This is a genomic window from Moorena sp. SIO3A2 (assembly GCF_010672265.1).
GTDB classification, from domain to species: Bacteria; Cyanobacteriota; Cyanobacteriia; order Cyanobacteriales; family Coleofasciculaceae; genus Moorena; species Moorena producens.
Genome location: NZ_JAAHHC010000002.1, coordinates 171,005 through 228,675, shown reverse-complemented (window position 1 = coordinate 228,675; position 57,671 = coordinate 171,005). Strand labels below are relative to the sequence as shown.

At 43.2% G+C, this 57,671-nt stretch carries 49 protein-coding genes and 2 pseudogenes (1 of these 51 cut by a window edge); 15 read left to right on the top strand and 36 right to left on the bottom strand.

Annotated features, from left to right (window positions below):
* Nucleotides 1-264: 264 nt before the first annotated feature.
* A complete protein-coding gene (locus tag F6K64_RS04165; RefSeq protein ID WP_287264912.1) occupies nucleotides 265-1,095 on the bottom strand; it encodes a hypothetical protein in 831 nt (276 codons plus the stop codon).
* A gap of 794 nt (nucleotides 1,096-1,889) precedes the next feature.
* Here F6K64_RS04165 and F6K64_RS04160 point away from each other — a divergent pair.
* Complete coding sequence (locus F6K64_RS04160; RefSeq protein ID WP_287264910.1) at nucleotides 1,890-2,513, top strand: hypothetical protein; 624 nt, start codon at nucleotides 1,890-1,892, stop codon at nucleotides 2,511-2,513.
* 17 nt (nucleotides 2,514-2,530) lie between these two features.
* Here F6K64_RS04160 and F6K64_RS04155 read toward each other — a convergent pair whose 3' ends face one another.
* The 3 genes from F6K64_RS04155 to F6K64_RS04145 form a co-directional block, all read right to left on the bottom strand.
* The gene (locus tag F6K64_RS04155; protein WP_287264909.1) at nucleotides 2,531-3,775 is read right to left on the bottom strand and encodes an FAD-dependent hydroxylase; all 1,245 of its coding nucleotides are present in this window, start codon (nucleotides 3,773-3,775) and stop codon (nucleotides 2,531-2,533) included.
* A gap of 92 nt (nucleotides 3,776-3,867) precedes the next feature.
* On the bottom strand, nucleotides 3,868-4,443 hold the full coding sequence (locus F6K64_RS04150; protein WP_008189558.1) for a Uma2 family endonuclease: 576 nt from the start codon (nucleotides 4,441-4,443) through the stop codon (nucleotides 3,868-3,870).
* A gap of 163 nt (nucleotides 4,444-4,606) precedes the next feature.
* Nucleotides 4,607-5,047 (bottom strand): DUF29 domain-containing protein, encoded by a 441-nt coding sequence (locus tag F6K64_RS04145; RefSeq protein ID WP_287251026.1) that lies wholly within the window; start codon nucleotides 5,045-5,047, stop codon nucleotides 4,607-4,609.
* A gap of 49 nt (nucleotides 5,048-5,096) precedes the next feature.
* Between F6K64_RS04145 and F6K64_RS04140 the strand changes: the two genes are divergently transcribed.
* A complete protein-coding gene (locus F6K64_RS04140; protein ID WP_287251024.1) occupies nucleotides 5,097-5,267 on the top strand; it encodes a hypothetical protein in 171 nt (56 codons plus the stop codon).
* 6 nt (nucleotides 5,268-5,273) lie between these two features.
* Here the strand turns inward: F6K64_RS04140 and F6K64_RS04135 are convergent, their stop codons facing one another.
* The 10 genes from F6K64_RS04135 to F6K64_RS04090 all read right to left on the bottom strand — a co-directional run bounded on the left by F6K64_RS04135 (nucleotide 5,274) and on the right by F6K64_RS04090 (nucleotide 19,106).
* Nucleotides 5,274-9,419, bottom strand: a complete 4,146-nt coding sequence (locus F6K64_RS04135) for a TIR domain-containing protein (RefSeq protein WP_287264907.1) — start codon at nucleotides 9,417-9,419, stop codon at nucleotides 5,274-5,276.
* Between the two features lie 295 nt (nucleotides 9,420-9,714).
* Nucleotides 9,715-10,773: a DUF4231 domain-containing protein gene (locus F6K64_RS04130; protein ID WP_287264906.1), complete on the bottom strand. Its 1,059-nt coding sequence runs from the start codon at nucleotides 10,771-10,773 to the stop codon at nucleotides 9,715-9,717.
* 17 nt (nucleotides 10,774-10,790) lie between these two features.
* Nucleotides 10,791-11,696: a TRP family putative cation channel gene (locus F6K64_RS04125; RefSeq protein WP_287264904.1), complete on the bottom strand. Its 906-nt coding sequence runs from the start codon at nucleotides 11,694-11,696 to the stop codon at nucleotides 10,791-10,793.
* A 91-nt stretch (nucleotides 11,697-11,787) separates the two neighbouring features.
* Entirely contained in the window at nucleotides 11,788-12,555 is a 768-nt protein-coding gene (locus tag F6K64_RS04120; RefSeq protein ID WP_287252340.1) for a YebC/PmpR family DNA-binding transcriptional regulator, read from the bottom strand.
* Nucleotides 12,556-12,723: 168 nt separating this feature from the next.
* Nucleotides 12,724-13,149, bottom strand: coding sequence for a sensor histidine kinase (locus F6K64_RS04115; RefSeq protein WP_287252338.1), 426 nt, complete (start codon nucleotides 13,147-13,149; stop codon nucleotides 12,724-12,726).
* Nucleotides 13,150-13,473: 324 nt separating this feature from the next.
* Nucleotides 13,474-13,671: a response regulator gene (locus F6K64_RS04110; RefSeq protein ID WP_008189532.1), complete on the bottom strand. Its 198-nt coding sequence runs from the start codon at nucleotides 13,669-13,671 to the stop codon at nucleotides 13,474-13,476.
* 22 nt (nucleotides 13,672-13,693) lie between these two features.
* Nucleotides 13,694-13,819 carry a hypothetical protein gene (locus tag F6K64_RS04105; RefSeq protein WP_008189529.1) on the bottom strand — a complete coding sequence of 42 codons (126 nt, stop codon included), beginning with the start codon at nucleotides 13,817-13,819 and terminating at the stop codon, nucleotides 13,694-13,696.
* 42 nt (nucleotides 13,820-13,861) lie between these two features.
* On the bottom strand, nucleotides 13,862-15,601 hold the full coding sequence (locus F6K64_RS04100) for an EAL domain-containing response regulator (RefSeq protein WP_353736731.1): 1,740 nt from the start codon (nucleotides 15,599-15,601) through the stop codon (nucleotides 13,862-13,864).
* Nucleotides 15,601-17,844 carry a sensor histidine kinase gene (locus F6K64_RS04095; protein WP_161603199.1) on the bottom strand — a complete coding sequence of 748 codons (2,244 nt, stop codon included), beginning with the start codon at nucleotides 17,842-17,844 and terminating at the stop codon, nucleotides 15,601-15,603. Before F6K64_RS04095 ends, F6K64_RS04100 begins: the two co-directional genes overlap by 1 nt.
* Before the next feature lie 623 nt (nucleotides 17,845-18,467).
* Nucleotides 18,468-19,106 carry a histidine phosphatase family protein gene (locus F6K64_RS04090; RefSeq protein WP_008189522.1) on the bottom strand — a complete coding sequence of 213 codons (639 nt, stop codon included), beginning with the start codon at nucleotides 19,104-19,106 and terminating at the stop codon, nucleotides 18,468-18,470.
* Nucleotides 19,107-19,265: 159 nt separating this feature from the next.
* Here F6K64_RS04090 and F6K64_RS04085 point away from each other — a divergent pair, with 159 nt between their 5' ends.
* The 3 genes and pseudogenes from F6K64_RS04085 to mutY all read left to right on the top strand — a co-directional run bounded on the left by F6K64_RS04085 (nucleotide 19,266) and on the right by mutY (nucleotide 21,976).
* Nucleotides 19,266-20,225 (top strand): RNA polymerase sigma factor, RpoD/SigA family, encoded by a 960-nt coding sequence (locus F6K64_RS04085; RefSeq protein ID WP_008189520.1) that lies wholly within the window; start codon nucleotides 19,266-19,268, stop codon nucleotides 20,223-20,225.
* A 246-nt stretch (nucleotides 20,226-20,471) separates the two neighbouring features.
* Nucleotides 20,472-20,819: a DUF760 domain-containing protein gene (locus F6K64_RS04080; protein ID WP_008189517.1), complete on the top strand. Its 348-nt coding sequence runs from the start codon at nucleotides 20,472-20,474 to the stop codon at nucleotides 20,817-20,819.
* A gap of 82 nt (nucleotides 20,820-20,901) precedes the next feature.
* A pseudogene (mutY, locus tag F6K64_RS38720) lies at nucleotides 20,902-21,976 on the top strand (A/G-specific adenine glycosylase).
* A gap of 141 nt (nucleotides 21,977-22,117) precedes the next feature.
* Here mutY and F6K64_RS04065 read toward each other — a convergent pair.
* Nucleotides 22,118-23,335 (bottom strand): histidine kinase, encoded by a 1,218-nt coding sequence (locus F6K64_RS04065; RefSeq protein WP_438941762.1) that lies wholly within the window; start codon nucleotides 23,333-23,335, stop codon nucleotides 22,118-22,120.
* A 227-nt stretch (nucleotides 23,336-23,562) separates the two neighbouring features.
* On the opposite strand from F6K64_RS04065, the gene F6K64_RS04060 reads away from it, so the two are divergent.
* Entirely contained in the window at nucleotides 23,563-25,152 is a 1,590-nt protein-coding gene (locus F6K64_RS04060) for a glycoside hydrolase family 57 protein (RefSeq protein ID WP_008189510.1), read from the top strand.
* 72 nt (nucleotides 25,153-25,224) lie between these two features.
* Nucleotides 25,225-26,007: a twin-arginine translocase subunit TatC gene (tatC, locus tag F6K64_RS04055; protein WP_008189509.1), complete on the top strand. Its 783-nt coding sequence runs from the start codon at nucleotides 25,225-25,227 to the stop codon at nucleotides 26,005-26,007.
* 447 nt (nucleotides 26,008-26,454) lie between these two features.
* On the opposite strand, the gene F6K64_RS04050 is transcribed toward tatC, so the two are convergent.
* From F6K64_RS04050 to iscB, 4 genes and pseudogenes are all read right to left on the bottom strand, one after another.
* Nucleotides 26,455-28,455 carry an FAD-dependent oxidoreductase gene (locus tag F6K64_RS04050; RefSeq protein ID WP_008189507.1) on the bottom strand — a complete coding sequence of 667 codons (2,001 nt, stop codon included), beginning with the start codon at nucleotides 28,453-28,455 and terminating at the stop codon, nucleotides 26,455-26,457.
* A gap of 95 nt (nucleotides 28,456-28,550) precedes the next feature.
* A complete protein-coding gene (locus tag F6K64_RS04045) occupies nucleotides 28,551-28,877 on the bottom strand; it encodes a DUF4870 domain-containing protein (protein ID WP_044495225.1) in 327 nt (108 codons plus the stop codon).
* A gap of 227 nt (nucleotides 28,878-29,104) precedes the next feature.
* Nucleotides 29,105-29,239 carry a hypothetical protein gene (locus F6K64_RS04040; RefSeq protein WP_287256262.1) on the bottom strand — a complete coding sequence of 45 codons (135 nt, stop codon included), beginning with the start codon at nucleotides 29,237-29,239 and terminating at the stop codon, nucleotides 29,105-29,107.
* Nucleotides 29,211-30,613, bottom strand: a pseudogene (gene iscB / locus F6K64_RS04030) (RNA-guided endonuclease IscB). The gene F6K64_RS04040 and the pseudogene iscB overlap by 29 nt, the downstream one beginning before the upstream one ends.
* A gap of 713 nt (nucleotides 30,614-31,326) precedes the next feature.
* Between iscB and F6K64_RS04025 the strand changes: the two are divergent.
* A complete protein-coding gene (locus F6K64_RS04025) occupies nucleotides 31,327-32,931 on the top strand; it encodes a glycosyltransferase family 39 protein (RefSeq protein ID WP_008189500.1) in 1,605 nt (534 codons plus the stop codon).
* 68 nt (nucleotides 32,932-32,999) lie between these two features.
* On the opposite strand, the gene F6K64_RS04020 is transcribed toward F6K64_RS04025, so the two are convergent.
* Nucleotides 33,000-34,655 carry a glycosyltransferase family 39 protein gene (locus F6K64_RS04020; RefSeq protein ID WP_008189498.1) on the bottom strand — a complete coding sequence of 552 codons (1,656 nt, stop codon included), beginning with the start codon at nucleotides 34,653-34,655 and terminating at the stop codon, nucleotides 33,000-33,002.
* A gap of 222 nt (nucleotides 34,656-34,877) precedes the next feature.
* Here F6K64_RS04020 and F6K64_RS04015 point away from each other — a divergent pair, with 222 nt between their 5' ends.
* On the top strand, nucleotides 34,878-36,593 hold the full coding sequence (locus tag F6K64_RS04015) for a hypothetical protein (protein ID WP_008189495.1): 1,716 nt from the start codon (nucleotides 34,878-34,880) through the stop codon (nucleotides 36,591-36,593).
* A gap of 534 nt (nucleotides 36,594-37,127) precedes the next feature.
* On the opposite strand, the gene F6K64_RS04010 is transcribed toward F6K64_RS04015, so the two are convergent.
* Nucleotides 37,128-38,018 carry an alpha/beta fold hydrolase gene (locus F6K64_RS04010; protein WP_287264902.1) on the bottom strand — a complete coding sequence of 297 codons (891 nt, stop codon included), beginning with the start codon at nucleotides 38,016-38,018 and terminating at the stop codon, nucleotides 37,128-37,130.
* 493 nt (nucleotides 38,019-38,511) lie between these two features.
* Complete coding sequence (rimM, locus tag F6K64_RS04005) at nucleotides 38,512-39,141, bottom strand: ribosome maturation factor RimM (RefSeq protein ID WP_287264900.1); 630 nt, start codon at nucleotides 39,139-39,141, stop codon at nucleotides 38,512-38,514.
* A 662-nt stretch (nucleotides 39,142-39,803) separates the two neighbouring features.
* Here rimM and F6K64_RS04000 point away from each other — a divergent pair.
* The gene (locus F6K64_RS04000) at nucleotides 39,804-41,630 is read left to right on the top strand and encodes an ABC transporter ATP-binding protein (RefSeq protein ID WP_229414747.1); all 1,827 of its coding nucleotides are present in this window, start codon (nucleotides 39,804-39,806) and stop codon (nucleotides 41,628-41,630) included.
* A gap of 288 nt (nucleotides 41,631-41,918) precedes the next feature.
* Here F6K64_RS04000 and F6K64_RS03995 read toward each other — a convergent pair whose 3' ends face one another.
* The 3 genes from F6K64_RS03995 to F6K64_RS03985 all read right to left on the bottom strand — a co-directional run bounded on the left by F6K64_RS03995 (nucleotide 41,919) and on the right by F6K64_RS03985 (nucleotide 46,103).
* Nucleotides 41,919-42,368: a QcrA and Rieske domain-containing protein gene (locus tag F6K64_RS03995; RefSeq protein ID WP_008189391.1), complete on the bottom strand. Its 450-nt coding sequence runs from the start codon at nucleotides 42,366-42,368 to the stop codon at nucleotides 41,919-41,921.
* 173 nt (nucleotides 42,369-42,541) lie between these two features.
* The gene (locus tag F6K64_RS03990) at nucleotides 42,542-44,266 is read right to left on the bottom strand and encodes a cytochrome c biogenesis protein (protein WP_287264898.1); all 1,725 of its coding nucleotides are present in this window, start codon (nucleotides 44,264-44,266) and stop codon (nucleotides 42,542-42,544) included.
* Nucleotides 44,267-44,327: 61 nt separating this feature from the next.
* Nucleotides 44,328-46,103 carry a cytochrome c biogenesis ResB family protein gene (locus tag F6K64_RS03985; RefSeq protein WP_287264896.1) on the bottom strand — a complete coding sequence of 592 codons (1,776 nt, stop codon included), beginning with the start codon at nucleotides 46,101-46,103 and terminating at the stop codon, nucleotides 44,328-44,330.
* 479 nt (nucleotides 46,104-46,582) lie between these two features.
* Here F6K64_RS03985 and F6K64_RS03980 point away from each other — a divergent pair, with 479 nt between their 5' ends.
* On the top strand, nucleotides 46,583-47,044 hold the full coding sequence (locus F6K64_RS03980) for a pentapeptide repeat-containing protein (RefSeq protein ID WP_287264895.1): 462 nt from the start codon (nucleotides 46,583-46,585) through the stop codon (nucleotides 47,042-47,044).
* Nucleotides 47,045-47,051: 7 nt separating this feature from the next.
* Here the strand turns inward: F6K64_RS03980 and F6K64_RS03975 are convergent, their stop codons facing one another.
* Both F6K64_RS03975 and F6K64_RS03970 read right to left on the bottom strand, forming a co-directional pair.
* Nucleotides 47,052-47,285: a hypothetical protein gene (locus F6K64_RS03975; RefSeq protein ID WP_287264894.1), complete on the bottom strand. Its 234-nt coding sequence runs from the start codon at nucleotides 47,283-47,285 to the stop codon at nucleotides 47,052-47,054.
* A gap of 214 nt (nucleotides 47,286-47,499) precedes the next feature.
* The gene (locus F6K64_RS03970; RefSeq protein ID WP_008189381.1) at nucleotides 47,500-47,973 is read right to left on the bottom strand and encodes a thioredoxin domain-containing protein; all 474 of its coding nucleotides are present in this window, start codon (nucleotides 47,971-47,973) and stop codon (nucleotides 47,500-47,502) included.
* Between the two features lie 9 nt (nucleotides 47,974-47,982).
* Here F6K64_RS03970 and F6K64_RS03965 point away from each other — a divergent pair, with 9 nt between their 5' ends.
* Nucleotides 47,983-48,183 carry a hypothetical protein gene (locus F6K64_RS03965; protein ID WP_502708026.1) on the top strand — a complete coding sequence of 67 codons (201 nt, stop codon included), beginning with the start codon at nucleotides 47,983-47,985 and terminating at the stop codon, nucleotides 48,181-48,183.
* Here F6K64_RS03965 and F6K64_RS03960 read toward each other — a convergent pair.
* The 6 genes from F6K64_RS03960 to F6K64_RS03935 form a co-directional block, all read right to left on the bottom strand.
* Nucleotides 48,177-48,788, bottom strand: a complete 612-nt coding sequence (locus tag F6K64_RS03960) for a hypothetical protein (RefSeq protein ID WP_071104720.1) — start codon at nucleotides 48,786-48,788, stop codon at nucleotides 48,177-48,179. The two genes, F6K64_RS03965 and F6K64_RS03960, sit on opposite strands and share 7 nt — an antisense overlap.
* Before the next feature lie 144 nt (nucleotides 48,789-48,932).
* Nucleotides 48,933-49,130, bottom strand: coding sequence for a hypothetical protein (locus F6K64_RS03955; RefSeq protein ID WP_071104721.1), 198 nt, complete (start codon nucleotides 49,128-49,130; stop codon nucleotides 48,933-48,935).
* Nucleotides 49,131-49,142: 12 nt separating this feature from the next.
* Nucleotides 49,143-49,787 carry a Tll0287-like domain-containing protein gene (locus F6K64_RS03950; RefSeq protein WP_071104722.1) on the bottom strand — a complete coding sequence of 215 codons (645 nt, stop codon included), beginning with the start codon at nucleotides 49,785-49,787 and terminating at the stop codon, nucleotides 49,143-49,145.
* A 154-nt stretch (nucleotides 49,788-49,941) separates the two neighbouring features.
* Complete coding sequence (locus F6K64_RS03945) at nucleotides 49,942-50,784, bottom strand: cytochrome c3 family protein (protein WP_287264890.1); 843 nt, start codon at nucleotides 50,782-50,784, stop codon at nucleotides 49,942-49,944.
* Nucleotides 50,781-51,425, bottom strand: coding sequence for a cytochrome c3 family protein (locus tag F6K64_RS03940; protein WP_008189370.1), 645 nt, complete (start codon nucleotides 51,423-51,425; stop codon nucleotides 50,781-50,783). The genes F6K64_RS03945 and F6K64_RS03940 overlap by 4 nt, the downstream gene beginning before the upstream one ends.
* 25 nt (nucleotides 51,426-51,450) lie before the next feature.
* The gene (locus F6K64_RS03935; protein ID WP_008189369.1) at nucleotides 51,451-52,014 is read right to left on the bottom strand and encodes a globin family protein; all 564 of its coding nucleotides are present in this window, start codon (nucleotides 52,012-52,014) and stop codon (nucleotides 51,451-51,453) included.
* A 766-nt stretch (nucleotides 52,015-52,780) separates the two neighbouring features.
* Between F6K64_RS03935 and F6K64_RS03930 the strand changes: the two genes are divergently transcribed.
* Both F6K64_RS03930 and F6K64_RS03925 read left to right on the top strand, forming a co-directional pair.
* The gene (locus F6K64_RS03930) at nucleotides 52,781-53,974 is read left to right on the top strand and encodes a HEAT repeat domain-containing protein (protein ID WP_008189368.1); all 1,194 of its coding nucleotides are present in this window, start codon (nucleotides 52,781-52,783) and stop codon (nucleotides 53,972-53,974) included.
* A gap of 395 nt (nucleotides 53,975-54,369) precedes the next feature.
* Entirely contained in the window at nucleotides 54,370-54,969 is a 600-nt protein-coding gene (locus tag F6K64_RS03925; protein ID WP_044495145.1) for a PAS domain-containing protein, read from the top strand.
* Nucleotides 54,970-55,135: 166 nt separating this feature from the next.
* On the opposite strand, the gene F6K64_RS03920 is transcribed toward F6K64_RS03925, so the two are convergent.
* Nucleotides 55,136-55,741: a Uma2 family endonuclease gene (locus tag F6K64_RS03920; protein ID WP_008189366.1), complete on the bottom strand. Its 606-nt coding sequence runs from the start codon at nucleotides 55,739-55,741 to the stop codon at nucleotides 55,136-55,138.
* A 72-nt stretch (nucleotides 55,742-55,813) separates the two neighbouring features.
* Between F6K64_RS03920 and F6K64_RS03915 the strand changes: the two genes are divergently transcribed.
* A complete protein-coding gene (locus F6K64_RS03915; RefSeq protein ID WP_287264888.1) occupies nucleotides 55,814-55,954 on the top strand; it encodes a hypothetical protein in 141 nt (46 codons plus the stop codon).
* Between the two features lie 42 nt (nucleotides 55,955-55,996).
* Here the strand turns inward: F6K64_RS03915 and F6K64_RS03910 are convergent, their stop codons facing one another.
* Both F6K64_RS03910 and F6K64_RS03905 read right to left on the bottom strand, forming a co-directional pair.
* Nucleotides 55,997-56,203, bottom strand: a complete 207-nt coding sequence (locus F6K64_RS03910; RefSeq protein ID WP_287264887.1) for a type II toxin-antitoxin system HicB family antitoxin — start codon at nucleotides 56,201-56,203, stop codon at nucleotides 55,997-55,999.
* A 116-nt stretch (nucleotides 56,204-56,319) separates the two neighbouring features.
* Nucleotides 56,320-57,671 carry the end of a CHAT domain-containing protein gene (locus tag F6K64_RS03905; protein WP_287264885.1) on the bottom strand. 1,918 nt of this gene lie beyond the right edge of the window, so only the last 1,352 of its 3,270 coding nucleotides appear in the window; its start codon lies off the right edge, out of view; its stop codon occupies nucleotides 56,320-56,322.

The following is a 57,671-nucleotide window of genomic DNA, read 5'->3' as shown; positions in this document are numbered from 1 at the left end:
ACTTTGGTAAGCCATTCCAATTATATCTAGAGGTAAAATTATGTCCGGATGGTATAAATTCACAAAAGAGCTCGCAGGACACGCGAGTAAACTACGACCATACGCACTGAAAGACGACAGTCTAATTGATGTATATAACGCTTTTTGTACCCTTCTTGATTATTATAATAACAAACTAAAGGAAGAAAAACCGATTCCGGGTAAATCTGGTCCAATTACACGAACTTGGAAACCAATCAATAAGTCCTGAATGTAAACAGACCACTAAGGCTTGTAAGTTGTGTCTTCTACAAGCTGAGCCATTTTGTTTTTGACGTAGTCAATCGTCTCGAAACCCAGGGTGTCTACTTCCTGATCAAGCTCCTCAGACATTCGCTTTTCAATAAATATAAGTGCCTTGTTATAGGGAATAGTATTACCACCTAATGTTTTATAGAATTGAGGGTTAACTAGAAGAGGTACTGAATGTCTATCATTAATGATGTTTTGGCATAAAAGCTCTAAAAGTTTAGCTAAATCATTTCTAAAATCCTTGATATTTTTGCGAGTAACACCAAAGGATAAACAGTCCTTTAACTTTATTTCTTGAGTCCATTTATTAATACTTTGACTGACCCATTCTGCTGCTACTTTTTTTTGATGAGACGCAGATGGAGAATAAAGTTTTTCAAAACTTTGGCTCATTCCTTTCAGTATTTCTAAAACACGCTCAGAAAAACTGCTTTCTTCATTGCTGTCTTCTATTACTGATATAGCTTTTTCAATAAAATGCTTTAGTTGGTATATTTCTTTATTTTTAGTATTTAAATAACTTTTTATTTTATCAACTTCCCTATTTTTTTCGGCAATTTTTTTATTATTTATTTCATTGTACCAAACCATCCAGAGATAAAAACCTATAAGAACTACACCTACTAAGACTAAGATCAGAATTGGTTTCTGGGTATTGTCAGTTTTAATCTCTCCGTTTATGATATTGAATTCTATTCCGACACCTATTAGAATAAATACTGCCCCTAAAGCAAGAGAAAGAAATTGAGTAAATAAGGCTGGTTTTTCTACTAATCCGTTGAATAATTTCAATAAATCCTTCATTGCTACAAAATTTTAGAAGAGAATAATTATCTAGACATCTCGTTCACTTTGTTAATGGGTAAGGTGTGCATCTCATTTTTGCTGTTTGGCCCAGTGGTGCGTTACGGGGTGACGCTGCTGGCGAAATATAAGTTAACATCCAAAACACTTATTCTGCCGTTGATTACGTTACAAAACTATAAAAGGTTTTGCGACCATTACACGGAATATCAATGCTTTCAGCGTGTTAAGAAATGTTTCGCCAATAGCATTCCACCCTAAAGCACCCTACGCAACATTTTCAAATATGAGATGCACCCATGCGTAAGTTCTATTATTAATTAATAAATTTTTTGATATAGACTGTAGACTATAGCAATCCTATTTGAGTTGTGACAGGCGAGAAGCTTTAAACCCAGGTATAACAAGGATTTCATTTTTGAAAATTGCCACAACCTATTTAGGATCGCTATATAATAACTTTAATTCCTTCTAGAACGCTCGTCAAGTAATAGAAGTTGATCAAATAACCAATAAGTGGCTCAAGTCAGTCAATCAATCAACTACTTACTCTATATAGTTCGATTCCCTAATCACCCCATCCCCCGATCATCAATAAATTTACTTAAGCGATGCTTGATTGTAGAGCCAATTGAGGAATATTTCCCCCAGGACTTACGCGGTTAAGTGTCTTTCGCCCCCCTAGCCCCCCAATTCTGGGTAGTAATGATGTCAAATTCCCCCATAATTGGGGGATTTAGGGGGCAAATGCGTAAGTCCTGTCCCCTTAATTGCTGATTTCTGGCTTCCATCCTATGCCTCTGCTCGACCCCAACCGTTCTTACAGCTTCAGTGAAATAGCCAAACTCAAAACTCCCACGGATGAAATCTTGGCAGAATATGGCTATTCACTAGAACGTAGCTTATTAAATTTGCGGCAATATCAGGGTGAGTTAGATCGATTGCAAGAGCGCCAATCACGCCTCGAAGAAATTTTACCTTACCTGGACCTCACCAACGAACAATCCCGGCGGGAGATGTTAATTGCACCTGTGATGGCAGATTTAATTCACTACACACGGGCGCAATTGCGAATTGAGTATTCAATTAAGGTCAGCAATCAGCTTCAAGGCGCGTTGGACTATTTGCTCAGGACAACGACTAATCTGTTAGTAGTTGAGGCAAAACAAGAGGATCTTACCAATGGTTTCACTCAGATGGCAGTGGAACTGATCGCTCTCGATCAGTGGGAGAAATGCCCATCGGTTGAGCAACAGCCACAGCTATTTGGAGCTGTTTCAACTGGAACAATCTGGCAGTTTGGTATTCTGCACCGTCAAGATAAATTAATCACCCAACAATTGACTCTCTACCGGGTACCAACTGATTTAGAACCCTTAACCAGAATTCTGATCGCAGCACTCTCTAGCAGTAATTGAGTAAGAGAGCCACTGCTCTATTGTTGAGCAACTTGAGGAATATTTCCCCTTAAACCAGTCATCAACTTCAAAGCATAAATCTTCATGGGACGAATCCGGCGCAGCATCCATAACCCGAGACGGCGTATCCCCACTATTGGTAACCAGTTGTTGGAAAACATCCGATCTAGGGTATCGGTAAACCCTAAGATGACCAGATTCTCTTGCTTGCGCCAGTTTTCATAGCGCTTAAGGACCTCGATCGCTCCAATATCTTTCCCTGCTTGGTGTGCTTCAGTCAAGACTTGGGCAAGGGCAGCAGCATCGCGAATCCCAAGGTTTAGTCCTTGACCACCGACAGGATGGCAGCAATGGGCAGCATCACCAATCAGTGCTAATCGTGACTGAATATAGCGATCGCTCTGCATCAATTGCACTGGAAACAAATAGCGATCGCATTCCAATTCCAAGCGACCCAAAAGACCACCAGTGTAGTATTCCAGCTTAGCGAGAAACTGATCTTCGTCTAGTTCTTTTAAAGCTTTGGCTTCAGCATGGGGTGCTGTCCACACCACCTGGCAGCGATTCTCTGATAAGGGCAGCACCCCCATCGGACCACTAGGCCAGAACCGTTCAAAAGCCGTATTATTATGGGGCTTTTCGGTTTTAATCCGGGCAGTGACACAAGATTGCCAGTATTTCCAGCCACGAGTCGTAATCCTAGCCTTAGTCCGAATTTGCGATCGCGCTCCATCAGCCGCCACCACTAGCCTTGTCCTGATTCGATGCTGAGTATCACCCTCCTTGACAGTAATCTCCACCCCAGACTCCTGATAGTCTACATCCACTACTTCTGCTGGACACAGCCAGTCAACATTGGGGCAATCTGTCAAAAATTCCTGCAACGAAGTTAGAACCGGACGGTGTTCTCCCACATACCCTAGGGCGTTGGTACCTAAATCTGAAGGGGAAAAATGCACCACACCGGAATGGTTAGCATCGGAAAGCTTGATCTGCCGAAATGTGCTAATCTGCGGCAGGATTTTATCCCAAACCCCAATACCTGCAAAAATACGCCCTGAGAGGATAGACAAAGCATAGGCTTGTATCCTGGCAGCTGCCACTGACTTCGGTTTTGCTTCTATGAGTAATACGCTCAACCCAGAATGTTTCAACGCACAGGCCAGGGTAGAACCAGTAATGCCACCACCCACAATGGCTAGGTCGTAATCAAAACTTTGATGGGTTGCTGAGGTAGTTTGAATCAGCAGTTCCAGCGCCATAACTATAGTAGTAAGTGTCTCGGTAAATAGTAATATATACTCTTTTTTATTGTGACGCTTTTAGATCAACCCATCAACTGATCCAATTTTGCTCAACCTGGAAACACACGACTTAACTCTAGGCACAAATCTCCAAGACCAGGAATGGTAACCGTTTCATTGGGCAACACCACCCGTTTGACCCGATAGCCGAAATTTCTTTGAGTATCTTGATAGGGCTGAGTATAGCACTCTAGTTGACCAGCCACCAGGTTAACAATCCAGTAATCCTGAACTTGGTTTTCTGAATATAAAGATAGCTTTACGGTCTGGTCATACTCCAGGGTTGAATCTGACACCTCAATAACCAGCAATATATCCTTTGGATAAGGGTGATTTGGCAAGTAGTCATCTGCCTGACCCCATGCGATCGCAACATCCGGTTCCGGTTCACTGTCGTTGGATAGGATGATTGGTTCCTGTCCCCTTACTACCCCACGGTCGCCTACTAGTCTGTCCAACTCTCGCCATAACTTAGTGTTGCAAACCGAGTGGGAGGTACCCTTCGCCACCATTTGTATTAACTCTCCCCGAATCAACTCCACCCGGTCATCTTCTGTTAGAAAACCATTATCAATCAAGCGATGATAGTCAGCTAGGCTAAAGCGCTTAGTTTTGATCAGGGTCATGATAACTTAACTTTAAAAACACAGCTTAATTGTATGAGGAGTTATTCTTTTCCAATTTATCAACCCATGCCTCTAGTGCCTTGATTTTTTCAGTCCAAGTTATGGTTTAACTCACCCCAATATCAATTAATTCAATATTCCCTATTTTATCATAAAATAGGCTTTAATTTTCAGCTTCTGGTAACCAATCCTGATCTAAGGCCAATCCAAGAGAATAGGGGCAAGCCTCTGGGAAAACCGAAACAGGCATTCCGGTTTGCTGGGCTGCCTTACGGCGAGCCCGCTGATAGCTTTGTTCCAGCTGCTGGGCTGGATAGCTCCTGAGACTGGGACTATCTTCAATAGCTAGCTCAATCTGAGTCCGAGCGTCAGTAATCGAATCCAGCCAGCTATCCGAGCGACGCTGATGCTGGTATTGCCACTTGAGCAAATGTAACAGCAGGCGAATCAATTGGCTAGTAATTCCCCGCCTTTCACTCTTGCCCAAGTCTTCAACCTCCTCAATCAGATTTTCTAAGTCAATCTCTTGCCAACGACCTTCTCGCAACAGCTGTGCTGTTTGTTGTGTCCAGGAATGAAAGTCTTTTGTGTATGATTTTTCCACAACTGTCTCTCCCTTTATATACCCAATTTATCTCTTAATTTATTAACTCTTGCCTCTTGCCTCTTGCCTCTTGCCTCTTGCCTCTTGCCTCTTACCTCTTGCCTCTTACCTCTTACCTCTTGCCTCTTGCCTCTTACCTCTTGCTAGCTTGCCTATTGCTAGCTTGCCTATTGCTAGCTTGCCTCTTGCCTCTTGCCTCTTGCCTCTTGCCTTTCCTTAATCCAATCTATTTTGATTTGGGTTTAATGCCATGACAAATAGTGCGATCGCTTTCATCGATTTCAGCATTGTGCTTGAGATAATCCCCTACCCAATTACAAGCCCGACCCAGAAGGTCATTGAAATCTAAACTTATATCCATATCCCACATAATCACATTGCCATTGGAGTCAGATGAAGCCAGGATTTTGCCATCGGGACTGAAACTGAGGCTAAAAACCCCATCATTATGTCCAATCAGAGTTTCAATTTCTTGCCCCTTCAAATTCCAGAGTTTAACCGTTTTGTCACCACTAGCCGAAGCAATCATCTTGCCATCTGGGCTGAAACTAACGCTAAACACCTTACCCTGATGCCCTTTGAGAGTTCGGATTTCTTTACCGTCTCTACTCCAAAGTTTAACCGTTTCGTCCTCACTACCAGAGACAAGCATCTGACTGTCGGGACTAAAACTGACACTCCAGATCACATCATCATGACCTTTGAGGATAGTAGGAGTTAAGCAAAAAGGCAAAAAATTTATGTTATGGTCTGATCCAACTGCTGGTTTTAAGTTTGCTGGTTTTAAGTTTGCTGGTTTTAATTCACCATTACATAAATTTTCGCGACTCCAAAGCTTAATAGTATTATCATCACTACCAGCAGCAATCATCAGACCATCGGGACTAAAATTAACACTTCTAATCGCAGCCCTAAGCTTTTTAAACCTTTGGGGTTCTGTTCCTTTAAAACTCCAAAGCTTAACAGCTTGATCCCAACTGCCAGATACAATCGTCTGACTGTCAGGGCTGAAACTAACGCTAAAGACTCCAGCCTTATGCCCCTGGAGTGTTTGGATTTTTTTACCATCCTTACTCCAAAGTCTAACCTTACTATCCCGGCTAGCCGTAGCAATAGTTTTGCCATCCGGGCTAAAACTCACACTAAACACTACATCTCTGTGGTTTTCTAGAACGTTTGGAGTCAAACAAAAATCCAGTAGATTGATAGTTTTACTAGACCTTATTTCCCCTAATCCTTGCTTGCTACAGGTATAATCTAAATGCCATAGTTTAGCAGTTTTATCTTCACTAGCACTAGCCAAAGTTTTGCCATCTGGGCTGAAACTAACACTCCAGACTAAACTCTTATGACCCTTGAAGGTGCGAGGTGTTTTGGCATCTAAGCGCCAGAGTTTAATGGTTTTATCTTCACTAGCACTAGCCAGAGTCTTGCCATCTGGACTAAAGCTAAGGTCATAAGCCCCAGCCTGATGCCCTCGGAAGGTTTGGAGTTCCGAGCCATCAAGGCTCCAGAGTTTAACGGTTTTATCCCGACTAGCAGAGGCGAGGGTTTTGCCATCCGGGCTGAACCTGACGCTTCTGACTCCAGCTAATTTCTTTGGAAAAGTCTTCAGTTTCCGACCATCAAGGCTCCAGAGTTTGATAGTCTTATCCTCACTAGCAGAAGCAATCATCTTGCCTTGGGGTGAGAAACTGACGCTATAAACCTCAGCCTTATGCCCCTTGAACGTTGCCATACTTCTGCCGTCCAGGTGCCAGAGTTTGATAGTATTGTTACTTCCAGCAGAAGCCAGAATTTTGCCATCCGGACTAAAGCTGATGCTGCGATATCCAGCCGCAATCCCCTCAAAAGTTTGGAGTTGCTTGCCATTGAGGCTCCACAGCTTGACAGTATTATCGTTACTAGCCGTAGCCAGCATCCTGCCGTCCGGACTAAAACTCACGCTCCGCACTCCACGCTGATGTCCTTTAAAGGTTTGGAGGTTTTTCCCGTCTAAGCTCCACAGTTTGACCGTCTTATCCTGACTAGCTGTAGCAATAGTCTTGCCATCTGGGCTGAAACTCACATTCCAAACGGTACCGTCATGTCCCTTCAAGGTTTGGAGTGCCTGACCGTTGCGGCTCCACAGTTTGACAGTATGGTCTTTACTAGCAGAAGCAATCAGATTACCGTCAGGGCTAAAACTAACACTAGTAACCCAACTGTTATGGCCTACCAAACGGTTGTATTCTCTAACCCAAGACACTGCTCCGTGCAATGCTGTCCTAACCAGACTCTCAGTTTCAGGTTTTACACTGCGTCTCTGTTTTTGCAGTTGCCGTGCAGCCCTGATTGCTTCGATCAGGGCATCAAATTCCTGATGTGATTTTCTCAGAGCCAGTGAATATCGACTCAGAGCATTAATGTGACCTTCGCTAACTGTTTCTGCTCGTTTCCATTGCATGAAAGCAACCAAGCCAAAGCCAACAGCTGCTGCAAATGCTGTACTCATCAAAGTAAGGGACAACCGTAAGATGACTAATCGACGCTTTTCCCGTTTTCTCAAAATCGATATGGCATCCCGACTTTTAGCAATATATTCCTTGTGTAAAGGTGTCGCAGTCGGCTGTTTATCATTGGTCTCGGCATCAAGCAACCATTGTTGGGCAATAGAAAATTCGCTGCCACGCAACAGCAAATCTGTATCTTGGTTAGACTGCTGCCATTCCCTAGCTCGCTGCAACCATTTGGTGTGACTGCGCACATGCTCTCGGTCAGTATCAAGGGTTCTGACCAATTCACTGAAATTGGGATAAAAATCTCCACCATGCCGGTTGAAATCAATCCACTGGATGCTAGCTAATCCAGGATGTAGCATTTTTGCTGGTACCTGTGTAGAAAGCACAGTCACAAACCGTTTATTTAATGTCTGAGCATAGTCTACCTCCCCAGCACAGTAGGGTGAATTTACCGAAGCAGGGGAAATAATAAATAAGAAATTATCAGACTGTTCAATTCCACGATAGATTTCCTCCTGAAAATCACTGCCCGGAGGAATACTTTCTTGGTCAAACCAAGTCGTTTTACCCTGTAACTGCAATGCCTCATTTAACTTCCTAGCCAAATCTGAATCAGTACGAGAATAAGAAATAAAAACGTCTAGATAAGATTCCGTTTGTTGATTCGTGCTAGCAGCAATAAATTCTTCATGTAATCCTAGTGGTGGATGTTCCAGGCGTTGCCGATTTACGTTCAGCCAGTTTTCGTAATAGTTTAAATTGTGACCCCGCAATAAAATGCTATAATTGCGGTTTTGGGTCAGCCATTTTAACGCTTTGACTAACAAAAGCTTATGCTCTTCGTAATAGAGAGCATCTTGATTTAATTCTTTTAATAATTGAGCAGCCATGAAGCGGTAGTTTGCTTCATGGTTAGACTTAGTAAAATCTAGGAATTGTAATGAGCTAATTTTTGGTGGTATTTGGTCGATATCCGTGTCTTGAATTAGTAGGGATATAATCCGTTTATTGTGAGCAAAAGCGTGTTCAAGCTCTTGGTGACAGTATTTTGATTGAATCGAATTGGGTGAAATTAAGTAAATGAGATTATCAGCTTCCTCGATTCCTTGGTTGATTGCCGCTTGGAAGTCTATACCGGTTTTAATATCCGTTTCAGGTTTCCAGATTGTAATTCCTTCCCGCATCAGGGTTTTGGCAATTTTATCCTTTATATCTTGATCTTTATCAGAATAAGAGATAAAGACTTGGGTCATTAAATTATTGGCATTTTTGGTGCTTTCACAAATAAACTCACAATGTAAATCCGTTGGCATACAAGGGGGCTGCTCTTTTTTAAACCGTACCTTTAACCAAGATTCAGCTTGAATTCGTTCTGATTGGATTAACAGGTGGTTAGTTTGTTGTTGATTTCTGTCCCACTCCAGAGCTTTAACTAAAAACCGAGTATGCTGTTCTACATAATCAGCATGCTTACGGATAGAATTAATTAATTGTTTAAAGGACGCTTCAAAATCATTGATTTCCTCTTGGAAATCGATCCAGTTCAGTTTACGAATAATTGTAGGAATTTTGTCACGAGGAGATTTAACATGGACTAAAGGAATAATGCGTTTATTGTATTTAATAGCTAGTTCAATTTCTTTGAGGCAGTATTTTGAATTAACGGCATGGGGGGAAATGATAAAAATGAAGTTATGAGTTCTCTCAATGCCATTATCAATCTGATGCTGCCAATCTACAGCAGGCGGAATGTCCTTCTGGTCAAACCAGACCGTTAAGCCAAATTGTGTTAATCTAGCTTCAAGTTTAGTAGCAAAGGCTTTGCTGTCAGCACGTCCGTAGGAGATAAAGGCATCGAAAAATGTAGTCATTTGTCCAGGGGTCTAAGTGAGGAGATATACTTAACACTACACTTGTAACACCCTGGATTTCGTAAATCGAGCAAGCTTGAAGAATTGTGAGAGCGATGCAGAGGTGCGCTTTGCATCAAGACAAGGAAATAAGGGCAACGGATGGGTAACGGATGGGTAACGGATGGGTAACGAATGGTTAACAGGTGAACAATGATCAGGATTTAGGTCTCACCTCTGGTGCTATGCCCATAGCCTCAATGCTCACCACAAGAAAGCCAGTCTGTCAAGCACGTAAATAATATTATAAATGATCTCATTTAGTATCCACTTTCTGAGACGGAGACGGGTTTTTTCCCTTATCCTCCGACTGCTCGGTTTCACCATAGAGTTCTGCTAGTGCATCATTCATCTCTTGCACCCAACCTACATTTTCGCTTTGGATGGTTCTCTCTGTACTGATCACCAATAACTCAAATTTCTCCGATTTTTCCTGGTCTGAGAGACCATGCCACCAAGTGCTTATATCGTACAAATCATCAGCTGCTTGGTTGTAGGCAATCAGCGTTGTCTCAACCCGTTTCAATTCCAGGAAACTAGAAAATGCCGCAGCTAAGGCTGTAGTGACCGCCACCGAGGTGTCTTGACCCAGCGCCACCAGAAATGAACCCACACCGCCCAAGATATATACCCCCCACTGGTAGCCATGCAATTGTATGTCAAGTTTCCTAGTTCGCTTTCGGTACCACTTAAACTGGTCTTCCACTCGCCAGACTAGGTAGTTTTCGGGAGTTAGGTCAGAAAAATTATCGTCTTGATGATGCTGTTGAGCTTCCTGACGTTTCTTGTCCTTGCTTAAGGATGAGCGTTTTCTTCGGGAAACTTCCCCCTCGTAGGGGCTAAAACTAGTGTGGTGAACTGTAGTTCCCTTTAGCCTTTGACTAATCACCTTGACCTTGCGTGCCAGCTTAGCATCCCGGGACGTGTTATCACTGTATTCCCCAACTTGGGCACGGTAACAGTAAATTTCCCGTTTAATTGCCTCGGCACTACCCCGTAACAGAATCCAATTGCCACCTTTGTCGAACTTAACTGCACCTGCTAGTAGTACACTTAGAGCAATGGGCACTAGTAGAAGAACGTAGTGAATCACTTTGACCGTCTGGTGTGACTCACCAAGGACGTCTACCAACTCTGAGTGGAGCACAGCTAGCAAAGTAGCCAACACACTCAATACCAGAATTCCTATCCGCAGCAGAAAGAAACGTTTCTGAGCCGCTGTAGCATTTTTGCTATAGGTACGCTGACGTTCCCAAGCACGTTTGAGGGTTGGGTTTGGCCCAGGGGAGTATGTAGGCTCAACTTCTGACGTCATGACAGTCTATGTGTAGTCTATGTACTTTTTACTGTGTACATTGACTGTCTCGTCAGTCCCTCCATGATGATTTTAGTCAAGTCACTGAATGGTTGTGAGAGGTCGTAACAGGTCAAATGATTTTGTTGCAAGTGATTTGGTTGTAATAGTTCCGTAACAGATTCTCGTGCTTCTTGTTCTGGATACCGTACTGCCATCGTAATTTCATCTGCCAACCGACCACTGCCCCCAAGAACTACCAATGGTCGTCCAGCTTTCTTGTTTTCAAATAAATCTAGCAAGGTAATCGCCCCACCGTTAGCTATTACTGTCACTGATGGCTTTTCGTCTGCCAGGGTAGTAGCTATACGAGCCAACCAGGGGGATTCATCACCCCAGGTAGATCCAGGAATCAGCACAAAATGAGTATGATTTGGCTCCAGTGATGCTTGACCAGAAGATGAGGGGGGTGCATCAGGAAGCGCAATCTTGCCCACTGGGGCAATACCTACTAAGGGAAAGGTGCCAGCAATCTCAGCACGAGCTTGCCCCATCATCTGCATCACCCCAGTATCGGTACCGCCATCCACCACACAGGCTCCAAGGGTTTCAGCAATAGGAGCTAGTACATTGACAAACAACAAGCGCAAACGAGCCATACTCTGATCACTCATCTTACTTGCCCCCCCGACTACCACTAAAACCGGACGGGAGCCGTGAAGACCGATTTGGTTCAGGGCAGCAGACAAGTCCACAGGATGATCCACTTGAATCGCACAAGCCGTTTGCCCATTCTTGAACGTGAGTTTGAGAGGCTGGTTATTTAAGAACTGCTTGAAGATGAGATGGTTTGGCTTGTATCCATCCTGGGACAAAGCACCGGACTTAGCTAAAACCCTCCTCTTGCGCAATCGGGGGGGAGCGATGCCTGCGCATCTAGCCATTAAGACCTTTTGGTGATCTGTTCGCTTTTGCTTTGTCTTGGCAGATAGAAACATTTAAAATCACCTATAGTGGTTTATAATATTCTATCTGCTAGATCATGCTGAGGGACATCAGCTGATCAGACATCTCGAAATTGGCGGTAACATTTTGTACATCCTCCAAGTCTTCCAGAGCATCCATTAATTTTAAAAGCGTCCGCGCCAGATCTGGGTCAGTCACTTCCACCGTATTACTAGGAATCCAGCGCAACTGCGCCTCACTGACCTCAAAGCCCTGATTTTTCAAGATTTGACTCAGGTTTTCCAGGTTGCTAACTTCTGTAAATACCTCAGCCGTTACACCTTCAGAATCTTCGTTCAACTCATAAGTTTGAGCTCCCCCTTCAAGGGATGCTTCAAACAAATGGTCCTCTGTGATATCACCCGTAAGCGTAACGACACCCTTTTGCTCAAACATCCAGCTAACGCAGCCTGTTTCACCCAGATTACCACCATTCTTAGTGAATACTGAACGCAGGTCAGCTGCTGTCCGATTCCGATTATCAGTAAAAGCTTCTATCAAGATAGCAACGCCTCCTGGACCATAACCCTCATAGCGAATCTCTTCAAGATTGTCACTCTCATTGCCTAGGGTACCGGCTCCTTTTGCGATCGCTCTTTCAATGTTCTCATTGGGAATCCCTGCTGCCTTAGCCTTTTCCACCGCTTGCCGCAGCTGAAAATTACCCTCCGGATCCGGGATGCCATTGCGAGCAGCTACTATAATCTCCCGAGATATTTTAGCAAAGGTCTTACCTTTAACTGCGTCCACCCTCGCTTTCTGACGCTTAATATTTGCCCATTTACTATGTCCTGCCATAACGGTTAAGTTAATTACTACCCAAGTTACAAAATACCTCCACTTCTTGGTTTAAGCATATAACCTACCCAAGTCATCTCCTAAAATAGACTATTCTCTCTCCTAGGATAGCTACCAACTGAAGGAAAGAAAGTCCATGGTAAATGCTATATCCTAAATGGTTTTTGGTCAAGGGATTAGCCCTTTGGAGATTAGGGGTAGCATTACTTGCACTGTAGTTTGTTCTCCTAGTGTACTATCTATTCTTAATTTACCACCGTGTAACTCAGCTAGACGTTTAGCAATCAGCAGCCCCAACCCTGAGCCTTGTTGTTCGTAAAAGTTACCTTTACATTGTAAGTCAGCTTTCAATTCGGCCATTTCAGCTTCAGATATCCCTTGCCCCTTGTCGTGGACTGACAAGATCAAGGTATTATTTTCTGAATAGCTATTTCCCCAAACAGGTGTTCCCTCTTGTGATAATTTAAAGGCATTATTAATTAACTCTTCCAACATTTTATTAAGTCGGTTTGGCGACCTAGCAATAGTAGCCTCTTCCCAATCTAATTGCAAATCCGCAACCCGTCCTGTTTTTTGAGCAATATTCTGAATCAAATTAGCCAGAACCGGATTAGGTAATTTACTGGTAGTCTTTCGCAGATTTTATTATTTTTTGGAATCTGTAGCGTTCATTTCAAGCTCTGCATAAAGTCAAAAGTTCTGAATTAACCTTAATAACCGTTCAGCAGACTGATGGATATCTTCTGCCATAGTCTTAATTTGATATCGTTCCAAACTCTACCATTTCTCCATGATTAGTTTGGAAATATCCAGAATCCGATTTAGGGGTTTATCCATTTCATAGAGCAAAGACAGTTTAATATGGCTGCGCAAATCATCCAGTTTTTTATCTTTTTGCAACTCAAGGGCAGCTTGCTTTTACAATCGAGTAGTAATTGCTCCTAGTAGTTCTACTCTAGTAAATGGCTTGGTCAGATAATCATCTGCTCCTAATTCCATTCCTTGGCGCTGATCAGTTTTTTCAGCTCTAGCTGTGAGAAACATAAAAGGAATGGTTGCCGTAGCAGGATGTTTGCGCAACGCATGCAATACCTTATAGCCATCAATTTTTGGCATTATAACATCTTAAATAATAAATTTAGCGTTTATAATGGTCTAACTCGATACTAATCCGACCATTCCTACCAGCAATCTCCTCAAAATATTTAGCTTCCAGTAACTCCAGTATATTTTCTCGTACTGAAGGTTCATCTTCAATTAACATAATTTTTGTTCTTACCATTTTTTTGCGCTTTGTGAAACTAATCTAATTGACTTGAGGTAGTGGGAAGCCAATACCGCTATTGAGTAAACGTTTAAATTCCGACGCTGGTAAAGCCCTACTAATCAAATGACCCTGAACTCGATCACATTTATGAGAATAAATAAAATCCAATTCTTCTTGAGTTTCTACTCCTTCAGCAATCAGTTGTAGATTTAAACTTTTTGCCATTTGTATAATAGCCTTAGTAATAGCAGCCTGGTTAGGTTTCTGCACAATATTACGGACAAAGCACTGATCAATTTTGAGAACGTCAAAGGGAAATTGTTGTAAATAGCTTAATGAAGAATATCCGGTACCAAAATCATCAATTGCAATTTCTAAGCCTAGGTTTTTTAGATCATTTAACTGACGAATAGCCGTCTCAGTGTTTTTTACTAGTATACTTTCAGTTAGTTCTAGTTCTAGAGTTCGATAGGTTAACTCAGTTGACTGCAAAATCTTGACTAAATTATGGTAAAATTCCGGTTTATTAAATTGACGACCTGATATATTTACTGCTATACGAAAAGAGGTATATCCATCATTTTGCCAGACTTTAGCTTGCTGACAAGCCTGCTGTAATATCCATTCTCCAATGGATAGAATTAGACCCGTTTCTTCCGCAATCGGAATAAATTTTGCTGGTGGAATCAAACCAAGTTCTGGATGATGCCAACGTAATAGAGCTTCAGCACCAACAATTTTTCCTGTCTCGAGACTGATTTGGGGTTGATAGTAAACCTGGAATTCTTCCCGTTCCAAAGCATAGCGTAAGCTACTCTGCAAGGTAAGATGATTTGAAGAATTGACATTCAAGGCACTGGTGTAAAACTGATATTGATCACCACCGTGACGCTTTGCCTGAAGCATCGCCTGGTTGGCATGATTGAGTAATTGTTCAACGTCTTCACCATCACGGGGATAAATTGCAATACCAATACTGGCGGTTATAAAAACTTCTTGATCATCCAGAACGATGGTTTGATAGAGGCTCTCAAGAATGCTTTTGACAACATTTATGACATCTTTTTTGTGTTGAGCTGTGGCTATAATAACGGCAAATTTATCGCCATTTAAACGAGCAACTGTACCCTGAATATCCACACAATTAGTGAGGCTTTCAGCCACAAATTTTAGTAAGTAATCTCCCCAAAAATGACCCAGATTATTGTTAACTTGATTAAACCGATCTAAACCCAAACACAGAAAGGTAACCAGTTTTTGATTATCGTCGATGTGTTGTTTTACTTGCTTAAACCGTTCTCGCAACGACAGGCGATTAGGTAGGTTTGTCAAGCTGTCATGGTGGATCAAGTAATTGAGTTTATTTTTAGCTTCCTGAAGTTCAGTATTGTAATGCTTATGAACAGCAGCTTTTTTTTTGAGTCTACTGGCAATTGACCCTAGGAGCTCTGCTCTGGTAAAGGGTTTGGTAATATAGTCGTCTGCCCCTAGTTCCATACCCTGACGAAAATCATTTTTAGCCGCCTTTGCGGTTAAAAAAATAAAGGGAACTGTTGCCATCATTGAGTCTTGACGCAGGGATGTTAAGACACTGTAACCGTCCATTTCCGGCATCATGACATCACAGATAATTAAATCTGGGATAGTTCCTTTAGCTAAATTAACACCAACACGACCATTTTCTGCTCCAATGACATCAAACCCTTCAGCGTCCAGGAGTTCTATAATGTTTTCCCGGACAAACTCTTCATCTTCAATAACTAATATTTTTCTCATCATTAATTTGATAGCACGTAATATATTGGCAGGGTTACAGTAAACGTTGTACCGACAGTTACCTCACTTTCTAGATCAATTTGACCTTGGTAGATATCGAGACACTTTTTGACAATTGCCAGTCCTAAGCCAGTGCCGGTAATTGTACCGACATTCGTACCTCGATAGAAGGTCTCAAAGAGTAGTCCTTGGTCTTCTTCAGGAATACCAATACCTTGATCGCTGATTTTAAAGATAGCCTGATTGGCAGAGCAAGTGAGTTTAATCTCAACCGTGCTACCTTTGGGAGAATACTTCAGTGCATTACTCAGCAAATTCTCCAAAATTTGCCTAAGCAATTTTTCATCCATATACGGTCGGGCGGATGAGAACGAACTAGCCGCATTATTTCTTCCATGATTACTACCTAATTTATTTTCAAACTTTTCTAAGCTATAAGTAAATTTTATTGTGTGATAATTTCGGTCATTAAGCTGGATTTGATAAATTAAATCGGTGCAAAAACTTTCCAAGTCTATCGGGGTTAATTTTAACTCTATTTTACCAGATTCTACCTTGCCAATCAGCAATATATCATTCAAAAGTCTGGTCATATGTTGAACCATGTTTTGAATGCGATGTAGGTGATTATTTATTTTATATTCTGACCATTTTGTTCCGTAATGTTCCAGTAACTCTGCTGATGAATAAATCGTGGTTAGAGGGGTACGAAATTCGTGAGATGTCATGGTAATAAACCGGGATTTTAGCTCCCCAAGTTGTTTCTCTTTAGCCAGTGCATTTATAATTTCTACTTCCGTTTCTTTCCGTTTAGTGATATCTCTATCAACCCCTCGATAACCACAAAACTTGCCAATACGATCAAAAATTGGTACACCACTGGTTTCCAGAACCACTAACTGACGATTTTTGTGAATTCTGGTATTTTCCAAGTTGCTAAAGGGGTGTTTTAAAACGGTAAAGGAAGCCAAAATTTCCATCACACGTTTTGCCTCTTCCTGTGACATTAAGTCAAAGGGAGTTTTGCCAACTACTTCTGATGGTTCATAACCGAGTAAGTCCCAGACTTTGGGACTAGCGTAGGTATAGACAGCATTTTCATCCATCTCCCACATCCAATTGCTACTAATTTCTACAACATTACGAAACCGCTCTTCACTCTGCCGCAACTGCTCTTCTGCCTTCTGGCGCTCAATAATCTCCCCCTTGAGTGCTTGGTTCGCTTTCCTCAGAGCAGCGGTACGTTGTTGAACTCTGACTTCCAAAGCATCATTGACTTGTGCTAGGGTGAGTCGTGCTTCAATACGCTCAGTGATATCCTGGACAATAACAGCAACTTCATCTAACCCACTTTTAACAATACGAGCCTCAAAGTAGCGGAGTTTACCATCTTGTCTGATTGGGGACTCAATAACTTGGATCTCATCACTTTCTAGGGCTATTTCCACATGCTCCCAAATTAATCCTGCTACCTCAGTGGGTAAACAGTTATGTAAATGTTTCCCAATACAGTTATTGGTGAGAAACAGCACAGGGTTTTCAATGGCCGCTTTCCAATCCAAGTAAAAGCCATCCCGATTGACACGAAAGATTACATCTGGTATCGCTTCTAAGAGGGCTCGGTTTCTAGCCTCGCTTACTTTTAGTGCAGACTCTTTTTGTTTAAGTTCTTGGCTTTGTTTTTGATAGAGTTGCTCAAGTTCTTGGTGGGTTAGGGCAATGGCAAAATGATCGGCGATCCCTCGGATAAAGGCAATTTCTTGGACTGTCCATTCTCGTTCGTGATCGCACTGATACAAGGTGATACTACCTAGACAAGACTGCCCATGCAGCAGTGGCACCATCATGATGGTACGGAGGTCACATGGATAGGTTAATTCCTTCAGTTCTGGTGGGAGTTTTCCCTGGGATTCAGGAATAATCAACGGTTTGCCCTGAGCTAGCCAGGAGTGATAACTCTGAAAGAGGTGGCGAAATACCTCGATCAGACATGGCTCGCCTGTACTCTCCACTGATTGGGTAATGGGAAAGCTAACTTGATGAGTTGCCATAGCTGGAGGGTGGTGAGTGGGAAACATTAAACAGCCACTCACTTGCAAGATTTGATGTAATTGATTAGCTATGGTGGGTAGCAATTCATTGAGGACTAACGTCCCCCTTGTAACCTGGGCAATCTGGTTAATCATTTCCGCTTGGACTTTCAAGAGGTGATAGTCCACTCTTTGATGTCCAGTGCTCGATTCCATGGGTGTATGCTCAGGTAACATAACCAATAAAATTAGCTAAGATCGGAACTGTCTAGCCTAGACTGGACATAGATTCAACCGCCATCAACTCCACGCTGTACGATAATTTTCAGCCCATCCCCACCAATCCCGGGGATTTGAGGTCAGTTGTCCATTGTCAGTTGTTTTGCACCTACTAGCTTTTAGCTATGGGCTAAGTGCTAATTACATGCATGCAACTGACCATTGACCACTGACCATTGCAAGGCGTCGATTCATGCCCATACCAAGAAAATAGGGGCAACACTCGCCGCCCAACCTTAGGTGATGGTAAGATGTTATACCACCACTAGATGCCTAAATTGTTGCACAGTCTTAATTTCTAGCCCTCGTGGAAACTACGGTGTCTTAGCTAGTTTGTCTATCTTGACACCTGTAAATTCACGAACAGTTAGTGTATCATTGGTCTTTGGTGATTAGTTATGGGTCATTAGCGTCCCTCAGCTAAATTAGCCCTAGGTCTTACCCGTTCGCGCCACTGTCGCCCCTTGGGCGAAGGGAAGTGTGAGATGATGAGTCAAAGGAGACTATGGCTGTAGACTATTGACAAAAAAACCTTCGTATGTTATGGAAGCTTATACCCTTCAATTAAACCGGATGACATCTTCTGTCTTACTCAGGTGAGAGGTATCTCCATTCAGTTCCATCACCCACTGTTTTTCTTGGCGCACTAGTTTAACTAAACAGCACAAGGATGCTTTAATGTCTTGTGTGGCACCGACTAGTCCCTGAGTGGTTCCAACTACTGATGGTCCGTGACCAACCAGTAGTAAGTCTTCTGAAAATTGAGCGGTGATACGTTGTGCAGTTTCACCTGTTCGTTTCAGTAAAGCAACACTTGTTTCTGGATATTCAGGGATTACACAGGAAGTATAACTGGTGTCAATTCGCTGAAACTGCTTGTGCAATACTTCATTAGGCAGTCTTTCTGGTTCAGTTGCCATCCACTCAGGATTGAGCCATTCACTTAAACCCAACTCTAGCTTAATGGGTAAATCCAGAATTTCTGCGACTTGGTTAGCCGTTTGGACAGTTCGTAAAAACGGTGAGGCGAATATATGCCGAATTCCTTTTCCTACAAGGCGTTGACCCAGTTGCGCTGCTTGCAGTTCACCATCTATTGAAAGGGGTGGATCATAGGGTCGCTCTGCCTTGTTGAACCATTCGGGGTTAACAAAGTCAAGGCGGTTTCCGTGTCTGGCAATCCAAACAGTTTGGGTCATGTTACCTTACACCCTCTTCGGGAATTTAGTTAAGTTATGTTAATTTTATGAAAATGATTTAACTGGAATCCCACAAAGCTTATCATCTGGTTTGGAAAACCAGCAGGGTCTGCTTTAATTTTCTTAATTTAAATCTCACTGATAACGCCATCGAATTCAATGAAAACCGCTCAGGACTCTACAGATTTAGTTCGTACCTATTTAAAGGAAATTGGTCGTGTACCATTACTGACCCATGAGCAGGAAATTTCTTACGGGAAAAAGGTTAAGCAGTTAACAACCTTAAAGGAAGTCAAAGAGTCCCTTGTCCAACAGCTGGGTCGTGAACCTACGTTTTCTGAGTGGGCAACAGCATCTTGCCTAACGGATTCTCAGTTAAAGTCTAGCATCGCTGTTGGTGAATCCGCTAAACGCAAGATGGTGGAAGCCAATTTGCGATTGGTGGTGGCAGTGGCAAAGAAATACATTAAGCGTAATCTCGAGTTGCTGGACTTGATTCAAGAGGGAACCATCGGCTTGCAGCGGGGTGTAGAAAAATTTGACCCTACCAAAGGCTATCGTTTTTCTACCTACGCCTACTGGTGGATAAGGCAGGCAATTACTCGTGCGATCGCAGAAAAAGGGCGCACGATTCGCCTTCCTATCCATATTACTGAGAAGTTAAACAAAATCAAAAAAGCCCAGCGCCAACTTTCCCAAAAGCTGGGACGAACAGCTACTATCTCAGAATTGGCAATTGAGTTGAACCTCACACCTGATCAATTGCGAGAGTACTTCGAGCAAGCACGTCAACCCCTCTCTTTGGAGTTGCGAGTGGGGGATAACAAAGATACAGAATTGGTTGAGTTGCTCGAAGACACCGGTCCTGGACCAGAAGACTTTGTGAATCAATCGTTAATGCAGCTAGACTTAGAGAAATTCATGGATGATTTGACACCGCAGCAGAGGCAGGTGTTGAGACTCCGTTATGGCTTGGCAGAGGTCGAACCGATGACATTAGCCAAAATTGGTCAACACCTCAACATCAGCCGTGAACGAGTGCGACAAATCGAACGAGAAGCGATCGCTAAACTTCGTAAGCGTCAAGGGGATATGCGGGAATATATCCCAGCTAGTTAATTTGTGCTGAGTCGGTTTAGTCATGAGTCATGAGTCATGACTCATGAGTCATGACTCACAATCACCAATGACTAATAGGTGAGAAAATCAGATCCTAGATGGTTCGGTTCCACCCACTTTGCCATGGTCATTTGCCTGTTAAAGTAATTAGAAATACGAAGCAGTAGAGCTAAACAGATAAACATCATCATTGGCTGCCGACTCTAGTAGAAAAACCGGAATTAGCCATCGCTAGGAGGTAAAACGGTGAATAACGCATCCAATCCCAATCATGTTCCTGAGTTCTTTGATAAAGATTCTGACAATAATTTACTCTGGCAGTATGTTCAATCGATGAGTCCAGAAACCATTACCCAGCTGTCTAGACCAACGTCTTCGGAAGTCTATCAGGTGATGGAAAACAATATTATGGGAATGTTGGGAAACTTGCCTTCCCAAGACTTTGGTGTAACTATCAGTACTAGCCGTGAGAATCTAGGTCGCCTTTTGGCTTCAGCCATGGTTAGCGGCTATTTCCTTAGGAACGCTGAACAACGTATGGTTTTTGACAAATCTTTGCAAATAGCTGAATCTCAATCTGTGGAGGAAAATTAGTCAAACCTTGGCCTAAAAGGGCTGAATCTATAGATTTTTGAGAGAAAATGCCCAATCGAATATCGGCAGACATCACCTGAGTCTGTCGGTTTCCATTATTGAGGAACAAAGAAGATCACTCTTGGACTGGTATGCCAGAGCTGGTCGAGATTTACCTTGGCGACGAAGTTGGGAACCCTATAGCATCTGGGTGTCTGAAATTATGCTACAGCAGACCCAGGTCAAAACGGTCATTCCCTACTATCACCGCTGGATGGAGCAATTTCCCACCCTCGAACATCTAGCATCTGCTGACTTACAGCAAGTCCTCAAAGCTTGGGAAGGTCTGGGATATTACTCCCGTGCTCGCAACTTGCACGCCTGCGCTAAAGTAATTATGCAGTCTCATGGTGGTGTTTTTCCCCAACAGCTGAGTCAGGTCTTAGCATTATCAGGGATTGGTAGAACAACAGCAGGTGGTATTCTCAGCGCTGCCTTCAATCAGCCAGTGGCTATTCTCGATGGTAATGTTAAACGAGTACTAGCACGATTGGTAGCATTGTCGATACCACCTGCCAAAGCCACTCAACAATTATGGAAGCGATCAGAAGCCTTACTGGATCATCAACATCCTCGAGAGTAAAACCTACGGAATAATGGATTTGGGAGCAACTATCTGTACTCGGAAAACTCCCAATTGCCCTGATTGTCCCTGGAAATCTTACTGTCAGGCTTACAATCATGGTATTCAATCTGAAATACCTATGCGAGAACCATCTTCTCCCCTACCCACAAAAAATATCGGTGTTGCTGTAATCTGGAACGACCAGGGACAAATTCTAATCGACCGCCGACCTGCAAAAGGCTTATTGGGTGGTCTTTGGGAGTTTCCTGGTGGCAAAATTGAGCTTGGTGAAACTGTTCCGGAATGTATTAAACGCGAAATTCAGGAAGAATTGGGCATTGAGATTGAGGTTGGTGAACACCTGATCACAATCAATCACGCCTACAGCCACTTTCGTGTTGTGCTAAGTGTACACCACTGTCGCCATCTCAGTGGTGTTCCGCAACCCATTGAATGTGATGAGATTCGCTGGGTCACCTTAGATGAAGTAGATCAGTTCCCCTTCCCCAAAGCCAATACTCAAATTATTGCGGCTTTGCGCTCTCAAGACTGAACAGCGATTACCTGATCGGTTCAACTGCTAAAGCGCTTTCAACCTTCAACCTTGGCCAATAGGCCACGCTACGGGAACAAACTTCAAACTTGGCCAATAGGCCACGCTACGGGAACAAACTTCAACCTTCAACCCCATTTGCTATCGATAAATCGGTAAGGTGAAGTTAAAACAGCTGCCACCCTTGATAGGTGAATCAACCCAAATGCGACCATAGTGGGCACGGATAATCTTTTGACATAGGGCTAAGCCCAACCCATAGCCTTCTATAGCTTCGTCTCGTTTAAGGCGGAAGTGGTCTTCAAAAATGCGATCGCGATTTTCTTGTGGTATACCAGGACCATCATCGCAAACGCTGACTTGAACTTTCTGGGTAGTACGGTGGATGGTAGAGACAGCAATTTTCCCCCCTTTGGGAGTATACTTAATGGCATTATCCAGCAGGTTAATTAGCACCTGACGCACCAATTCTTCATCGCCGTAGACAGGAGGCAAGTCTTGCGGGATGTCGGTTTGCACAAGTTGAGCTTTGAGCTGAAACTGTTCGTGCATCTGAACTAGAACGTCTTGGCAAAGTCTGCCCAAATTCAGTTTATGAGGTCGGATGTTGAATTCAGCATTACTTCCCTTCCTAGCTTGCAGCAGATCCACCACCATCCGGTTGATAGTGCGCAATTGATTACGAGCTTGCTCAAATAGCCGTTCCTTTAGCTGTGGCGTCAGCCCAGGTTTTCTAACATTCTGGGCTACTGGTTGCTCTAGCTGTAGGGTGTCCAACGCAATGGATACTGCTGTCAAAGGACTACGCAAGTCGTGAGCTAACATCGATATGACTTGGTCTTTAAATTGCAGCTGCTCAAGCAATTCTTCTCTATCTTTCTTCAGGCGAAATAGTTCGTCGGATAGTCGAATCAGTTCCAAGGCACAAGCTAGGGAACCAGCTGTCTCTGGTGATGTCTCAGCCGAGGAGTTAGATGAGCGAACAGTTGGTTGTAAAGGGAATCCTTGGGTAAGTTGGGTTTGGTTTTCTTCTATAGAGCGTTGCCAGCGGGGCCACCAGCTCTTCAGCTGGGCAACTAGATTACTACCTGCAAGGGTTTGTTTGGGTTTCGGATTAATCTTAATCAGTGCTGGGGTTGCTACTAGCTTAAAATGTTCAGCTAGATAGGGTTGTTCCCCAACATCCACAACCTTTAGTTCAAAGGGATACTCTGTCTTGAGAGTTTCCAGATAATGGTGGATAGACTGGAGCTGTTTACGGGAACCGGGACGTTCATCGACAAACAGCAGCAGTTGTAGAAAGGTTGGGGAGTTCGTGTGTGTTTGTGTAGCTGCCTGCATGCAATTTGGTGTTAGCACTCTTAACCAATAAGGCTGGAATAAGACTAAGATTTGTTATTTTTTGTTGGTGATGTGTGCTTCCTTACAATTTAATATCTATTTTATTATTTTATAGTCTCGGTACTAACCAGCCCTTTTCTGCCACTTTCCCGGTCTATTTGAGACTAAAATCTTAAAATAATGTAACATTATCGCGGATTGCGTCAGTTCTCCTTTAAAAACCTATCCACGGCTGCTACTTGATCATGGCTATTGGCTACGTTGCTCTTGTCCTTCACGCCCATTTACCGTTTGTTAGGCATCCAGAAAGTGATTATGTTCTAGAAGAAGAGTGGCTATTTGAAGCCATTACTGAAACCTATATTCCCCTACTACATGTTTTTGAGGGATTAAAGCGGGATGGGATTGACTTCAAAATAACCATGAGTATGACACCAACTTTAGTGTCAATGCTACGGGATCCACTACTACAAGAACGTTATGAGCGCCATCTGTCACTGCTCGAAGAACTAGCCAAGAAGGAGGTTGAGCATAATCAGCATAATGGTCATATCCGTTACCTAGCCCAACATTATGTTCAAGAGTTCAGCACTATTCGCCAAACATGGATACACTATGAAAGGGATTTAGTCAAGGGATTTAAAAAATTTTTAGACAGTAATAACCTGGAAATTATCACCTGCGGTGCTACCCATGGCTATTTTCCTCTGATGAAGATGTATCCCCAAGCAGTTTGGGCTCAAATTCGGGTGGCTTGTGAACATTATGAGCAAAACTTTGGCTGTCCGCCCAAGGGCATCTGGTTACCGGAATGCGCTTACTACGAAGGGATGGAGGAGATGCTAGCAGATGCTGGTTTGCGCTATTTTATGATGGATAGTCATGGTATTCTCTACGCTCGTCCCCGACCACGTTTTGGTACCTATGCCCCCATTTATACTGAGACAGGAGTTGCTGCATTTGGTCGTGACCATGAGTCATCCCAGCAGGTGTGGTCCTCGGAAGTCGGGTATCCAGGGGATCCAGTATATCGGGAATTTTACAAGGATTTAGGCTGGGAAGCAGATTATAATTACATTAAACCTTATATTATGCCCCATGGAAAGCGGAAGAATACGGGTATAAAGTATCACAAAATTACAGACCGTGGTACAGGATTAGGGGAAAAGCAACTGTATGATCCGTATTGGGCAAAAGACAAAGCTGCGGAACATGCTGGAAATTTCATGTTTAATCGCCAGCAGCAGGTTAAACATCTAGCAGCAATAATAGAGCGTTCTCCAATTGTGGTGTCTCCCTATGACGCAGAGTTATTTGGTCACTGGTGGTACGAAGGTCCTTGGTTTCTGGATGTCTTGCTCCGTAAGTCGTGGTATGACCAGAACACCTATGAAATGACTCATTTGGCAGATTATTTGCGGAATCATCCGATCCAACAAGTCTGTAAGCCTTCTCAATCTAGCTGGGGGTATCAGGGGTTCCATGAATACTGGCTCAATGAAACCAATACCTGGATTTACCCTCATCTGCACAAAGCCACAGAACGGATGATTGAGCTGTCAAAGTTGGAAGCTACAGACGAGTTGGAGTGGAAGGCATTAAATCAAGCAGCGCGAGAGTTACTACTAGCGCAATCGTCAGACTGGGCATTTATTATGCGCACCGAGACAATGGTTCCTTATGCAGTTAGACGAACGCGATCGCATTTGATGCGGTTTAATAAGCTTTACGATGATATCAAGCTGGGCAAGATTGATGCAGGCTGGCTGGAGAAGGTCGAGGAGATTGACAATATCTTTCCCAAGATTAACTATCGCGTTTATCGTCGAGTTTGAATTATCCCCACACAATCGTTGGAAGATACAAGAAGATACAATAGTGAACGTTCCCTAAGCCAATCAAAATCCATGACGCCTTCTGAGTTAGATACTCCTCCCCAGGAAAGTTTGGATACTCTCAAAGACCCTGAGACCTATCTCGACGAGGTACCTAATGATGTCGAGATGTCTCTGTTCGACCATTTAGAGGAGTTGCGAAAGCGGATTTTTTACTCGCTGATTGCTGTATTTTTGTCCATGGCTGGCTGCTTTGTCGCAGTTAAGCCGATTGTTCAGTTGCTGGAAATTCCAGCTAGGGGGGTCAAGTTTCTGCAACTGGCTCCAGGGGAATACTTTTTTGTGTCCTTGAAAGTGGCTGGCTATAGTGGCTTACTGGTGGCTAGTCCTTTTATTCTTTACCAAATCCTTCTATTTGTTTTACCAGGGTTGACTCGCCGGGAGCGACGCTTCATTGGACCTGTGGTTTTAGGCTCAACGGTTCTGTTTTTCCTAGGCTTGGTATTTGCCTACATTGCTCTAATTCCTGCTGCTCTGAATTTCTTTATCAGTTACGGAGCAGATGTAGTAGAGCAGTTGTGGTCAATTGATAAGTATTTTGAATTTGTCTTACTGTTGATGTTTAGTACTGGCTTGGCATTTCAAATCCCAGTTATTCAAATGTTACTGGGATTTTTTGGAATTGTTTCTTCCAAGCAAATGCTTTCTGGTTGGCGCACGGTTGTCCTAGGAGCAGCTATCTTGGGAGCAGTGCTGACTCCTTCGACAGATCCTCTCACTCAAAGTTTACTGGGGGGTGCTGTACTTGGTCTATATTTTGGTGGGATTGGAATGGTGAAGTTGGTCGGCAAATAATATTAAGTCAGGTTAATCAACCCGCTATCAAAACTACCATCGGGCTATTGAATGTTGGCTACAAATACCTTCTGGGAATAGGGAATAGGGAATAGTAGTCTAATTACCAATGACCAATTACTAACTAACTAACTATCTTTAGCATTATTGTCGCTAATTCATCATAGTAATAAGTCATGGCACAATCATGACTTATTACTATTGAGAAACAGATAATAAATGCTCTTTGTTACAAGTTGATGCTAATTTTAATTTCCCTTATGCTGAAAGCTTTACTGGGAATTACTTTAACAGTTAAAAAAACTGTTTATAAAGTCAAATAATTGCCCAGTAAGGCGATAATTGATTTGGGCGGTTATTTAGCATAATATCTATGGAAGAGCCATTATCAATGTATGTAAAAACGTAGCCTACTAAAGATAATTACTATTAGTAAACTGTGTCCCTTTAACGCCAATCCTCCCAATTTTGATTAAAAATGGACGTGTCTGGGAAAGCGGTGGGATTACCGTTTTTTTCTAACTGCTGGCGTAGAGCTTGGAGTTGGGTTTGTTGGAAGAGGGGTTCTTGTACAAGCTGGTAAGGTGCTATCCCAGTTTCTAAGGAAAAAGCAGCGGTTGTACCAGCAGCAGCACCGGATGACCATTCAAAGGAATGCACGCGATAAGCAGCAGCGGCAATGTGACTGGTAGCAATACTTTTACCTGCTACTAATAGGTTGTCAATTTTCTGGGGAATTATCGCTCGCAGGGGAATTTGGAACGGATAGGCTTGACCTGCTCCCCGCCGTTCCCCTTGACGCTCGGTGTTTCCTGGGGTTTCTGCTGGACTTAAGGTCATACAAGGATGAAAGTCGATGGCATAGTGACCAATACCCACAGAATCAGGATAGATAGTAGAGCGACTGCGTTGGCTGACTTGATCTGGCTGGATTTTACCTTGAATCACAGAGGGTGCTTCTAATCCAGCCAGTACTGCCCACAAGCGGCGATATTCGTCTGGTGAAAGGGTCTGCCGATAATACTCATCCTGGTAGTCACGGCGGGAAATATCCACTTCAGATATAGTAAAGCCTTGAGGATAGCCAAAGGAAGGGCGTCCAATAATCCGCCTTCCTTCCCTGATATAGGGATACTTAGACAACCCATGCATTGTCCCCATCGGAGAATCTAACCCGGTTAGATAGCGGTGATTGGGATGAGGCTCTTTTACCCCATCCCCAAGCTGGGAGTCGGTAGTCCCTGCCACTAGCCAATAGTAATAACCGAGAGCATTTTCTTCTCCTTTCCGTAGACTTTCCGTGCGCAAGCCTCCCATCCAGCCACCAGGAGCCAGTTGACCACTGGTTCGTAATTGGCGACGGGTGTACACTAGATTATCTTCTGAAGTGCCAGGACGATAATCATTACCCCATGTCCAGTTTTGCATGGAAATATCTCCTGGAGTAGGAGCAGTAACCCCCCATCGGATCCGTTTACCCCGCTTAGAACTCCAAATTCGCCGATAGGTGAATACTCCTTCAAAGTCCGCTAGCCGTTGTAATTCATAGCTGTAGTAGGGTTGGTATTGCGGGTAAAACGAAGGCATTTCTTGGGTTTGAGGCTCCTTGGTTTGCTCCATGGCAAAGGTGTAGGTAAAGCCTTGGGTGCAATAGGGGTCGTCAGTAGCACTAGATGCGGAAGGGTTTAGGTAGGAGCGGGAGTCAATCCCCAACTGGTAGGGAACGTCAGCTAGGGCAATAATTTCACCAGTTTCTGTTGCGTCGATAATATACCAATTAGAACTATTGTCTTGGGTCTGTTGGGGGACAATGCGCAAAATGCTTTTCTCAAAGCGGGAGGAATTCTCGTAGCTATACCAATCTTCAATGGTTTGAGATAGGGGAAAAGTGTTCAGGCCAGGAGCATCAGCAGTACTTTTGTGTTGAATAGCAATCACACTGTCAATAGTTTTGCCATCGGCGCTAATCTCTAGTTCCTTAACTACAGTAGAGGGAAACCATTTTAATCTCCCTTTTCCCCGTTTGGCCGCCTTTCGTAAAATATTAAACAGGATTTGGTGAGCATCACGGGGTAGAAAACAGGATTCACTTACCCAGCAGTCCCCAGGATTGAGTTGACGGTAGTAGCGTTTGATGCGATCGCGTAATTCTAGATAGCCCTTAGGATAGAATAAACGCGATCGCTGAGTGGGTCGTTCATCCAGAGCAGAGGTTCCCTGGGCAGAAATTTGTCCCCCTACCCAGTCGGTAATCTCAGTCAAGCACACCGTTTGCCCTGCCAATAAGCCTTCATAGGCAGCCGCCGCACCAGCCAATCCACCTCCAATCACTAAGATTTCACACGATTCGGTTTGGTCTGGAGTTCTAGGGGGAGCTGCTATACCAGGAGATGGAGTAAACCCTAGTAATGATATGAATACGGAAATACGGACAAGCGATCGCTTCATGATTCGGAATAGTCAGTAAAATCTTTGACGATAAATTACCCTAACTTATCAATACTGTCATCTCCCAAACGTTGTATCAATTATGCCATGGCATGTCAAAGCACCCGAAAAATAAACGGATAGCGATAGGGCTGATTAGGATTTTCCAGCACCTTGACTAAGGCAATTATGGACATAATTAGACTGACAAGCCCTAATATAATTAGCAGCGGAATCCCAATAATCACCACAGTCAGTATCAGACAAATCACCCCATATATATAAAGGCAAATGTGAAAATTCAGAGCTTCTTTCGCATTTTCTTTGACCACTGAGTCTTCGGTGACCAAAAAAATGACTATCGGGATGGCAATAGAGACCACCAGAGAGCTAAAAAATATTGAGCCATGACATAACAGTGATAAAAGCTTTCGTTGATCCATCTTAAATACGGGAAGGGGACTCCCGTTATAAACGTCAGTTTTAGCGGGTTTAAAGTTACCGTAAGATAGTGGAGCCTTGTCTTGATGCAGTCGCTCATGGGGGAAACCACGGCAGTTGCTCATGGGGGAGACCCCCAAGACCGCACTGCCTCCCCAAGACCGCGCTGCATCGCTATTAAAAAAGATTTAAGCCTTTTCTGCATAGCCCACTGACTCTAAAGGCTCCACTATCTAAGGTTTCGTCTCCGGGGAATTCCCGCAGGAGAATAAATTGTTCGCGTAGCGTGGCCTACGGCCAGCGTTCGCGTAGCGTGGCCTATGGCCAAGCGCGAATCATTGATTAATTTGACTCGCGTATTCATAGCCGTCAGCCTTGAAAATTGTTCGTAAATACTTTGGATGTACATCAATTTTCTTTTCTGGAGTAGAGAGTGCAAAACTAGGACGATGGCGAATTGCTATTCGTCCTGTGTATTGACCGGCATACTTCCCTCCCTTGATATCAGCTTTAACAATATCGCCCGTTTGGAAACCTTTGAAAAACTTAGCGGCAGGTGCATGAGCCTTTGGAAAGCCATATTTATTTGGACGACATCTTTGGCGCACCCCGTGACCTTTAGCTGTAACTATTAGCGGTTTCACTCCATTTAGTAGTAATGTCTGAGGAGTGGATTTACCCACACAAGCAGCATCAGTCCAATGGGTTTTCTCGGGAGCATCCCATTTTGGAAACAATATTACCCAAAGCAACGATATTTCAAGGGTTTCAGCCCCCTAAAAAGAGCTAACGTGCCAAATTGGGATGCTCCCGTTTTCTCAATCTCTCTGGTTTGACGATTGAACTTAGTCAGACCACCAGAACCTGTGTCAACAGGTAATCCAGTCAGTTGCAGCCTCCTCCATACTTCCCAGCGAGTTGAGTTAACTGCTGCTGCATCTTTCAAGGGGGATTTAGCCTTGGCCAGTATTTTCTTTAGAAGTTCCGGCTTTTTACGTAAAAATTTCTCAATCGGATCGCTACCTTTCTTCTGGTTACAAGGCCGACAAGCCAAGGTTAGGTTGCTGACTCTATTAGTCCCTCCTTTAGATGTTGGAGTAATGTGTTCAACCTCCAAGGGGACGTTCTCTGCTCCACAGTAAACACAGCTATGACCCCACTTGGCAAGCAGATATTCTTTCACCTCAAACCCAAACAGTTCACCGTGTTGATACTCTACACCCGATATTTCTGGGTTTTGCATTTTTTGAGTATCAAACCGGACTAATTCTTGAGATATGGTGGTTATTGGGCACAGCTTCCTTAGCCGTCTTACCCAAGTCTCAATATTAAATACTCGACTCATTAGCGATGGAGCCAGCCACCCTTCTGGGCGTTTTCGATTGAGAAACCGAGGTTTGCGGTAACGAGTCTTTCTATTTCGCCTACCTCGCCTTAAAGCTCTTCTGGATTCCAGAGAGTTTTTGATATTCTGTCCTCTGTGATTAACTTCCAAGGCGCTTGTGACCCGTCCAGTTTTTTTCTGAACGATGGCAATCCCGGTTGTTTTAGATCCAGGGTCTATCTTGATTCTGTGTGGATGAGTAACAGAATTATCAACATCCCTGTCTTGCCGGATGATAGTAAATGGATAACGCTTAAAGACTTTAGCCCTCCCTTTTTTAAGTAACTCCCTAGCCCGTGCTGGATGGCATGGATCTAATGGTTGTTTGTTTTTATCTAGCACGAACACTCGCATTACTTTGAACACTCCACAAGTGGGTAAAGTTTGCCTGTGCAAAGCACACGCTTGCGCGAACGACAATGTTATAAGAGCTTTTCAGGTTAACAACACTTCCTTAACTCACTACAGATGTTTAATTGTTAACAACAGAGCTGAAGACTGGCACGCATCTACAGGTGTTATGACTCGAATAACGTAGACCATTACTAGGTCTTAGTCTGGTCAACTATGAGCTTTCACAAGCTCCCGCTATAGTCTGACAAGACTTAGCGGTGAGTTGTTGACGTCATTCATCCGATAAATCATCCTATGCTTCCCCAGGGTTACTTTTATGGATTTTATCTTCCATAATACAGGTAAGTTGCTAGAATTCATTGAACAGAACGAATTTATGTCAAGATATGTAAATTACTGATCAATACGATGGCTAATCCTGTGTCGTTGGCTGATAATCTTTCTAACTAAGGCATAACTACCAGTCGTCATATCCCGCCTTTGGTATTGCTTTCACTGCTCCCTTGCCTAAATTCCAAGTTTCAGTCTTAAATCACGATTCGGCTACGGTTTGAAAGTGCTGGCCATGAATTTAGTCTTGCCATACTGCTGCTGAGGGGTAAGCTTTACTATTTGGTGTTGCCTGAAACGGCTAACTTAATTTTCCCAAAGCTTATCCAATCCTTAACCTCTGCTCAAAGGCCACCAATTAATAACCCCTACCCCGATAAGTCATGGGAAATCATCTAAAATTTCATCGACCTACATCTGGTCAATGGTCTAAGTATTTAATTCTTATTATCTTACTCCTGGGGATAGTTTTTCGATTAGTCAATATTGACAAAAAAGTCTATTGGATTGATGAAGCCTATACATCCTTGCGAATTTCTGGCTATACCAAAGCAGAAATTATCGAAGAAATTGATGGTCGTCAAATTAATGTTAAAGATTTACAGCAGTATCAGCGTCCTAATGATAACAAAGATGTAGGTGACACGATCCAAGGGTTAGCGTTACATGAGCCACAACATTCACCGTTATATTTTGTGATGGCTCACTTTTGGGCAAAATTGTTCGGTTATTCCGTAACGGTGATGAGAAGTTTACCTGCCTTGATTAGTCTGTTGACTTTGCCGTGCATTTATTGGCTTTGTTTGGAGTTGTTCGAGTCTCCCTTAACGGGATGGATTGCGATCGCATTGCTGTGTGTCTCTCCATTCCATGTGTTGTATGCCCAGGAAGCTCGACAATATAGCTTGTGGACATTGACCACATTGCTTTCCAGCATAGCCTTGCTGAGGGCGATGCGTCTTAGCACACTGATGAGTTGGGTTATCTATGCCATAACAGTTTCTCTAAATCTGTACAGCTATTTGCTTTCTGGATTAGTTTTTATTGGACATGGTATCTATGTTATTTTCACCGAAAAATTTCGTTTTAGTAAACAAGTCGTTAGGTATGAATTAGCTTCGCTTTTCGGGATTATCGCCTTTATTCCTTGGTTAAGATTGGTCATTGAAAACGGTATTGAATTGGGGGATTGGGCGGATAAAGAGACTCCACTCGGTAAACTTATCACCCGCTGGCTTATCAATCTTAGTTCTGTGTTTTTCGATATCCAGATTGGCTATAACAATCCCTTATTTGATGTGCGATCAGGTCGAGACCTAAAGTTTAACTACGACCATTTACTCATTTACTTCGATATCCTGATTGTAATTATCGTAGGCTATTCTATATATTTTATGTTTCGTCATAGTCAGCAGCGGGTTTGGTTATTTATCTTGACTATGATCGCCGTTGTCGGAATGTTTCCCATTGCTCAAGATTTAATTTTAGGAGGACAGCGTTCCAGCATGGCTCGCTATTTTATTCCTTGTTACTTGGGTATACAACTTGCTGTTGCTTACCTCCTTGCTAAAAAAATTAATCCCCTAAATGCTAATACAATAAAAGGACAACAACTATGGCGATTAGTTGCTATTACAGTTATTTCAGCAGGTGTGCTTTCTTGTGCCATTAGTTCTCAAGCAGAAACGTGGTGGCATAAATACAGTAACTATTACACTCCTGAGGAAGCTCATATTATTAATGAAGCCAATCGTCCCTTGGTGATTAGTAGTGATATCATGCGATTAGTGTCTCTGAGTTATTTACTTGAGCCAAACGTGACCTTACAGTTAATCAAAACTAAGGATTCTCCAACAGTTTTTTCCAGTTTCAGTGACGTCTTCTTATATAGACCTTCTCCAAAACTGCGACAAAAATTTGAACATGAGTCACCCTATGACGTTAAACCAGCTCATAAACGCAAGCATCTCTGGAAGCTAGTGCAGTGAAACCAAAAGTCAAAAGGTCAAACCAACTTGACCAATGACCAATCACTCATGACTAATGACTAATCAATCTAATCATTTTTTTTCCACAACAGAACTTTTCGTTTTTTAAAGCCAATATTTCCTTCGTATATCAGATTGAACTTATAGTTATTATGTTTTTCCATACTGGGGCGTAGCAATGATGGTGATGGAATATTTTCCAATACAAAAATATCAGTAAATTCAGCTGATACTTTTGGTAATTTTTCTTCAGGTATTTCTGAAACGTTTTTGATTTTTTTGATGAGTTGTAATTGAACCTTGGGGTCAAGCTTATGGCTCAGGGATAGAATTCGATTGTGAGTACTATCGCTTAGTACAAGGGGAGCAGGAGACTGATTAATAATATTAGCAACGTCTGCATTATAGTAATCACTGTACTTCGTCCACCAGGTTTCAGCTTGAACAATCAGCACACCAGAGATCACACCACAAGAGACTAATATAACTGTAGTCAATCGCCATAAACGTTTTTGCCAAATACCAATCGAAAACTTACTGAGTTTCGTGGAGAGTAAATAGGAAATAGTGAGTTGAATCCCGATGTAGGTTGGGAGTTGATATCGAGCAATCGTTGAGCGCATGCCTCCTGAAATCACATCTGGTAGCACTAGGGGTAGACTAGTAAATCCCATCAGGAGCAAAACAAATAGCCAAACTTGTTTTGGAGTATAGCGACAGAGAAAATATAGCCCATAAATCACTAGCCCCACAATTGGTAGCACTAGGTAAGTTCTAGGCTGGGTGTAGCTAAAGGTTAGGTCAAACGGGTACTCCTTCCCTAGGGGTACATCAAAAAAGCCGTAGAGTAGATTCTTCAGCCAATATCGACCCAGATCCAGGGGGGGTAATTCTTTAATCACCCATCCCCATTCCTTGCTAGCTCTGGGTTCGTTTTCCAAGAAAACAGCTAACCAAGGTGAAAATATCAGCAGTGCTGCTGTGACCGCTGAGATGTAAGCAATTACTTGTTGACGCCTTTGCCAACCTGCGATGATCAGGACATAAATGCCGTGACCTAGGATAATCGGTGCTGAAAATAAATGAGAGTAGAAAGATAGCGCTACAGAAAGGGCATAAATGCACCAACTCACCCTACTGTTGACTCGCATCGCTCGTAATAGGGAAGCACTCGATAGCAAGACACTCACAGTCCACAGACTATATTCCCGAACTTCCTGGGCATACAAAATATGGATTGGTGAAACAGCGAATAGGGACACGGCAAGCCATGGGGTCAAGGATGTCCCAAATAGTTCTAAGCACAACCAGTAGAGGCAGGGTAATCCCAGCAAGCTAATCAAAGCAGGTAAAGTGCGCTTGAGTGCTAGGGAATTACCAAGCCATTGTTCCCAGAATCGGGCTAAAATATAGTAAACTGGCGGGTGTTGTGGCGCTTCTTCCCCTATAATTCGTAAGGTATTGGCGAGGCTACGGTCAGAATTAGGGGTCTGGTATTTTTGTAATTCTGTAGCGCTAATCACTTGACCTGTGTAGATATCCCCGATAATTTCTTCCGCTGAATAGCCAGCAATTCTAGAGGAGCTGAAAGTTTCATCCCCCCAGTAGACTTTGCTGTCGAGATTGGCTAAGCGAAAGACTATACCTAAGAGCAGTAGGGTAATGCATAATAGTCGCAAGGGAGGTTGAGGTAATTTCCCTAGCTTTAATCTTTTGGTTTCCATCACACAAAAAAGTACACCGAAAAGTATACAGGAAAGTACAAAGGTAATTGATTCGTATTCGTTTAATTTGGATATTGTACTTGATCGCTTTTTATTGACCGTTTCCTGATTACTGTTAACGATAATATTTCACTGTTAACAATAATACTTAATCTAGAAACTTACCGATAATCGTCACTCCATTATCCCATTTTAAGTATCTCTACCCAAACACAAAAAAGTATGAATCCCCCAGCCTCGAATCCCCCTAAAAACCAAGTAATATTTTGGTTTAGCTTGAGCCTAGCATTTGCTATGGTTTACAGCCTGATTGCCCTCGAAGAAGCCTTTAGTAATCAATACATTGTACAAGATGATGCCAGACAGCATGTATTTTGGATGCAACGGTTTTTTGATCCCAGCTTATTTCCCGATGATCTGATTGCCAATTACTTCCAATCTGTAGCACCTGCTGGCTATACTACCCTCTATCGGCTGATAGCATTTGTTGGGATTAATCCCCTCTTATTGAATAAACTACTACCGATGGTGCTAGGGTTGATTACCACTAGTTACTGTTTCGGGCTTTGTCTACAAATGCTGCCCATCCCAGCCGCAGGATTTATTGCGTCTTTGCTCCTAAATCAAACCCTATGGATGCTCGATGATTTAGTATCAGCAACCCCTAGGGCGTTCATTTATCCCCTGCTGCTAGCATTTTTATACTACCTATCACGGCGCTCATTGATCCCCTGTCTAGTAGTGATCACCCTCCAGGGTTTATTTTATCCTCAGTGCGTTTTCCTGTGTTGTGGCGTCCTGGTGCTGAAACTGTTGCGTTGGCGAGAGGGTAAAATCAGACTATCCTCCCAGAAGAATGACTATTGGTTTTGTGCAGCTGGGTTAGGTGTGGCATTCATCGTCCTGTTGCCCTATGCTTTGACCACTTCTGACTATGGTCCAATTATCAGCGCACAGCAAGCCAAAACAATGCCAGAATTCCAACCAGGAGGGCGAGTTGCCTTTTTCGATCACAACCCATGGCATTTCTGGTTGGAAGATGCTCGCAGTGGTCTATTTCCCCGAAGAAAGCGTTTACCTATAGCTGTCTGTGCTGGTTTACTATTGCCTATCCTGTTACGATTTCCCTCATGGCTACCGTTAGTGAAGAAAGTCAAAGGGGAAACGGTACTCCTGACTCAACTGGCTCTAGTATCCGTTGGCATGTTCGTTATGGCTCATGGTGTCCTTTTCCGACTGCATCTACCCAGCCGTTACAGTAAGCATAGTCTGCGAATTGTGCTAGTCTTAGCTGCTGCGATCGCTATAACTCTATTACTTGATGCTATTATTCAAGCTTGCCAGACGGTAGCCTTCCCTCTAATTCCAGGGAAACCAGTGTTGGGACGAGCGATCGTTACACTCGTGGGAATGGCTCTAATCTTGTCTCCTCTTGGTTTCCATAATTTCCCCAAAACCAACTATGAGCTTGGGAGGCAACATGGCCTCTATGAATTCTTTGCTAAACAATCAAAGGATATCCTAATTGCCTCACTATCAAAGGAAGCCGATTTCTTGCCAACCTTTTCTGGACGGTCAATCTTAGTCAGTAGAGAATACGGTATTCCCTATCATACTAACTATTACAACCAATTTCGCAACAGAGCGATTGATTTAATTCAAGCCCAGTACAGTCCAAACTTAGCTGAAGTTAAACAGTTTATTAGGCAGTACAAAATTGATTTTTGGTTGTTAGATAAGAAAGCATTTAATCCCCAATATATAGCTGAAAATCGCTGGATTATGCAGTATCAACCAGTAGCAGCAGAAGCTCAAGCTCGACTCAAACAAGCCATTGTTCCGGCAATTGTTAACGTAATCGATTCCTGTTCTGTTTTCGAGACAGAGAAGGTTGTGGTTTTGGATACCGAATGTATAGCGATAACTAGTAACAGTTAAATAGGTAAGCCCAAATCAATACAGCTATGTAACTATATATAAACAAATCTATCTAAACATGCTGGCTCAAGGGCATAGATTGAATTTCTAGATGTTTTACAAAACTTGACATCATTTAGTTCCATTAGTCGGTTTAATCATGCCTACCTACTAAATGGGTAATTTGGGAAACCCTAGTAATTCATGTGATCCCAGCCCTGAACGCTACTTGGTATGACCTGGGGGGGCGACGATATGGCTTGAAACGATTGATACGTCAAGAGTGTAACGATCTGTGATAGAAAAAGATAGGTCTCAAATTGTCAATAAGACCTATCTGTTGCAAATGTTACCCTTATTCTATCATTGTCCAAACTTGTCGTTTTCAGGGACGTTCGGTGATGGATTTCTTTGAGCAAGCTCTGATGGCTGTTGCTGGTCACTTGCCCGAAGCTCCTTCTCTTATCCCTTCTCCCCACACCTGAATCCTTACGTAAATGTTAAAGTTTACCCTTCTTACTTACGTGCTTGACCCTGATTAATTCCTTTTCTATTTCACCAGCTAGATGACAACCAATCGAGAATCAGTGAATTTACGGACTCTGGGTTTTCGTCATGAGGGCAGTGACCAGCGTTAGGAATTCCTACAAATTTTACGTCTTTACCCTGATCACTCTGCTTTTGGAAGATGGTAGCACCAGAAATCGGTGTCCAAGGGTCTTCCTCTCCCCAAAGAATGAGTAGAGGACTTTGTAACTTAGGTAAAAGTTCACTAGGTCCAGGACCAGGAGGAGCAGTAAGAACTGATGCAAATACCTTTTGAGCCCCGGGATCACAAGCAGGCTGGTAGATTAACTTTACAAGTTCCTCTGTAATGGCATCTGAGTCACAGTAGACTTGACGGAGGGTGCTGCGGATGCGATTTTTCTGGCGGATACGGTTAAACAGGAACGGTCCAAAGGTTGGAGAGTTCACTAACCTGGTAAAAGCTCCCATCACCAACCGCAAAGGTAGATTTAGCTCTTCAGGGCGGTGATTGAGTCCACCAGCACAGTTAATTAAGACACCACCAGCAGCAATCTCAGGATAGTTTGTTACCACCATCAGACTTAACAGAGCACCAATGGAGTTACCGATAAATACGGTAGGTTCGTTGATGTAGGTATCCCAAAAGTCCTTTATTTGTTGTTGCCACAACTCTACGGTGTAGGACAAGGCAGGTTTATCAGAACCTCCAAATCCCAGCAGATCGATGGCAAACACTCGATAACCCCCTGCGGCTAGGACAGGAATATTCTTCCGCCAATGTCCAATGGATGCCCCAAAACCATGAACCAACAGTAGAGGCTTACCAGTCCCCATTACGGTGTATTGAATCTGGTTACCTTGCCAGTTCCAAACATGGTTTTCCGTAGTGTGGTAGGATATTAGTTCTTGTGTAGACACAGCTTTTTGTTAACTTTAATTAACTCACTCATCTTCATATTATTAGACATTTAGGTACTAAGTTGATTCTGAATTGTAAATTAGTTGTCTTAGAGCTAATTTATAGAGTAAATCTTAAGAGCTCAAATCCGTTGACAGATATGGATTTCAGCTAACAGGAGTCAAACTACTCCTAAATCATGAAAGCCTTGCACCGCAATGGTTATAGCTCTGTTTACCAATCAGCTCTTAAATAGTTGTCTTAAAAGAGGATTAAACATTACCTAGCAAGGCTTGATCAGGTCAAGGCTTCACTCTTTGACTCTGACCTTTCCACTCCCAGGAGGCTCCCACTTAACCTGCCCTTGGTAAGTGGTGAGACTGGGCATCGTATAGTTTTTGATCATAGTGACCTTAAAGCTAGAGCTGGTCAGGATTTCGTGGCGCTTATCGCCCTCACAGAACATGAACAGATTAAATACAAATTAAATTTAGATGCGTGTTAGCTTATGACTTAACGTTGATTGACTTCTAGTAAACCCGGAGGAGGCGTAATCTCAATCCGACCATTTTCGAGATCGACCACTGGTGCGATCGCTTTTACAAAGGGAATCAGTACCGTTGCTGGCTGTGGTTCCTTCTTACCTTTGGCTTGGCGTTTCTTGCTAGTTCGAGTGGGTGGTGGAGTTTCCGGCTGGGTTGGGGGCGGTTGCACTGAAGATAGCAATTTGACTTTCAAAAGGTCATTACCCGCTGGGATCACATCTACGACTACCCCCACAGCTTCACCGGTGAGTTGATTAAAGACTTCAAGGTCAATCAAGTCTAAGATGTGATACTCATCTTCCTCTAACTCTGGGCGATCGCTGGTTGGTACCAACAGTTGATAACCGCGCAACGCCTCTGCCTGATCCCGGTTGTCTACCCCTTTGAGCTGCACAACATATAACGCTTTACCAGGGACAAAACGCCCCCAGAGTAATTCTACAGGTTGGGGTGGATTATCCCCTGGTGGTTTTAACCAGCGCTGTCCTGGCTCCTCAAACCTTTCGGGAAAGTCAGAACTTGGATAGACTCGCAACTCTCCTTTTAACCCATGGGGGGAAACAATTCTACCGATTTCTAGCCAGTCTTCATTGGTCATTTGAGCATTTTTAGGTAAGTGAAGTAAGCACTAAGGGCAAGGTAGTACCATCATCCCTAAAGAGACCCGAGAGCGTGGATAGCGCGGACCTGTCATTTAATTTTATCCTGATTACCGGCATTTTGATCAGAAAAAATACTATAAAACACACCCTAAATGATCAGGATAGTAGTATATAAAAAAAATCCAATTAAATCGTAATTTTAGTCATTTTATATTGAACAAGATCTTGCTTGTTATTTTTAACTATACAATTACTCGTTTTTGGGGTTTTAATAATAACTAACTAATGAAACTAGATAAATTATAAATAGTTTGTGAACTATAACCTATACAGTATGCCGACACTAACAGGGCTTGTGGGCTTCTGGATTTTGAAAACTGGTTTATAGACGTTATAGATACTAACAGTCTAATCAGGGTTACTTCAATCAAGGCAATTGGCCATTAGCTCAGCTTCGAGAGCTTAATGACTTTGTGCAAGTAATTGAGATTGTCCAGCTTCTCCTGATGCTGCTCGGCAATGGCACCGGACTAGGACAATTGTCTAGATTTGACCAAATCTCAATCCTTCCTCTTATCTTTGACGACATCGTAAAGCTGATTTAAACTGAATTATTCATTTATCATCCTAATAATTTCAATACCAAATGGTTAGCTATTTGTCAAATTTTTTATACATTCTCGGAGAAAGAAAACTCAGACTAATCCCTCTTCTGTTATTAATCTTACTAACCTCCCTCCTGGATACTGTAGGTATTGGACTTGTCGGGCCATTTATGGGGTTAGCTACTAACCCAACTTTGATTGAACTAAATTCTCGGCTGCATTGGGTTTATGTCAAGTTAGGTTTAACTTCTGAAGTTCAGTTTATTGCCTTGCTAGGTTTAATTATTATTGTTGCCTTCTGGACTAAATCCTTATTAAGTTTCCAAGCTCAAAAATATATCTTTAAATTTAGCTTTACTCAATACGGTGAACTATCCTCAAATTTGCTCCATGCCTACTTGGTAGCACCTTACACATTTCATATTAGGAAAAATACGGCTTTTTTAATCAACACGGTCTTGGAAGAATCTGGAGTTTTTAGTGTCAAATTCATGATTCCTTTCCTAAAAACCGTAGCCAGTTTTATTATTATATTGTTTTTAGTTATTTTACTAATAATAACCGATCCGATCGCAACAATTACTCTAGCCTTGATTTTACTAATACCCTTGGGTATTATCTACCAATTTAAAGACAAAATTTCCGAATGGGGAAAAAAGGTATCTCAATCTAAGGAGGAAATGATTCGCATCATCAATCATAGCCTTGGAGGATTAAAAGAAACACGCATCATTGGTTGCGAATCTTACTTTGAAAGGCAAATGAGTGATCAAGTCGATCAACTGGTTAATGGCATGACATCATTTCATACTTTCCAAGCTTTGCCTCGCATTATAATTGAAGCAATTTTAGTGACATTTTTAGTAGCTTTTGTATCTATAGTCTTAGTCTTTAACCTTGGGACAGAAAATATTATCGAAGTTTTAGGTATTTTCGCTTTGGCTTCCGTGCGCATGATTCCAGCATTTAGTCATTTAACATCTAATATTGCTTTGATGCGAAACGCCAGCTATTCGATTAATAAAATATACTTGGATTTAAAAGAGTTAGAAGACATTGAAGTAGAGGAAATTTTTGAACCTAAATATTTATCAGATTTATCTCCCCTATCCAAGCCTAATACTCCCTCAGAGCAATTCAGTAATTTTGCAAAGTCTATTGACGTTAATAGAAGTCTATCACACCAGGATAATCAGATCGAAATTGATAGAATTACCTACCGATATCCCAAAGTTTTAGACCCTACTATTATGAACATATCCTTGACTATCAACAAAGGTCAATCTATTGCTTTAGTCGGTAAATCAGGCTCAGGTAAGACAACATTAGTTGATGTAATTTTAGGTCTCTTAGCACCTGAAAGTGGTGAGATTAGGTACAAAGGTAAATCCATATATAAGAATCTGCGTTCCTGGCAAAATTTAATTGGCTACATCCCACAGTCGATTTTTCTCATAGATGACACAATCGAAGGAAATATTGCCTTTGGTGTTCCAAAGCATTTGATTGATCGAGAACGATTAGATCAGGCTATCCAATCTGCTCAACTTGCGGAGTTTGTTGACCAATTACCTGAGGGAGTTAAATCTGTTGTTGGTGAACGGGGAGTGCGTTTATCTGGTGGTCAACGGCAGCGGATAGGAATTGCTCGCGCACTTTACCATCAGAGGGAAATTTTAGTCCTAGATGAGGCGACTTCTGCACTAGATAATGAAACTGAACACTTGGTTAATGAAGCAATTAAATCTTTGAATGGCACTAAAACGATGATTATTATTGCTCACCGTCTCTCTACTATTGAACATTGTGATTGTATCTATTTACTCGATCAAGGTCGTTTAGTGAAGTCAGGTACTTATCAAGACATCATTTTAAATTAACAAAGCCTTAATTTTTGAATTGGAAAAGAGCAGGAGCAGGTTAGTTATAGCAATTCTATCTCCCATGAGGTACAAACAGATCGGGTGCATCTCATATTTGTAAATGTTGCGTAGGGTGCGTTAGGGGGGCTCGCCGTCATTTTCAGCCTCGTAGCCAGCCTTGGGAAAGTCTGCCCCGTAACGCACCACGGGGTCAAACACCAAAAATGAGATGCACCCAACAGATCCCCCTAAATCCCCCTTAAAAAGGGGGACTTCAGCTGCAATATCAAACCTGCTCCTAAATGACTAGCTTACTTTTACCAAAACTAAATTATCTTCTTCCTTTGTTTCATAGCTTTTCAATGGTTTGTCTGCAGGTCCTTTCGTTACTTTGCCATCTAAATCAAATTTAGAACCGTGGCAAGGACAGGCAAATATCTTGTCCTCTTGCTTCCAATCCACGCTACAACCTTGGTGAGTACACCTAGGGTTCACGGCAACAAGACTATTGTTGCTCAGATTACGCACGACTAGAATATCTGCTATCTTGTCGCTAATTTTGCCTTTTTCTTCTAACTCCTGCACTGTGCCAACGGCTTGGAATCCATCCTCTCGCACCGACTTATCAATATTAGGGCTTTTCTTTTCTGTTGCTTTTGGGGGACTTTGATCAGGACTACAGGCAGCTAATGCTACTGGTAGATAAGTAGCCAATGCACCAATACCAAACCAGCCCATAAATTTACGACGATCCATACTATACCTCTATGTGGAAAACCATTAATTATGATAATAAACCATAATTAACAATTAATTATATTATCTCTAAAACCAGGAATTTTGAATCGAAACCATTACCAGCTAATTTAGCTGGATACTATCTTCGTAATTAGTTGGTATTTTGCCTTTTAATTGAGTTTTAATTCGGTTTAATTTTCTTTAGCCATAACCGGTTGGTTTGGACTCAACTGTTTCACTAGATTTTTACTAGATTTAAAGAGTAACCAACGGTTATGTCTGCTAGCTGCAGCTGCTACAAATAATAAGTCTAAACCAACTAAGGTCCCGACAATTAATTCTGAGCCACCAGTGCTAAATCCATAACTGTGTAAACCAGTACCGAGAACAAAGTTAACGCCGTACCAAGCCATCAACACAGCATTAAAACAAACTACACTAATGACTGCCATACCAAAGTCTGCTAACCATCCTACCAGACGACCATGTAAGGGGACTATGTAACACATTAGGGCAATCAACGCCCAGGTTTCTTTGGGGTCCCAACCCCAGAAGCGACCCCAGGAGAAGTGAGCCCAGATGCCACCGAGAATAATGCCAGTAGTGAGCAGTAAAACACCAATTTGTAGGACTCGATAGTTGAATTTTGACAGATGGGAAATTCGTTGAAAGGATTGGGGAGCAACTAGATAATGTCCTAGAATAATATGTCCTAATCCCATAGCTAATGCAAAACTAGCATAGCTAAGGGTAATGGTGGGAACGTGGATACTTAGCCAGAAGTTGTCCCGTAGTACTGGTACAAGGGGGGCAATACTTGGATCTAGGACGGCTGGAAGACTGTCTGCTAGAAGAAGACAAAGGATTGATAAAGGAGCAGCGGCTAACAGATAGTATTTTGCTCGGTAGATTAGCTCAAATACTAGGGCGATGGCGGCAATCCCAAATCCAACCCAGACTACGGATTCATACATATTGGTGACTGGGGGACGTCCGGCAATTTCCATGCGGGTGATAAAGCCGTAGCCTTGGATGAAAAGACCTGTCAGGAAAATTCCTACTGCACCTGAGTAGAGGTCTAATTGCTTGACCGATAATCCTAATAACAAGACTATTAATGCGATCGCATAAATTTTCCAGGCTTTACTAAAGGGGCGAAAACTAGAGAAGTTAACTTCCCGTTGCAGCACGGAATCCTTGGGGTAAATTTCAGGGCTAAGAGCGGCTAACTCCTGATGTAGTGTTTCCGCGACTTGCCCAACCTCAAGAGTAGTCAGTAGGGGGTCTAAACGATAGGCTTGTTTGAGTGTTTGGTAACTCTGCTGTAGAGGGGTAATTTGTTCGTTGGTGTAATACTGTTGCGATTGAAGTATGCTTACCCAAGTGCCTTTACTATCACTGGGATGGGGAACTAGGGGTAGGGTATCAGTACCTACCGTGCGTAACATTAATGCTAGTCTGTCTTCTATGGTGAGGGCTTCTCGTTCGTCTCTGGTCAGCTCAATGTTGTCGGCTTGTTTTTGATTGGCTTCCAGAACGATGGCACCTAGGTTGGAACTGACTAATTCTCGGAAGGAGAAGTATTTTCGTTCTAGGTCAAGACCAATTTTTTCCTTGAGGGGGCGGTAGGTCAGTATAATAAAGGGTTCTTGGTTCCAGTCTCGGTTATTAAACCATAGGGATAGGTAGGTTTGGAGATAGTTGAGGGTTTGATTGTTTTCTAGGCGGTAGTTAGTTGAACCGTGGATTTTGGCTACGGTTTCTCGGGCTACGGTGTCTAAGGGTTTTTTGCGCCCATCCAGTTGAACGGCTAGGGTTTGTAATGGGTCTAGGGGTGATGGTTGGAGTTGGGTTGGAGGTATGATCAGGATTAGGATTCCGAGACAAAGTCCGATCAGGAGTTGGAGTGGTTTCATCAGAGCACAGAAGTAAAAGCTACACAGAACTAAACGCTAATCTCAACTAGAAGAAAGTATGTTAGGGAGAATGATAGTACAAGGGAACTTCGGACTCCTCTGGCTGGCGGCGCAGTTTTTTAGCTATCCCTCGACCATAGAACATGATGGTGATGCCACCGATTACTAGACCAGAGCCTGTCCAAGTTAAGGCAGTTACCCAGGCTGGTTCTCGCTTGATTTGTAGGGTTGATTGTTTTAAGTCACCGGGATTCCAGGAAGCTTGGGCTATTTTCCAGCCTTGATACCAGGTGGGATGGTTCATCCAAACGTTGCGCTGGGAGATGACGTGGTGATCCCGGTCTTCTATCCGGATTTTGCTAGTCCACATGGCAACGGAATCACTGCCTTCATTGCGTTCAACGATGAAGTCTTCTAATGCGATCGCAAACGGCAGTTGCAAGAGTTTGGGACTAAAGGCAGCAAAGATTTCTCCTGTTGGTTCGTTAATCGTAGTCGGTTCGCCCCAGGGTAACCAGGTTTGGGTTCCGGTTTCGGTGCTGACTAATAAGGCTGGTAGTCCCTTAACGGTTGGGTCAAATACAGGTATGACCTGACGATTGATTTTGCCATGGGGAATATACTCGTCTAGGGTAATTTGGAAATCTGCCCAACCGGGACTGACAGCTTTTCCAACCTCTAAAGTCCCAGATTTAAATCCTTTCGAGGAATGGGCAGCATAGAATAGCTGACCTGATTGAGTCACGATTACCCGGAAATAATCCTGTGATTGCTGGGGTTGAATGTTATAGCTAATCTCAATTCCTTCTAGGGGTTTTCCTGATACCACTGAACGAATTGGCGGAAAGTTCTCCTTTCCAAACACAAACCAGCGTTCCATCCCTTCTAGTGTGGATACCTCCAACTGTACTGCCGGATTTCTCAGTTGTTGGGAGGCCGTGGTCGGTTGGTTGTTGGGGTCTAGTCGGAAATCCGGCCAGAAATCGACGACTTTGACTGAGGAGTCTGGGGCTTGGGATGACAGAGCTTGTTTGATATCGATAATCTCTGTATCGATCTTGTCCCTTTCTTTTGAAGTTACCTCGATGGTACCCCAAGGACTCAGGTTTTGTTCTTCCGGGGGGGATAGCAGAGATTTGCCTTTTCCTGTCGCTACCGTATCGACCTGAATGATTTCTAATTCAGCTGGCCCAATCCCCACTTTGCTATAGGCTACTGGGGCTACAGCTAAATAGCGCTCTAGGGTTTGCCCCATGCGATCGCTTTTCAACCGTAATCGCACTGCTGGATTATCTACTGCTAGATTATCTGCCGTTGCCCCTTCCGTAAAACTGACTGTTTTGATGGTTTTGTCGCTGTAGCCTACCAAAGACAGTTTCCCAATTTGCTTGGGCATGACTGAACCATCTGGCTTGATCAATACATCAGCCTGCTGCCACTCTGATGATGGTGTCATCACTTCTAACAATTCCCCTTCAACCCGAATCTGATTGCTCGAAGCCGTATCGGTACGCAAAGGTAACATGCCCTCTACACCTAAGTGGATTACAGCTGCTGAACCAGCGATAATTACGATGATACCAAGATGGGTCAAAGCAAAGCCGATTTTACGCGCACCTCGCCAGGGGTAACGATACAGAGCTGAGACCGCTAGGTTGAGGGCTAGTAGGAACATTAAGGCCCCAAACCACGGACTTTTGTAAATCTCTTGTTGCACGGTAGTTGACCCTACCTGAGATTCGTAAAACGTCGCCCCAATTAAGATAGCGACAATCATACTAAGTAAAGGGACAGCTAGTTTAATCGAGCCAATAAATTTCAAGGTATGCTCAAGCATATAGCAATCCTAGGTTATTTGTGAACATACTGGTCAAGATTGGTAGCACACAACATGGTTCAGTAACTATAAGGTAATCAGGAATAGTTTTTACCAATAGTTTAGGACTTATCTCTATATAATACACCCTGGTATAAAACAATTTTATCAACACAAGCTTTTTCCTAAATTATGTTTTTTTTCGCTTTTTTCAAACTAAGCGATCGCTTTTACCAAAACGCCTTAACGTCATGAACAAATACCATTAATTTAATTTAATACTGTATTAAATTATACATTTAGCAAGTTTTTAATCTTAAAGGTGTACTAAATTAGTCTACTAATAGTCTACTAAATTAGACATTGCTAAACGGTTGCGTAAACGCGATCGCTAACATCAGACTTCGATACTGGCCATATTACAGTCTGTCTACAATTTCCCATCTGTAAGGAATTGTCACTAACACCAGACCGAATCCAGATCACGTTTGAGGTTATCTATGCTGTTGTACACTAGTCCATCTAGCCCACTTACCACAACCAATCCTGAGGAAATCCTGAAGCGATATGCTAGGGGAGAACGGGATTTTCGGGGCATAAATCTGAGTGAGGAAATGTTGAGTTGGGTAGATCTTCAGGGGATAAATCTCAGTGGTGCTCAGCTTTATGTATCTATCTTAGAAGGAGTTAACCTTACCGAAGCGAACCTTACTAGAGCTAACCTCAGTTGGATAGACTTAACTGCAGCTACTTTAGTCAAGGCAAATTTGACTGAAACTAACTTACATAAAGCCGATTTGCGTGAAGCAGATTTGAGTGGTGCTAACCTTCAGGGAGCAGATTTGAGTGGTGCTAACCTTCAGGGAGCAGATTTAAGTGGTGCTAACCTTAGTGGTGCGGACTTAACTAGTGCAGTCATGTCTCGTAGTTTTGATATCGGTATCTTAAAAGCAGCTTTCTAGACAGATATTATTTAAGGTTGAAGGGTTGTTCGCGTAGCGTGGCCAAAGGCCAAGGTTGAAGGGTTGTTCGCGTAGCGTGGCCAAAGGCCAAGGTTGTTCGCGTAGCGTGGCCAAAGGCCAAGGTTGAAGGCTTGAAGGTGGTTTGGTTGAAGGTTGTTCGCGTAGCGTGGCCAAAGGCCAAGGTTGTTCGCGTAGCGTGGCCAAAGGCCAAGGTTGTTCGCGTAGCGTGGCCAAAGGCCAAGGTTGAAGGCTTGAAGCTTTAAAGTTGGTTTGTTTAAGCTTTAATAAGCTGTAACTTTCTAACCTGTAACTTTCTAACCTGTAACTTTCTAACCTGTAACTTTCTAACCTGTAACTTTCTAACCTGTAACTTTCTAACCTGTAACTTTCTAACCTGTAACTTTCTAACCTGCAACTTTCTAACCTGCAACTTGTCACCTATGGTAATCCTGTTTTCAGGATAATAGCTCTTGCAGCACTTTAGTGATAATTGGTTCAGGGATTTTGCCAACTAGGATTTCTGTCTCTTCCTGATTACTGTCTAGAAATGTGAATTGAGGCACACCAGTCACTCGGTATTTTTCAATGGGTTTAGCCCACTGGGGGTCATCTACATTTAGCATCACCCAATTGACGGTTTCTCCATACTGTTGGTGCAATTTGTTCAGGATGGGAGCCATGGATTGACAAGTGGTACACCAGTCAGCGTAAAATTCTATTAAAGTGGGCTTATTATTGCTTAAAGCAACCTCATAAGGGACGGATTGCTTTACCATTGTCTTGATTAGAGCTAACCCAGCCACGGTTGAAGTGCTAAGGCTAGATAGATCAGAACGAGTTAGGAAAAATGTTCCAGCTGCGAATACAACAGTGATTATTCCTACAACAATGCTGAGTTTTGCCCTGAGTTTTCCTTTCTCACTATTCATGATTACCTCTTGCCAAAGTATTCTATTAATCAAATATACCTCCCACACCTCCTTGTTCCCTGCTCCCGATTCCCGATTCCCGATTCCCGATTCCCGATTCCCGATTCCCGATTCCCGATTCCCGATTCCCGATTCCCGATTCCCGATTCCCGATTCCCGATTCCCGATTCCCGATTCCCGATTCCCGATTCCCTATTCCCTATTCATTGATAGTAATAGGCCAGAAATATGTGAAATCCTAGCATCACAAAGAAGACACTGACTAGGAAGATATGGGTGGATAGCCAGATAGAGCGTAGATTACGAATTAGGGGGCCTTTAGAGATACCCGGTAGGATACTGCCAATGCCATCCTTTGCTGGCAGCCAACCAAAATATTTTCTAGGAGATTCCAGCACCCCGGTTTCCGCCACAACACCTACTAGAGCGGATAAGGTTACAGCAAAAAATACCCACAGGAATATAGAATTAAAATTCTTACCTGTCGCCCCAATGGTATGAATTAATGTTGTTCCTAAAAGGGCGACTCCCAGAAAGATATGTAAACTCCGCCACAGCTGTATGGACCCAGGAATAGTAAACTTAATCATCCAGCCACGACTACGCTTTCTAGCCGTTAGTACCATCTCAAACAATACAAAGGCTAGGGATAGATAGCCGGTAATTTGCTTATAAAGTTCCCCTTGTAAAAGCTGATACCATTTAAAATAGTTGTCCCGCAGCATCGGTAGATAAATGGGACTCAGGGCAAAGGGAGTCAGAATTACCACACAGATGAAGGTGAGGATGATTAAGGTAGAAAATTTGGGCTTCATAGCATAGCGGCTTGTCGGTTAAACCTATGTTGTAAGCATTCAGCAGTCAGCAGTCAGCAGTCAGCAATCAGCAGTCAGCAGTCAGCAGTCAGCAGTCAGCAGTCAGCAGTCAGCAGTCAGCAGTCAGCAGTCAGCAGTCAGCAGTCAGCAGTCAGCAGTCAGTCTTTGGGTGATACCTGTTCGCGTAGCGTGGCCATTCGCGCGCAGCGTGGCCATAGGCCAAGGCCAATAGCCACTCAAGTAGCGTGCGCATAAGCTAATAGCTGATTGCTGATTGCTGATTGCTGATTGCTGATAGCTGATTGCTGATTGCTGATAGCTAATAGCTGATAGCTTAAACATTTCCCCTAAAAATTAGGTGCCTTGTAGAGGCAGATTAATGATGATGCCACCCATGACTTCGCCCATCTCAAAGACTTTGTCGGGATAGCGCTCTTTGTGTACAGGATGGGTGTTGTGGCAAGATACACAGGCTTCAGCGACAGCTTTATCAGGGTAGACGGCAGAATAATAGGTTGTACCAGCAATTTCTTGATAGTCTTTGTAAGGCTCACCAGTTTCAACGACTTCTGCCATCGCTTTCTTTTCAAATTCAGATTTTGGCGCTTGGTTATCGTTGATGTTCCAAGGGGAAATTAAGCCGTAGGTAAACTCTCCGCTATCAGAAGCAATCTCTGCTCCTAGACGGAACATCTGAGCTGGTAGGGGAATACCACCAGTTTGTTGCCAACCTTCAGTGGCTTCCGCATCAACTACTCCTTTTGGCTTGTCTTTGCCTTCTAATGTCTTCAAGCGGTTAACGACATGCTTGGTGTAAGCGGTGCGGTCTGCTAATAACACAGTATGGATATAATCCACAACTATTTCTGGAGCAACGCCTGAAGCTTGCTGACTGGAACCGCCACCACAAGCTACAACAGTGACGCAAATCGCTAAACCTAAGGCAATTAAGCCTACAGCTTTGGTTTTCATGCGATGTAGCAATGTCTTGATTGCCATGATTTCGTGTCTCCTCTCGTTGTATTTAATTGGTATGACGTGGCTATGACGTAGCTATGACTAGGGCTAGGAATGATTAGCGTTAGCTAGTAGCGTTAATTAGTAGCTTTTACTACTAGTAGCGTTAATTAGTAGCGTTAATTAGTAGCTTTAACTACTGTTCAGCATTACTCGACCGTTTCTTCTCAAATGCACGAATTAGATCAAAGGTTTCTAGCTTCAGGCTAGGAGGTCGAGCAAAGTTTTCCTCTACTAGCTCATCGTCGAAGATACTGTTATAGCTATACTCGACGCTGTGGCAGTTCATACAAACTTCCTTAACCATGCGATCGCGTGGTTTAAGAGTAAAGGTATTGTTGTGATTAACGACAATTGTGTTTTCTGAATTTTCCAGCTGCTGACGAGGTAGATGACAGCTAGCACAGGTGACCGATTCACCATTAGGTCTGGGTAACGTACCTTGGTCGGCCAATAGTTCGGCATGCTTTGAGTTTTGATAGTTGAGGGAGTGGGTGTCATTATGACAGGTCAAGCAGGAATCTACAGAGGCTTGCCAGGTATTTACAGAATGGACATTGTGACAGCTGTTGCAGTTCATTTGCTTGTCCATCGCTGACTCTTTCATCGGCAAATGAGCCATTGCTGGTGTCAAGGGAGATAGTCCTTCTGAGATCCGAATGCCATGCTTACCATACAGAAAGGTCTCAACTGCTACCTCATGGCAACTTTGACAACTTTCCTGGGTTGGTTTAACCACTAATTCTTTAGTGTCAGAGTCTTGGTGACAGCTAGAGCAGTTAACGTCTGCTAAGGCATGAGCACTGCCTTGCCACAACTGATTAATTTCAACTAATTCCCCTTGGGAAAGGGATGCAGCGGGATCTTTGGGCACACCCCCATTAGTGGCTAAATCAATAACGTTGTTTGCGTTACCTCGGATACCGCTGACGAATACAAACCCAATTAGGACGAGTACAATGGCAATCAGTTTTTTCATGACTCGCTCCCCAGGAATTCTTCACCTAAATCGGGAGTAGGCGCTTCTTCTAATTCCCCAGTAACTGTGCGCTCCAACAGTACAGGTTCTGGCAACATCGGCAACTGATCGATATTCTGACGCAGGAATCCTGTCGAGATGGAGCGGTGGTCGTGGAAGTTATGACAGCCTGCGGTCCAGCAACCATCCGGAGCAAATCCTGTATGACTGGCTAAGTCACCGGTGATGATGCCCTCATGGCAAGCCATACATAGGTCTGGCTTGAGGTGAACTCCTCGCCCAAACATATGGACGTGTTCGTTATGACAAGCAGTACAGGTTAGTACATCTATCTTGGTTAAGAGTTCAGCCCAACGGGGGTCACGGAACTTTTTAGATCCGTGAGCATCTGCTGCCATTTCGGCTTCGTGACAGCGCATACAGGTTTCGTTGGTGACCGGTTTAAACCCCTCATGACAGGAGTTACAGGAGACCTCAAACAAAACATGCCCCTCCGAGGTAGTGCCAGGAAGGAAGACACTGCGGTGATCTAAAGCGAAGGCAGCGCTTAACCACGTTAGTAGGATCACCATCACACCGATGATGACTACCTTGGATTGGAGAATAGTAGGCTTAAAAAACTTACCCAGATTGCTTGCCATTTTTAACTATTTACAACAGGATGGCTTACAAGAGCATGGCCAGGATCAGGGTGACAATTCCACCAGCCCCAAACACGCCACCGACTAAGGGCCAGTTAATGTTTGTTTCCGGCACCTCATACTGTTGGGGGCTGGGTTTTGTGGCCTCTGGTTTTGGGGAATCTAACTCCACTTCTTCAGAGGAATAATCCGCACCATCCAACATGATGGTGGTAATGGCTCCGTAGGCATCTACCCAGGCTTGCTTGACCTCTGGTGTCCAATCCGCCCCCAAGTATTGCTCAAAGGTTTTTAGGAGGCTATTGCCCACTAATGGATAATGTTCTGGCAGCGCTCCATACTGAACATGTCTCGCTCCTAGTCCTTTGAGGGCTGAACTGAGGGTATCTGGTTTACGTAGATTTTCTACTACCAGTACCAAGGAAGCCAGCAGTTTTTTCTTTTGCGCAACCATGTCTGTGGTATCGAACAGAGGCTGGGCGGCTGGATAATCGGTGAATAGATTTTCGTAGAAGCTGGCTACAAATTCTGTAGCGCGAGGCTTAACCTTATCAAAGCTTTGTTCTAATAGTTCGACTTGTAAAGACATTGCTATATATCACTCCCTAGGATTTAGATGGGATTTAGATGGGATTTAGATGGGATTTAACTGTTAGCTTGGCACCGAGCCCCCTATACTTACTTCAACCCACTTTTGGGTTGGAGTCATTGAGGTTGAGAGTTTGACATCCCCTAAAGGTAGATGCCCAGTGGAGATAACCTCCCACCAGGCAGGATTTTCAAGATGTCTAACTGTGTAAGGTTCCCACTGACTAACACTGACTAAGTCGATGTGATTAGATCAATAGTCCATATCGAGATATAACGATAGGTTTCACAATCGGGAAACATCGTAGCTTTTGTTACAAAGAATTTATAAAATTTTATATTATGCATCAAAATATTGCATTTAATACATTTTGGATTTGATAATTAGGCTTTTGTTGGAGAACGCTTAAATTAGAGTCCGATATTCGGCGTTGCTGAATCTTCGAATTAATAGGAGTAGAGTGGGCATCCTGCCCGCCCGAACATATATGTGTGGAACTGGCTTGATGCCAGTTCCACACATATATTGAAACTGGCAAGATGCCAGTTCCACGCCTGATGCCCATTCCACAGGTGCGACCCAAGGCCGCGAGGGATTGCTCGCGGCCTTGGAGGCGCGCACCTGACTCTTAAAATCATTCCATTATTAAGTAACGCTGGAAAATCAGCTGTTCGTCGGATCAGTCTCCTGTGTGATCGAGATAGTAGTCCAATGCAGTGAATTTGATGCAGTTAATTTTTTATTGCCGTGAGGCAACGATTAAACAATGCTGAACATTTTAAAACAAGCAAGTCTTGCTGGACAGCAGGAAAATTTTTCATTACTCACTCACCATCTTCAGCAGTTGTCCTTAGGGAAAAATGGTCAGACACAGCAGCGGTTAAGTGATGAAGAGTTTCAGCTAGCTTTGAGTCTGGGATTACAGGTGCTCAAGAGTGGGGATTTTCAAGAAAAATGGGCTTTAGTAAAGGTGCTACCAAAACTGGGGAAAGCCGTTATTGCTCCGGTGATCAGCATCCTAGAAGATGAAGCACTAGATTTGGAAGTCCGTTGGTTTGCTGGTCGGATCTTAGGTCAGTTTGATGACCCGGCAGTAGTGATGGTGCTAGTCAAATTGCTGAAGGATGGTGAGGATGAAGAGTTAGCCTATATGGCTTCTGAGGCACTGGCAAACATTGGGACTTCAGCGGTGGCGGCTTTAAGCCGTTTCCCAGAATCCCCAGAGGCCAGATTATTGGCAGTGCAAGCCCTGGCTCATATTCACCGTCCGGAAGTGATTGAGCCATTGCTGAGTGTGGTTAATGACCCCAGCTCGGAAATACGGGCTACTGCTATTGAAACCCTCAGTAATTTTCGCTCACCCTCAATTACTCCAGTTCTCCTGAATGCCATAAGCGATCAAGTGGCAGCGGTGAGGAAAGAAGCGGTGATTGGTCTAGGGTTACTACGCACTCTGTTGCCAGATTTAGATCTAGTCAAGCGGATTAAACCATTGCTTTATGACCTGAATTTGGAGGTTTGCCACCAAGCTGCGATCGCACTCGGGCGTTTAGCTACCTTGGAAGCCCATCAAGCGTTAGTTAAGGCACTCCAGTCACCAGCTACACCAATCAGTTTACAAATCGAGATTGTCCGTGCTTTCAGTTGGGAGTTTACTACCAATTCCCTACAACAGTTACAAGCAGTGCTGAGGGAGGCACCCACACCAGTCTGTCGGGAAATCATTAGCGTCCTGGGGATGGTAGAGTCAGACTATTTGAAACCCAAAGCCGCTGAGATTTTGATCGACTTTTGTCAATCAGGGCAAGTGGCTACCGAAGATCACCAAATCAAACAAACTCTAGCCATGTCCCTAGGACAATTAGCTCAATTTAAATCAATACCCTTACTCAAAGACTTGGTGGCAGATTCAGATCACTCCGTGAGCTTGCATGCGATCGCAGCCCTCAAAAAATTCTGATTGTAAATTCTCATTCTAAATTCCCTTTAGTCTAGGGGCGTAAAGCCTTCATGGTCTACCGTTGCTAAGGCTTGCATTTTTTTGTGCTATACTCTATAATTGTGGTTTAATTCAGAAGTGGGCTACCCCTTAACTCAAATCCCTAAGGTGGACTTTAATTGAGGAAAGCCGATCTGAGCCATCCATAGAGACAACAGAAAAATCAATAAAAGCAAAGATATTGCGGAGCAAGCGTGGTTTAAAAGCCAATTCTGGGCGTTTGCTTCATGATTTTGCCACAAAAATTTGCTACCATCAAGTACACTCGCGAACCCTAGGGGACGATTTAATAGAAGGCCATTGAGTAGTCCAGCCTCAATTGTTCCTAGACTTGCTCTGTGGATGGAGAAATACGAGTGAATATAAACGACGATACCGTATTCAAAGCACTTCTGAGTTCACTGAACACAAATCCAGGCTTTGACTTTACTAAGCACCAGATTCCAGGTCAAAAGTGCCTCAAAATTGAATCACTAGATCCTAAGCAATCCTCTCTAAAGCCGGAGCTGCTCTATGCTGCTCTAGAGGAACTCTCTACCGGTTTTGAGGAACTCAGCGAGAAGTATGAGGCTTTGCAAGCGGCTTACGCTGTGTTACAAGCACGGCAACAACACTACCATAATTTGTTTGAATTGGCTCCGGAGGGTTACCTGGTAACCAATGCTCAAGGAATTATCCAAGAAGCAAACAGTGCAGCTGCTAGTCTACTAAACGTACAGCAGTATTATCTGGTGGGTAAACCGCTGATGAGCTTTATCAGTGAAGCTGAGTCTAATCGGTTCGACCTCCAACTCCACCAGCTCCAGGAATTGCAAAAGCTCAAGGACTGGCAAGTGGTATTGTGTCCACGGCAAGGTAAACCTGTAGCGGTTGATATGTCAGTGTCTGTCTGTTGTGACTCTCAAGGCAATGTGGTTAGTATCCAGTGGATCATACTTAATGTGACTGGGTTCTAGAACCGCTAAAAGAGCTCGAAGTCAAAAACATCAGGGCTCTACAATCCGGTTTTATCATTACCCTTTCTCTGGAATTGAGGAAATTCCTGAGTAAGATCATCAATTAACTAGCACAGATGGCTGATTGTGCTTCTCTGCTTGGGTTGACAAGGCTAATCCGTTACCCTTACCAGATTTTATCCAGCTTCAGCACGAAACCAGGCAGTACCGACTCATCACCCTTGACCGTAGCCGGATTGTCCAACTGTTCCACTTCTACCCCAGGACGGTAAATATACACCTGACGACTATTTGGGTCAATCAACCACCCCAAGCTAGCGCCATTTGACCTGTACTCCTCCATCTTGTTCTTGAGATCTTTCACCCTATCAGTGGGGGAACGCAATTCAATCACAAAATCCGGGCATATGGGAGCAAATTTTTGCCTTTGTTGAGGTGTTAGGGCTTCCCATCTTTCTAACTTTACCCAAGAGGCATCAGGGGAACGTTCTGCACCATTGGGAAGTTTGAAACCAGTGGATGAGTCAAAACCTACTCCTGTACCGTCCTGTTCCACCCAAGTCCACAACTGACCACCTATACTTAGATTACGTTTTCCGGTTTCACCTCCTGTTGGGGGCATAACAATTATTTCTCCCTCTGATGTCCGCTCAATACGTAATTCTCGGTTAACCTGACAAAATTCAAAAAATTGGTCATCATCCATCTCCAGTGCCGGGGGCATCCTCAGCACAATCGGATTAGTTTCAACAGCTGTGGTGGCGAATGTCATGATTTAGTTGCTTCCCGCACAACAGAGTTTCTTCTATTCTAGTTATTGGTACTTACAGCGGTTTTCAATTCGGTGAGGTACAAATTTCTACGTTTTAGGGAGCAGGGAAGAGGCAAGAGGCAAGAGGCAAGAGGCAAGAGGCAAGAGGCAAGAGGCAAGAGTGAAAAAATTCTGTGTACCTCAGGTGCGACCCGTGGCGAATTTAATTCTTAATGGGTCAAGCGCACCTAATAGTTATGAAAAATGCTGTAACTATCAGACTACAATTTGTTGTGTACCGACAAATTCTGTTTCAAAGGTTAAATTTTCATCTTCTAGCAGCATTTCAATTACTTCTCGCAAATTTTCCTTTAACTCGTCTAAGGTTTCTCCCTGAGAATGTGCGCCTTTAAATCCTGGAATATAACCAACGTAGAGATTGCTATCTAAATCTCGCTCAACAATTGCAGTAAATGTTTTCATGAAATTCTAGTTTTTTAATTTAATAATATCTTCTAGCGGTTTGCGACTTTTCAAGTAGCGTGAGCTTTTAGCTGACGGCTGACGGCTGACGGCTGTTCGCGCTACGTCATAGCCCCTTAGCGCCAGTCACCGATTATAACAAAGTGTGCCCAGTAATAGGGATGACTGAATTCATACTTTTTTAACATACTTAACTGAGCACGGCGCAGGGCTTCAGCTTTAGTAACGTTCCGTTGAGTAAATTCTTGGTAAAACTGAACCATCAGCTCAGCAGTGGATTGGTCGTCAACAGACGCCAGAGTGCCGACAATACTTCGTATTTTAGACCTTAGGGCTACTCCCGCAAATCCAAAAGGTGTTTGATTATTCCCTTGAGCAATTTCACAAGTACTGAGGACGAGTAATTCAATGGGATTGGATTTTTTGTGTTTTTTTGAATGCAGTAACTTCTCAAATTCCTTGGCTGTAATTTTTTTGTCCCAAGCCAATATAAATGTATCTTCTGAAGAAAACTCTCCATTGGTTGCCAAGTGAACTATAGGGAAGTAAGAGGAGTTAAGTGCGTTTTCCAGGGCTTTACCAGTGAAGTCCTGATTAAGTAGGATTGAACTTGGTATCATTGAGCTAATTTTTTTTACCTCCACCTCAACAAAGGGTAATGGTGAATAGCCTTGGCGGGATTCAGAAACTCCAGCAATCAAAGCTTTTAAAGGTTTTTGTTTCTGGGGCTGAGGCTCTAGACTCTGTAAAGCGGGGGTCACAGCAATGGCATATTTTTCTACTAAATACTGCTCGCCATCGTGGAGAGCTGCCATGGGAATATTTCCTAGCCTACTATTGGGCACAAATACGATAGTCTTGATGTTGCTTTTAGCTAACTTAGTTTCTGCTGGTTTAATCAGCAATTCGTAAATTTTTGGGGAGAATCTACGCCATAAACGTCTATGCACGATTCGCACTGCCTCTTTAAAACTGCTAAGCGTTTCCTCAACTTCTTCTGCAGATAAAGGTGTTGAGTAGCGGTGCAAGGGTTGACCGGGCAAGTGAAGAATTACTTCCAAGCGGTCTTCCAAAAGAATAGGATAGATTACTGCTGCTTGGGAATCAATTTGGTCAATTTGGATGAGATTAGGATTCAAAGGAACTATCTCACGGAAGTTATTGAGTTCAGTCAAATGGAGAGATTCAATAACCTGACGAACTTTTCTGAGATTTTGCTGGTTAGAGCCAGTTTCCTCAGAATCCAAAAGTGACCCGATAAACCCCTGATAAACACTCTCTACAATTTCTCCAAAAGAAACCCGTATAGCTGGATTTATCCTAGTTAAATCCCTACCTAAGGATTGGATAGTATCAAAAGCTTTGGCGTAAGCAGACGACGCTCTTTGAGTATCTCCTTGAGCTGCGAGTAAACGAGCTTGGGCATTTAAAGATTGGGCAAGAAGAGCTGAGTGATCTAGAGAGTTTC

What these genes read in the sequence shown, in the direction of transcription:
- F6K64_RS04085 (WP_008189520.1), top strand. Translation starts at nt 19,266, where the DNA reads ATGAAAACCGCTCAGGACTCTACAGATTTAGTTCGTACCTATTTAAAG.
- F6K64_RS04110 (WP_008189532.1), bottom strand. Translation starts at nt 13,671, where the DNA reads ATGCCAAAAATTGATGGCTATAAGGTATTGCATGCGTTGCGCAAACAT.
- F6K64_RS04120 (WP_287252340.1), bottom strand. Translation starts at nt 12,555, where the DNA reads ATGGCAGGACATAGTAAATGGGCAAATATTAAGCGTCAGAAAGCGAGG.
- F6K64_RS03910 (WP_287264887.1), bottom strand. Translation starts at nt 56,203, where the DNA reads ATGAAAACATTTACTGCAATTGTTGAGCGAGATTTAGATAGCAATCTC.
- F6K64_RS04040 (WP_287256262.1), bottom strand. Translation starts at nt 29,239, where the DNA reads ATGAATACGCGAGTCAAATTAATCAATGATTCGCGCTTGGCCATAGGC.
- F6K64_RS04050 (WP_008189507.1), bottom strand. Translation starts at nt 28,455, where the DNA reads ATGAAGCGATCGCTTGTCCGTATTTCCGTATTCATATCATTACTAGGG.
- F6K64_RS04160 (WP_287264910.1), top strand. Translation starts at nt 1,890, where the DNA reads ATGCCTCTGCTCGACCCCAACCGTTCTTACAGCTTCAGTGAAATAGCC.
- F6K64_RS04125 (WP_287264904.1), bottom strand. Translation starts at nt 11,696, where the DNA reads ATGGCTAGATGCGCAGGCATCGCTCCCCCCCGATTGCGCAAGAGGAGG.
- rimM (WP_287264900.1), bottom strand. Translation starts at nt 39,141, where the DNA reads ATGACCAATGAAGACTGGCTAGAAATCGGTAGAATTGTTTCCCCCCAT.
- F6K64_RS04155 (WP_287264909.1), bottom strand. Translation starts at nt 3,775, where the DNA reads ATGGCGCTGGAACTGCTGATTCAAACTACCTCAGCAACCCATCAAAGT.
- F6K64_RS03970 (WP_008189381.1), bottom strand. Translation starts at nt 47,973, where the DNA reads ATGAATAGTGAGAAAGGAAAACTCAGGGCAAAACTCAGCATTGTTGTA.
- F6K64_RS03980 (WP_287264895.1), top strand. Translation starts at nt 46,583, where the DNA reads ATGCTGTTGTACACTAGTCCATCTAGCCCACTTACCACAACCAATCCT.
- F6K64_RS04090 (WP_008189522.1), bottom strand. Translation starts at nt 19,106, where the DNA reads ATGACCCAAACTGTTTGGATTGCCAGACACGGAAACCGCCTTGACTTT.
- F6K64_RS04130 (WP_287264906.1), bottom strand. Translation starts at nt 10,773, where the DNA reads ATGACGTCAGAAGTTGAGCCTACATACTCCCCTGGGCCAAACCCAACC.
- F6K64_RS04095 (WP_161603199.1), bottom strand. Translation starts at nt 17,844, where the DNA reads ATGGAATCGAGCACTGGACATCAAAGAGTGGACTATCACCTCTTGAAA.
- F6K64_RS03940 (WP_008189370.1), bottom strand. Translation starts at nt 51,425, where the DNA reads ATGGCAAGCAATCTGGGTAAGTTTTTTAAGCCTACTATTCTCCAATCC.
- tatC (WP_008189509.1), top strand. Translation starts at nt 25,225, where the DNA reads ATGACGCCTTCTGAGTTAGATACTCCTCCCCAGGAAAGTTTGGATACT.
- F6K64_RS04025 (WP_008189500.1), top strand. Translation starts at nt 31,327, where the DNA reads ATGGGAAATCATCTAAAATTTCATCGACCTACATCTGGTCAATGGTCT.
- F6K64_RS04020 (WP_008189498.1), bottom strand. Translation starts at nt 34,655, where the DNA reads ATGGAAACCAAAAGATTAAAGCTAGGGAAATTACCTCAACCTCCCTTG.
- F6K64_RS04165 (WP_287264912.1), bottom strand. Translation starts at nt 1,095, where the DNA reads ATGAAGGATTTATTGAAATTATTCAACGGATTAGTAGAAAAACCAGCC.
- F6K64_RS03945 (WP_287264890.1), bottom strand. Translation starts at nt 50,784, where the DNA reads ATGAAAAAACTGATTGCCATTGTACTCGTCCTAATTGGGTTTGTATTC.
- F6K64_RS03935 (WP_008189369.1), bottom strand. Translation starts at nt 52,014, where the DNA reads ATGTCTTTACAAGTCGAACTATTAGAACAAAGCTTTGATAAGGTTAAG.
- F6K64_RS04100 (WP_353736731.1), bottom strand. Translation starts at nt 15,601, where the DNA reads ATGATGAGAAAAATATTAGTTATTGAAGATGAAGAGTTTGTCCGGGAA.
- F6K64_RS03920 (WP_008189366.1), bottom strand. Translation starts at nt 55,741, where the DNA reads ATGACATTCGCCACCACAGCTGTTGAAACTAATCCGATTGTGCTGAGG.
- F6K64_RS04150 (WP_008189558.1), bottom strand. Translation starts at nt 4,443, where the DNA reads ATGACCCTGATCAAAACTAAGCGCTTTAGCCTAGCTGACTATCATCGC.
- F6K64_RS04135 (WP_287264907.1), bottom strand. Translation starts at nt 9,419, where the DNA reads ATGACTACATTTTTCGATGCCTTTATCTCCTACGGACGTGCTGACAGC.
- F6K64_RS03960 (WP_071104720.1), bottom strand. Translation starts at nt 48,788, where the DNA reads ATGAAGCCCAAATTTTCTACCTTAATCATCCTCACCTTCATCTGTGTG.
- F6K64_RS03930 (WP_008189368.1), top strand. Translation starts at nt 52,781, where the DNA reads ATGCTGAACATTTTAAAACAAGCAAGTCTTGCTGGACAGCAGGAAAAT.
- F6K64_RS03990 (WP_287264898.1), bottom strand. Translation starts at nt 44,266, where the DNA reads ATGAAACCACTCCAACTCCTGATCGGACTTTGTCTCGGAATCCTAATC.
- F6K64_RS03955 (WP_071104721.1), bottom strand. Translation starts at nt 49,130, where the DNA reads ATGTTTAAGCTATCAGCTATTAGCTATCAGCAATCAGCAATCAGCTAT.
- F6K64_RS03950 (WP_071104722.1), bottom strand. Translation starts at nt 49,787, where the DNA reads ATGGCAATCAAGACATTGCTACATCGCATGAAAACCAAAGCTGTAGGC.
- F6K64_RS04105 (WP_008189529.1), bottom strand. Translation starts at nt 13,819, where the DNA reads ATGTTAATTGAAGATGAACCTTCAGTACGAGAAAATATACTGGAGTTA.
- F6K64_RS04045 (WP_044495225.1), bottom strand. Translation starts at nt 28,877, where the DNA reads ATGGATCAACGAAAGCTTTTATCACTGTTATGTCATGGCTCAATATTT.
- F6K64_RS03985 (WP_287264896.1), bottom strand. Translation starts at nt 46,103, where the DNA reads ATGCTTGAGCATACCTTGAAATTTATTGGCTCGATTAAACTAGCTGTC.
- F6K64_RS03995 (WP_008189391.1), bottom strand. Translation starts at nt 42,368, where the DNA reads ATGGATCGTCGTAAATTTATGGGCTGGTTTGGTATTGGTGCATTGGCT.
- F6K64_RS04015 (WP_008189495.1), top strand. Translation starts at nt 34,878, where the DNA reads ATGAATCCCCCAGCCTCGAATCCCCCTAAAAACCAAGTAATATTTTGG.
- F6K64_RS04060 (WP_008189510.1), top strand. Translation starts at nt 23,563, where the DNA reads ATGGCTATTGGCTACGTTGCTCTTGTCCTTCACGCCCATTTACCGTTT.